This is a genomic window from Oscillospiraceae bacterium, from assembly GCA_035380125.1.
GTDB lineage: Bacteria > Bacillota > Clostridia > Oscillospirales > JAKOTC01 > DAOPZJ01.
The window spans coordinates 1-54,942 of record DAOSWV010000015.1; the positions used below are offsets into that span (position 1 = coordinate 1).

71 protein-coding genes, 1 pseudogene and 1 riboswitch (1 of these 73 only partly in view) are annotated in these 54,942 nt (G+C 50.4%); of the genes and pseudogenes, 26 read left to right on the forward strand and 46 right to left on the reverse strand.

What is annotated here, in order from left to right:
- Positions 1–244: 244 nt before the first annotated feature.
- The 5 genes and pseudogenes from rplS to PK629_07340 all read left to right on the forward strand — a co-directional run bounded on the left by rplS (position 245) and on the right by PK629_07340 (position 3,008).
- Positions 245–586 carry a 50S ribosomal protein L19 gene (rplS, locus tag PK629_07320; GenBank protein ID HOP11284.1) on the forward strand — a complete coding sequence of 114 codons (342 nt, stop codon included), beginning with the start codon at positions 245–247 and terminating at the stop codon, positions 584–586.
- 93 nt (positions 587–679) lie between these two features.
- Positions 680–1,237 carry a signal peptidase I gene (gene lepB / locus PK629_07325; GenBank protein ID HOP11285.1) on the forward strand — a complete coding sequence of 186 codons (558 nt, stop codon included), beginning with the start codon at positions 680–682 and terminating at the stop codon, positions 1,235–1,237.
- Positions 1,234–2,076: a ribosome biogenesis GTPase YlqF gene (gene ylqF, locus PK629_07330; GenBank protein HOP11286.1), complete on the forward strand. Its 843-nt coding sequence runs from the start codon at positions 1,234–1,236 to the stop codon at positions 2,074–2,076. Before lepB ends, ylqF begins: the two co-directional genes overlap by 4 nt.
- Positions 2,073–2,663: pseudogene (locus PK629_07335) on the forward strand (ribonuclease HII). Before ylqF ends, PK629_07335 begins: the two are co-directional and overlap by 4 nt.
- Positions 2,661–3,008, forward strand: a complete 348-nt coding sequence (locus PK629_07340; GenBank protein ID HOP11287.1) for a YraN family protein — start codon at positions 2,661–2,663, stop codon at positions 3,006–3,008. The pseudogene PK629_07335 and the gene PK629_07340 overlap by 3 nt, the downstream one beginning before the upstream one ends.
- A gap of 139 nt (positions 3,009–3,147) precedes the next feature.
- On the opposite strand, the gene thiT is transcribed toward PK629_07340, so the two are convergent.
- The 4 genes from thiT to PK629_07360 all read right to left on the reverse strand — a co-directional run bounded on the left by thiT (position 3,148) and on the right by PK629_07360 (position 5,466).
- A complete protein-coding gene (thiT, locus tag PK629_07345; GenBank protein HOP11288.1) occupies positions 3,148–3,705 on the reverse strand; it encodes an energy-coupled thiamine transporter ThiT in 558 nt (185 codons plus the stop codon).
- A 112-nt stretch (positions 3,706–3,817) separates the two neighbouring features.
- A riboswitch (TPP riboswitch) is annotated at positions 3,818–3,942 on the reverse strand.
- A gap of 31 nt (positions 3,943–3,973) precedes the next feature.
- Complete coding sequence (locus PK629_07350) at positions 3,974–4,660, reverse strand: sigma-70 family RNA polymerase sigma factor (protein HOP11289.1); 687 nt, start codon at positions 4,658–4,660, stop codon at positions 3,974–3,976.
- A 4-nt stretch (positions 4,661–4,664) separates the two neighbouring features.
- On the reverse strand, positions 4,665–5,144 hold the full coding sequence (spoIIAB, locus tag PK629_07355; GenBank protein HOP11290.1) for an anti-sigma F factor: 480 nt from the start codon (positions 5,142–5,144) through the stop codon (positions 4,665–4,667).
- The gene (locus PK629_07360; protein HOP11291.1) at positions 5,095–5,466 is read right to left on the reverse strand and encodes an anti-sigma factor antagonist; all 372 of its coding nucleotides are present in this window, start codon (positions 5,464–5,466) and stop codon (positions 5,095–5,097) included. The genes spoIIAB and PK629_07360 overlap by 50 nt, the downstream gene beginning before the upstream one ends.
- Positions 5,467–5,698: 232 nt before the next feature.
- On the opposite strand from PK629_07360, the gene secG reads away from it, so the two are divergent.
- Positions 5,699–6,160 (forward strand): preprotein translocase subunit SecG, encoded by a 462-nt coding sequence (gene secG, locus PK629_07365; protein ID HOP11292.1) that lies wholly within the window; start codon positions 5,699–5,701, stop codon positions 6,158–6,160.
- 53 nt (positions 6,161–6,213) lie between these two features.
- Here the strand turns inward: secG and spoIID are convergent, their stop codons facing one another.
- Positions 6,214–7,272: a stage II sporulation protein D gene (gene spoIID / locus PK629_07370; protein ID HOP11293.1), complete on the reverse strand. Its 1,059-nt coding sequence runs from the start codon at positions 7,270–7,272 to the stop codon at positions 6,214–6,216.
- A gap of 115 nt (positions 7,273–7,387) precedes the next feature.
- On the opposite strand from spoIID, the gene PK629_07375 reads away from it, so the two are divergent.
- From PK629_07375 to PK629_07450, 16 genes are all read left to right on the forward strand, one after another.
- Positions 7,388–8,206: a hypothetical protein gene (locus PK629_07375; GenBank protein HOP11294.1), complete on the forward strand. Its 819-nt coding sequence runs from the start codon at positions 7,388–7,390 to the stop codon at positions 8,204–8,206.
- Positions 8,196–9,140 (forward strand): DnaD domain protein, encoded by a 945-nt coding sequence (locus PK629_07380; protein ID HOP11295.1) that lies wholly within the window; start codon positions 8,196–8,198, stop codon positions 9,138–9,140. Before PK629_07375 ends, PK629_07380 begins: the two co-directional genes overlap by 11 nt.
- Positions 9,141–9,171: 31 nt before the next feature.
- On the forward strand, positions 9,172–10,140 hold the full coding sequence (locus PK629_07385) for an ATP-binding protein (GenBank protein HOP11296.1): 969 nt from the start codon (positions 9,172–9,174) through the stop codon (positions 10,138–10,140).
- A gap of 32 nt (positions 10,141–10,172) precedes the next feature.
- Positions 10,173–11,414 (forward strand): hypothetical protein, encoded by a 1,242-nt coding sequence (locus PK629_07390; protein HOP11297.1) that lies wholly within the window; start codon positions 10,173–10,175, stop codon positions 11,412–11,414.
- 104 nt (positions 11,415–11,518) lie between these two features.
- On the forward strand, positions 11,519–12,856 hold the full coding sequence (locus tag PK629_07395; GenBank protein ID HOP11298.1) for an MFS transporter: 1,338 nt from the start codon (positions 11,519–11,521) through the stop codon (positions 12,854–12,856).
- Between the two features lie 58 nt (positions 12,857–12,914).
- A complete protein-coding gene (locus PK629_07400; protein ID HOP11299.1) occupies positions 12,915–13,769 on the forward strand; it encodes a glycerophosphodiester phosphodiesterase family protein in 855 nt (284 codons plus the stop codon).
- Positions 13,770–13,927: 158 nt separating this feature from the next.
- Positions 13,928–14,560, forward strand: a complete 633-nt coding sequence (locus PK629_07405; protein HOP11300.1) for a flavin reductase — start codon at positions 13,928–13,930, stop codon at positions 14,558–14,560.
- Positions 14,561–14,724: 164 nt separating this feature from the next.
- The gene (locus tag PK629_07410) at positions 14,725–15,645 is read left to right on the forward strand and encodes a YafY family protein (GenBank protein HOP11301.1); all 921 of its coding nucleotides are present in this window, start codon (positions 14,725–14,727) and stop codon (positions 15,643–15,645) included.
- A gap of 149 nt (positions 15,646–15,794) precedes the next feature.
- The gene (locus PK629_07415; protein ID HOP11302.1) at positions 15,795–16,595 is read left to right on the forward strand and encodes a GNAT family N-acetyltransferase; all 801 of its coding nucleotides are present in this window, start codon (positions 15,795–15,797) and stop codon (positions 16,593–16,595) included.
- Between the two features lie 93 nt (positions 16,596–16,688).
- Complete coding sequence (locus PK629_07420) at positions 16,689–17,183, forward strand: GNAT family N-acetyltransferase (GenBank protein ID HOP11303.1); 495 nt, start codon at positions 16,689–16,691, stop codon at positions 17,181–17,183.
- A gap of 32 nt (positions 17,184–17,215) precedes the next feature.
- Positions 17,216–17,794 carry a GNAT family N-acetyltransferase gene (locus PK629_07425; protein HOP11304.1) on the forward strand — a complete coding sequence of 193 codons (579 nt, stop codon included), beginning with the start codon at positions 17,216–17,218 and terminating at the stop codon, positions 17,792–17,794.
- Entirely contained in the window at positions 17,794–18,777 is a 984-nt protein-coding gene (locus PK629_07430; GenBank protein ID HOP11305.1) for a crosslink repair DNA glycosylase YcaQ family protein, read from the forward strand. The genes PK629_07425 and PK629_07430 overlap by 1 nt, the downstream gene beginning before the upstream one ends.
- A gap of 136 nt (positions 18,778–18,913) precedes the next feature.
- A complete protein-coding gene (locus tag PK629_07435; protein ID HOP11306.1) occupies positions 18,914–20,455 on the forward strand; it encodes a hypothetical protein in 1,542 nt (513 codons plus the stop codon).
- Positions 20,456–20,647: 192 nt separating this feature from the next.
- Positions 20,648–22,267 (forward strand): hypothetical protein, encoded by a 1,620-nt coding sequence (locus PK629_07440; GenBank protein HOP11307.1) that lies wholly within the window; start codon positions 20,648–20,650, stop codon positions 22,265–22,267.
- Between the two features lie 68 nt (positions 22,268–22,335).
- Positions 22,336–23,844: a hypothetical protein gene (locus PK629_07445; protein ID HOP11308.1), complete on the forward strand. Its 1,509-nt coding sequence runs from the start codon at positions 22,336–22,338 to the stop codon at positions 23,842–23,844.
- A gap of 68 nt (positions 23,845–23,912) precedes the next feature.
- On the forward strand, positions 23,913–25,460 hold the full coding sequence (locus PK629_07450) for an ABC transporter substrate-binding protein (protein HOP11309.1): 1,548 nt from the start codon (positions 23,913–23,915) through the stop codon (positions 25,458–25,460).
- Between the two features lie 70 nt (positions 25,461–25,530).
- Here the strand turns inward: PK629_07450 and PK629_07455 are convergent, their stop codons facing one another.
- The 37 genes from PK629_07455 to PK629_07635 form a co-directional block, all read right to left on the reverse strand.
- Positions 25,531–26,544, reverse strand: coding sequence for an aldo/keto reductase (locus tag PK629_07455; GenBank protein HOP11310.1), 1,014 nt, complete (start codon positions 26,542–26,544; stop codon positions 25,531–25,533).
- Between the two features lie 28 nt (positions 26,545–26,572).
- Positions 26,573–27,337: a leucine-rich repeat domain-containing protein gene (locus PK629_07460; GenBank protein ID HOP11311.1), complete on the reverse strand. Its 765-nt coding sequence runs from the start codon at positions 27,335–27,337 to the stop codon at positions 26,573–26,575.
- Positions 27,338–27,405: 68 nt separating this feature from the next.
- Complete coding sequence (gene rplQ, locus PK629_07465; protein HOP11312.1) at positions 27,406–27,747, reverse strand: 50S ribosomal protein L17; 342 nt, start codon at positions 27,745–27,747, stop codon at positions 27,406–27,408.
- 39 nt (positions 27,748–27,786) lie between these two features.
- Positions 27,787–28,734, reverse strand: coding sequence for a DNA-directed RNA polymerase subunit alpha (locus tag PK629_07470; GenBank protein ID HOP11313.1), 948 nt, complete (start codon positions 28,732–28,734; stop codon positions 27,787–27,789).
- Between the two features lie 107 nt (positions 28,735–28,841).
- Complete coding sequence (rpsD, locus tag PK629_07475; protein HOP11314.1) at positions 28,842–29,465, reverse strand: 30S ribosomal protein S4; 624 nt, start codon at positions 29,463–29,465, stop codon at positions 28,842–28,844.
- 15 nt (positions 29,466–29,480) lie between these two features.
- Positions 29,481–29,879, reverse strand: a complete 399-nt coding sequence (rpsK, locus tag PK629_07480; GenBank protein HOP11315.1) for a 30S ribosomal protein S11 — start codon at positions 29,877–29,879, stop codon at positions 29,481–29,483.
- Positions 29,880–29,901: 22 nt separating this feature from the next.
- Complete coding sequence (gene rpsM, locus PK629_07485) at positions 29,902–30,270, reverse strand: 30S ribosomal protein S13 (GenBank protein ID HOP11316.1); 369 nt, start codon at positions 30,268–30,270, stop codon at positions 29,902–29,904.
- A 30-nt stretch (positions 30,271–30,300) separates the two neighbouring features.
- On the reverse strand, positions 30,301–30,414 hold the full coding sequence (rpmJ, locus tag PK629_07490) for a 50S ribosomal protein L36 (protein HOP11317.1): 114 nt from the start codon (positions 30,412–30,414) through the stop codon (positions 30,301–30,303).
- A gap of 25 nt (positions 30,415–30,439) precedes the next feature.
- Positions 30,440–30,658, reverse strand: coding sequence for a translation initiation factor IF-1 (infA, locus tag PK629_07495; GenBank protein ID HOP11318.1), 219 nt, complete (start codon positions 30,656–30,658; stop codon positions 30,440–30,442).
- Between the two features lie 12 nt (positions 30,659–30,670).
- Positions 30,671–31,420 carry a type I methionyl aminopeptidase gene (gene map / locus PK629_07500; protein ID HOP11319.1) on the reverse strand — a complete coding sequence of 250 codons (750 nt, stop codon included), beginning with the start codon at positions 31,418–31,420 and terminating at the stop codon, positions 30,671–30,673.
- The gene (locus PK629_07505) at positions 31,417–32,049 is read right to left on the reverse strand and encodes an adenylate kinase (protein ID HOP11320.1); all 633 of its coding nucleotides are present in this window, start codon (positions 32,047–32,049) and stop codon (positions 31,417–31,419) included. Before PK629_07505 ends, map begins: the two co-directional genes overlap by 4 nt.
- A 2-nt stretch (positions 32,050–32,051) precedes the next feature.
- A complete protein-coding gene (gene secY / locus PK629_07510; GenBank protein ID HOP11321.1) occupies positions 32,052–33,386 on the reverse strand; it encodes a preprotein translocase subunit SecY in 1,335 nt (444 codons plus the stop codon).
- The gene (gene rplO, locus PK629_07515) at positions 33,386–33,826 is read right to left on the reverse strand and encodes a 50S ribosomal protein L15 (GenBank protein HOP11322.1); all 441 of its coding nucleotides are present in this window, start codon (positions 33,824–33,826) and stop codon (positions 33,386–33,388) included. The genes secY and rplO overlap by 1 nt, the downstream gene beginning before the upstream one ends.
- Entirely contained in the window at positions 33,823–34,005 is a 183-nt protein-coding gene (gene rpmD, locus PK629_07520; protein ID HOP11323.1) for a 50S ribosomal protein L30, read from the reverse strand. Before rpmD ends, rplO begins: the two co-directional genes overlap by 4 nt.
- A gap of 14 nt (positions 34,006–34,019) precedes the next feature.
- On the reverse strand, positions 34,020–34,541 hold the full coding sequence (rpsE, locus tag PK629_07525; GenBank protein HOP11324.1) for a 30S ribosomal protein S5: 522 nt from the start codon (positions 34,539–34,541) through the stop codon (positions 34,020–34,022).
- Between the two features lie 13 nt (positions 34,542–34,554).
- Positions 34,555–34,914 carry a 50S ribosomal protein L18 gene (gene rplR, locus PK629_07530; protein HOP11325.1) on the reverse strand — a complete coding sequence of 120 codons (360 nt, stop codon included), beginning with the start codon at positions 34,912–34,914 and terminating at the stop codon, positions 34,555–34,557.
- A 366-nt stretch (positions 34,915–35,280) separates the two neighbouring features.
- Positions 35,281–35,826, reverse strand: coding sequence for a 50S ribosomal protein L6 (gene rplF, locus PK629_07535; GenBank protein ID HOP11326.1), 546 nt, complete (start codon positions 35,824–35,826; stop codon positions 35,281–35,283).
- Positions 35,827–35,848: 22 nt separating this feature from the next.
- Entirely contained in the window at positions 35,849–36,253 is a 405-nt protein-coding gene (gene rpsH, locus PK629_07540) for a 30S ribosomal protein S8 (GenBank protein HOP11327.1), read from the reverse strand.
- 12 nt (positions 36,254–36,265) lie between these two features.
- Positions 36,266–36,451: a type Z 30S ribosomal protein S14 gene (locus tag PK629_07545; GenBank protein HOP11328.1), complete on the reverse strand. Its 186-nt coding sequence runs from the start codon at positions 36,449–36,451 to the stop codon at positions 36,266–36,268.
- Positions 36,452–36,463: 12 nt separating this feature from the next.
- Complete coding sequence (gene rplE / locus PK629_07550) at positions 36,464–37,003, reverse strand: 50S ribosomal protein L5 (GenBank protein HOP11329.1); 540 nt, start codon at positions 37,001–37,003, stop codon at positions 36,464–36,466.
- Between the two features lie 14 nt (positions 37,004–37,017).
- A complete protein-coding gene (gene rplX, locus PK629_07555) occupies positions 37,018–37,341 on the reverse strand; it encodes a 50S ribosomal protein L24 (GenBank protein ID HOP11330.1) in 324 nt (107 codons plus the stop codon).
- Between the two features lie 14 nt (positions 37,342–37,355).
- Positions 37,356–37,724: a 50S ribosomal protein L14 gene (gene rplN / locus PK629_07560; protein HOP11331.1), complete on the reverse strand. Its 369-nt coding sequence runs from the start codon at positions 37,722–37,724 to the stop codon at positions 37,356–37,358.
- A 15-nt stretch (positions 37,725–37,739) separates the two neighbouring features.
- Positions 37,740–38,000: a 30S ribosomal protein S17 gene (gene rpsQ / locus PK629_07565; GenBank protein HOP11332.1), complete on the reverse strand. Its 261-nt coding sequence runs from the start codon at positions 37,998–38,000 to the stop codon at positions 37,740–37,742.
- Between the two features lie 18 nt (positions 38,001–38,018).
- Positions 38,019–38,222: a 50S ribosomal protein L29 gene (gene rpmC, locus PK629_07570; protein HOP11333.1), complete on the reverse strand. Its 204-nt coding sequence runs from the start codon at positions 38,220–38,222 to the stop codon at positions 38,019–38,021.
- Entirely contained in the window at positions 38,219–38,644 is a 426-nt protein-coding gene (gene rplP / locus PK629_07575; GenBank protein HOP11334.1) for a 50S ribosomal protein L16, read from the reverse strand. Before rplP ends, rpmC begins: the two co-directional genes overlap by 4 nt.
- On the reverse strand, positions 38,631–39,386 hold the full coding sequence (gene rpsC / locus PK629_07580) for a 30S ribosomal protein S3 (protein HOP11335.1): 756 nt from the start codon (positions 39,384–39,386) through the stop codon (positions 38,631–38,633). Before rpsC ends, rplP begins: the two co-directional genes overlap by 14 nt.
- A gap of 17 nt (positions 39,387–39,403) precedes the next feature.
- Positions 39,404–39,739, reverse strand: a complete 336-nt coding sequence (gene rplV, locus PK629_07585; protein HOP11336.1) for a 50S ribosomal protein L22 — start codon at positions 39,737–39,739, stop codon at positions 39,404–39,406.
- Positions 39,740–39,759: 20 nt separating this feature from the next.
- Positions 39,760–40,041, reverse strand: a complete 282-nt coding sequence (rpsS, locus tag PK629_07590) for a 30S ribosomal protein S19 (protein ID HOP11337.1) — start codon at positions 40,039–40,041, stop codon at positions 39,760–39,762.
- Positions 40,042–40,056: 15 nt separating this feature from the next.
- Positions 40,057–40,890 carry a 50S ribosomal protein L2 gene (gene rplB / locus PK629_07595; protein HOP11338.1) on the reverse strand — a complete coding sequence of 278 codons (834 nt, stop codon included), beginning with the start codon at positions 40,888–40,890 and terminating at the stop codon, positions 40,057–40,059.
- A gap of 108 nt (positions 40,891–40,998) precedes the next feature.
- Positions 40,999–41,295: a 50S ribosomal protein L23 gene (rplW, locus tag PK629_07600; GenBank protein HOP11339.1), complete on the reverse strand. Its 297-nt coding sequence runs from the start codon at positions 41,293–41,295 to the stop codon at positions 40,999–41,001.
- Complete coding sequence (rplD, locus tag PK629_07605; GenBank protein HOP11340.1) at positions 41,295–41,918, reverse strand: 50S ribosomal protein L4; 624 nt, start codon at positions 41,916–41,918, stop codon at positions 41,295–41,297. The genes rplW and rplD overlap by 1 nt, the downstream gene beginning before the upstream one ends.
- Before the next feature lie 19 nt (positions 41,919–41,937).
- Entirely contained in the window at positions 41,938–42,570 is a 633-nt protein-coding gene (gene rplC / locus PK629_07610) for a 50S ribosomal protein L3 (GenBank protein ID HOP11341.1), read from the reverse strand.
- 63 nt (positions 42,571–42,633) lie between these two features.
- A complete protein-coding gene (gene rpsJ, locus PK629_07615) occupies positions 42,634–42,945 on the reverse strand; it encodes a 30S ribosomal protein S10 (GenBank protein HOP11342.1) in 312 nt (103 codons plus the stop codon).
- A 670-nt stretch (positions 42,946–43,615) separates the two neighbouring features.
- Positions 43,616–44,848: an argininosuccinate synthase gene (locus PK629_07620; GenBank protein ID HOP11343.1), complete on the reverse strand. Its 1,233-nt coding sequence runs from the start codon at positions 44,846–44,848 to the stop codon at positions 43,616–43,618.
- A gap of 208 nt (positions 44,849–45,056) precedes the next feature.
- The gene (locus PK629_07625) at positions 45,057–45,623 is read right to left on the reverse strand and encodes a DUF5317 family protein (protein HOP11344.1); all 567 of its coding nucleotides are present in this window, start codon (positions 45,621–45,623) and stop codon (positions 45,057–45,059) included.
- The gene (locus tag PK629_07630) at positions 45,617–46,999 is read right to left on the reverse strand and encodes an HD-GYP domain-containing protein (protein HOP11345.1); all 1,383 of its coding nucleotides are present in this window, start codon (positions 46,997–46,999) and stop codon (positions 45,617–45,619) included. The genes PK629_07625 and PK629_07630 overlap by 7 nt, the downstream gene beginning before the upstream one ends.
- A 439-nt stretch (positions 47,000–47,438) precedes the next feature.
- Complete coding sequence (locus PK629_07635) at positions 47,439–48,101, reverse strand: hypothetical protein (protein ID HOP11346.1); 663 nt, start codon at positions 48,099–48,101, stop codon at positions 47,439–47,441.
- A gap of 297 nt (positions 48,102–48,398) precedes the next feature.
- Between PK629_07635 and PK629_07640 the strand changes: the two genes are divergently transcribed.
- The gene (locus tag PK629_07640; protein HOP11347.1) at positions 48,399–49,268 is read left to right on the forward strand and encodes a sugar phosphate isomerase/epimerase family protein; all 870 of its coding nucleotides are present in this window, start codon (positions 48,399–48,401) and stop codon (positions 49,266–49,268) included.
- A 35-nt stretch (positions 49,269–49,303) separates the two neighbouring features.
- Here PK629_07640 and PK629_07645 read toward each other — a convergent pair whose 3' ends face one another.
- Both PK629_07645 and PK629_07650 read right to left on the reverse strand, forming a co-directional pair.
- On the reverse strand, positions 49,304–50,725 hold the full coding sequence (locus PK629_07645; GenBank protein ID HOP11348.1) for a hypothetical protein: 1,422 nt from the start codon (positions 50,723–50,725) through the stop codon (positions 49,304–49,306).
- Positions 50,726–50,881: 156 nt separating this feature from the next.
- Positions 50,882–51,262 (reverse strand): desulfoferrodoxin family protein, encoded by a 381-nt coding sequence (locus PK629_07650; GenBank protein ID HOP11349.1) that lies wholly within the window; start codon positions 51,260–51,262, stop codon positions 50,882–50,884.
- Between the two features lie 215 nt (positions 51,263–51,477).
- Between PK629_07650 and PK629_07655 the strand changes: the two genes are divergently transcribed.
- Complete coding sequence (locus tag PK629_07655; protein HOP11350.1) at positions 51,478–51,846, forward strand: DUF134 domain-containing protein; 369 nt, start codon at positions 51,478–51,480, stop codon at positions 51,844–51,846.
- 42 nt (positions 51,847–51,888) lie between these two features.
- Positions 51,889–52,725: an Mrp/NBP35 family ATP-binding protein gene (locus tag PK629_07660; GenBank protein HOP11351.1), complete on the forward strand. Its 837-nt coding sequence runs from the start codon at positions 51,889–51,891 to the stop codon at positions 52,723–52,725.
- Positions 52,726–53,009: 284 nt separating this feature from the next.
- Here PK629_07660 and tnpA read toward each other — a convergent pair whose 3' ends face one another.
- Positions 53,010–53,444 (reverse strand): IS200/IS605 family transposase, encoded by a 435-nt coding sequence (gene tnpA, locus PK629_07665; protein ID HOP11352.1) that lies wholly within the window; start codon positions 53,442–53,444, stop codon positions 53,010–53,012.
- Positions 53,445–53,612: 168 nt separating this feature from the next.
- Here tnpA and PK629_07670 point away from each other — a divergent pair, with 168 nt between their 5' ends.
- Positions 53,613–53,984, forward strand: a complete 372-nt coding sequence (locus tag PK629_07670; GenBank protein HOP11353.1) for a DUF4279 domain-containing protein — start codon at positions 53,613–53,615, stop codon at positions 53,982–53,984.
- Positions 53,985–54,044: 60 nt separating this feature from the next.
- Here the strand turns inward: PK629_07670 and PK629_07675 are convergent, their stop codons facing one another.
- On the reverse strand, positions 54,045–54,942 hold the 3' end of the coding sequence (locus tag PK629_07675; GenBank protein ID HOP11354.1) for a hypothetical protein. 1,100 nt of this gene lie beyond the right edge of the window; the window shows 898 of its 1,998 coding nt (coding positions 1,101–1,998); its start codon lies beyond the right edge, outside the window; the stop codon is at positions 54,045–54,047.

Consider the following 54,942-nt stretch of genomic DNA (forward strand, 5'->3'; position numbering starts at 1 on the left):
TCGCTACTCTTTTTTTCCTCCTCCCTTTTGTAACACATCAATTGTAATCCTACACTTTACTTCCGTGAATCTTCATAAAAACGCTTGCAATCGCTGAAAAACTGTGCTATAATGCTTGAGCATTTGTTTCCGGCGATTCCTGCCGGGGGTTGATGACAAAAACATTAACGCAGGTATTCCTCTGGCGGACGCGTATGAAAGCACTGACCATGAATGCCGGTAAAATACGGAGGGTAAAAAAGTAATGGATCTGATTAAAGTAATGACGGATTCCTGCCTCAAGGCCGAGCCGCCCAAGTTTTCGATCGGCGACACCGTCAAAGTGTCGGTTAAGATCAAAGAGGGCGAGCGCGAAAGAATCCAGATCTTCGAAGGCACGGTTATCGCCCGCAAAAACAGCGGCATCTCCGAGACGTTCACGGTTCGCCGCATCTCTTATGGCGTCGGCGTCGAACGCGTGTTCCCGATTCACAGCCCCAACATCGCGGGTGTCGAAGTCGTGCGCAAAGGTTCCGTCCGCCGTGGTAAGCTCTATTATCTGCGCAACCGCGTGGGTAAGGCCGCCAAGGTCAAAGAAAAACTCTAAAGAGCAAACACTGCGGGGACGTCGTCTCCGCAGTTGTCATATTACGACTGTTTTTGAACCAGCCGAAATCCTGAAGGGAAACGAAGCGAAACGATGAAAGACGACGCAAAGAGCGAGCCGAGATACGGTTTTACCTATAACTTAGCTGATTTTATGCTCAGTATGGTCAAGGTCACCGCAGTGTTGGTGGTCGTTTTAATGTTGTTCTTTCGCTATGCGGTGGTAGACGGCGATTCGATGCTCCCCACCTTTCAAGATCACGATCGCGTGTTTGCCGCCAACATCCTCTATGAACCGCAGCGGCTTGATGTCGTGGCAGTCTTTGACAGCAAGCTCTTTCATAAACCCCTGATCAAACGTGTCATCGGCTTAGCCGGCGACAAGATCGTGGTCGACGCAGAAGCCGGGAAGGTCTATGTCAACGATGTGGCGCTCGATGATTCCTATATTCTCGAACCCACCACCGAGACGGGCAACGTCATCTACCCCGTTGTTGTTCCAGAGGGTTATATCTTCGTCATGGGAGACAATCGCAACAATTCTTATGACAGCCGTTATACCGAGATCGGCATGATCAAACTCCAAGCTGTTATCGGAAAAGTCATATATCGATTTTATCCCTTCGACAAGATGACTTCACAATTCACATGAGAACCGATATTCAATGGTACCCCGGTCACATGACCAAAACCCGCCGCGAGATCGAGGCACAGCTCAAATTCGTCGATCTGGTGGCGGAATTGCTTGATGCGCGTTTACCGCAGTCGTCACGCAATCCCGATATCGACTCCATCGCAGCCGGAAAACCCCGGCTGATCATTTTAAATAAATCCGATCTCGCCGACCGAAAGATCACCATCGCCTGGGCCGAAAAATTCCGGGCGCAGGGTCTCGGTGCGGTCATCACCGATTGTAAAAGCGGTTACGGTATCGATAAAATCAAACCGGCCGCTTTTTCGCTGCTCGCAGAAAAACGCGCGCGCGATCAGGCTAAGGGCATGAGCAAAACCGTCCGAATGATGGTCTGCGGCATCCCGAATGTCGGCAAATCGGCATTAATCAACCGGCTTGCCGGCGGCAAAAAAGCCCGTGTCGAAGACCGCCCCGGCGTCACCCGGGCCCGCCAGTGGATTACGGTTGATAACGAATTCGAACTCATGGATACTGCCGGCGTTTTATGGCCGAAATTCGAAGATAAAGACGCAGCCGTCCGGCTTGCATTGACCGGCGCAATCAAAGACACCGTGCTTGACACCGCCGAACTCGCTTTAAAAATGCTCGAATACCTCTCCCAGACCGAACCTGAAACGCTCAAAGCGCGTTATGATATCGACCTCGACGGCACGCCGCTGGAACTGTTCGAACGTATCTGTAAAAGACGCGGAATGTTAATCAAAGGCGGAGAGCCGGATTATGACCGCTGCGCAACCATGTTATTGGACGAACTGCGCGCCGGAAAACTCGGTGCCGTCTCTTTCGAAAAGCCATGACGCTCTACGAATTCGACAAAGAAATTATAAGCGGGGGATATCCCGTCGTCTGCGGACTCGATGAAGCGGGCAGAGGCCCGCTTGCCGGCCGAGTCTACGCCGCTGCCTGCGTACTTCCGTCGGGTTTTGAGCCGGAATTCCTCAACGATTCCAAAAAACTGACCGCCAAAAAGCGGAATATTCTATATGACGAAATCACCGCGAACGCGCTCGACTGGGCGGTCGCTTTTTCCGATGAAAAAGAAATTGACGCGATGAACATTCTCCAAGCCTCTATGCTCGCCATGCGCCGAGCCGCCGCGCAGCTGAACACCACGCCTGATATCTATCTGGTCGACGGCAACCGCCATCCCAAAATCGCCGGCATCTGCCGCCCCATTGTCAAGGGTGACGGCAAATCGGCTGCCATCGCCGCGGCCTCGATTCTAGCCAAAGTCAGCCGGGATCGTTACATGACCGTCATGGCCGAAAAATACCCCGGATACGGTTTTGAACAACACTTCGGTTATCCCGTCAAAGCACATTATGAGGCCATCGCCGAACTCGGTCCCTGCGAAATTCATCGAAAGACCTTTTTAAAGAATCTGGCGCAAAAACACCCTGCTCCGAACAGAGGCACGCAGGGCGAGGATGCCGCCGCAATTTTTCTCGAAAACAGCGGCTTCCGCATTTTGACACGCAATTTCAAAGTCACCGAGGGCGAGTTGGATATCGTTGCCGAAAAGAACGCTCTCGTACATATCGTCGAAGTCAAACAGCGCGCAAACGATAAGGTTGAACGGCCCGCGGCCTGGGTCAATACGGCAAAACAAAACCGCCTCAGGACGGCCGCCATGTACTGGCTGTCCCAAAGCGGCTGCAAAATGCCGTTTTGCTTTGATATCGTCGAAATTCTCGGCGACGAAATCACCCTTATCGAAAACGCCTTTTAAAAACTGTATGCGTTGTAGGGAACGGTCTTGACCGTTCCGCGCCTGTAAGACGATACGAAGGCATATATAAGAGCTTTAACGCCGGAACATCGGCGTTTTGGAATGGTCAAGACCATTCCCCCTACTGATTTAAATTCTCTCACTCCATCAGCGCCTTAGAAAGCGGTTTTGCCAACGCTGCACAAGCTATGGTCGAAATCACAATGCCGGGGATCATGTAGAGTGCATTATAAGCGGTCGAATAAATCCAAACCGTCGGCGTGTTGAAAATCCAAACCGTCGACGACGCGTAACTCGCATAAAAGACCACGCCGCTCACGATATGGACGATATAACGCGCAAATCCGCCGATCACAGCGCCCACGGCCCAGCCGCCGGAGCTCTTTTTCAACATCATCAGACCCGCAAGCCCGATCATCATATAAGCCAACGGATAATCCATAATCAACGACCAAATATTGACCGCATAACCTTCACTGAAATACTGAATCATACCGGCTACCGCACCGGCCATGAATCCCGGCCAGACGCCGCGCCGTAGCGCATAGACCATCAGCGGAATCATCGCGAAGTCGATCGAACCGCCCTCCGCGCCGATCCGAATGCGCAGAAAGCTGAGCACTGCGGACAACGCAACCATAATAGCGCCCTCTGTCAGCACCAACAACTTTTTGTTTCTGATTTTCTTTGTTGCCATTTTTATACCACCTTTATAAATGTAGTAGCTTGAAAAATTCGTTTTTCAAGCTTTAAACTGCATTCCCATGATATAAACAAAAACCGCCGATAAAATATCGACGGCTTTACAGTCATTGCTTGAAGCATGTACCTCCGTCGGCATTATCCGAATCAGGTTCAAGGCCAAACGGCCTATGGGTTTCGGGCAAGGGACCCGCTCTCAGCCGACCCGTTTGTCGGCACCCCAATGCAGTTATGTTTTTATTCTAGCACATTTTATTAAATTGTCAACCCAGCAGTTTTCGCAAAAACAACAATAGTTTTTTCTCCCGGCGGGAGACCTGCACCTGCGTCATATCAAGCCGTTTTGCCGCTTCGGTCTGAGTCAGCATGCAAAAATAGCGCAGCCGCAATAACTCACGGTCGTCCTCCTCGAGTTCTTTCATCGCCCTGATCAGCGAGATACGGTCGGTCAGTTTTTCCTCCTCGAACGGGACGGGGATGTCGAGCTGGGTCGCTTCATCTTCATCATTGCTGACCGTCAAAGAAATCGTCGGAGCGGCGGCCTGAATCGCATCGGCCGCTGTCTCGGGTTCCACGCCTAAAAGCGCGGCCAGTTCCGATACCGTCGGTTCACAGCCGTGTTCATGGCAATAGCTCTCCCGTATTTTCAGCGCGTTCATCGAGAGCTGCTTCAAAGTCCGACCGACTTTAACGCTGCCGCCGTCTCGGAACTGCCGTTTGATCTCGCCCAAAATCGCCGGAACAGCATAAGTTGAAAAGCGCAGCCCGCGTTCGGGGTCAAACCCGTCCGCTGCCTTGCAAAGCCCCACGCAGCCGGCTTGATATAAGTCATCGTAATCAATCCCGCGGCCTCGGAACCGATGTGCGGCAGCGCGGACAAGACCGAGGTTCTCTGTAATCAGCTTTTCGCGCTGGGGAGAGCGGAGTTTTTCATTTTCCGTACTCTTCATTTTTTCAATTCCGGGCACCCTGATGCCCTTTCCTGCCGGGTCCTTTTTCGGCTTCCGGGGCAATGAGCCGCTTTTTCAACGTCACCGCAGTTCCTTTGCCCGGTTTGGAGCGCACCGAGACGCTGTCGGTAAATTGCTGCATCACAGTGAACCCGAGGCCCGAGCGTTCGCCGCCGGTTGATGTGGTAAACAACGGTTCCATGGCTTTCTTAACGTCCGGAATTCCGCGGCCCTTGTCCGAGATCTTTATGTAAAGCATCCCATCCGCAGTCAGTTTGGCCGCCATGATAATCTCGCCCCCGCCGTTTGGATAAGCATGTACGATACAATTGGTCACCGCTTCGCTCACAGCCGTCTTGACGTCGGAAATCAAATCGCAGGGCGGATCCGCCTGTGCCGCAAAGCAGCCTGCAATCGCCCGTAAAAAACTCTCATTAACCGACTTGGCCGGAACCGTCAGCCGCATTCTGTTGACCACTTTCATGTCCGTTATCCCCTTTCTCACTTTCCCTGAATTCCGCGATCCGATCCAACCCCGCCAATTTCATCACTCTTTTTTGGCGCGCTGTCAATCCGCTGACTGCGATTTTCCCGCTCCAGGCCTCGACAATGCGAAACCTACCCATCACCAATCCGATGGCCGAGCTGTCGATAAAAGTCACGTCGGAAAAATCCAGTTCGGTCTCTGTAGGGCGTTTACGTAAAAGCGCATCGTCAATTTGAGGCCGCAGACGTGCGGCTTCGTGATGGTCAATCTCCCCGCTCAGATAAACAGTCACTTTATCGAGCGAAATTTTAATCAGCATCTCTTTCTCCTCCCTCTTTTGCCGATGTCATATTGAAAGCATACCGCAGCACGCGCGAAAAACCTGTCGAAATCTTGACTGTGTGAAACAGCGGGTTATATTTTCGCTACACAGTCAAAAAATTGATTATTTTGTATTTTTCAAATTAAAACACTTGCAAAAATAAGGTCGGTATGTTATAATAGCCCTTGCGCCTTTTATCGAGGAAGCATCAACAGATAGGAGAGTTTTCATGAGCGTTTTTGAATACGTCATCGGCGCCTTGCTGCTGGTGGTGTCCATCGTGCTCACCGTTGTAATCTTGCTCCAAAAAGAGAGAGCAAGCACCTCTGCCAACGCATTTCAGGCAGATACTTCGGACAGTTATTACAGCAAAAACAGCGGCCGCACCAAAGAAGCCGCATACAGTAAAATTACGGTGATTTTATCGGTCGCGATGTTCGTCCTTGCGATCGCAATCAATATTTTCATCAATGTCACCAACAATTCCGATGAAACGACCTCTGATGAGACAAGCAGCGTCGTTTCCTCCGAAGAGACTTCTGCGACAAGTTCCGAGATGGACGCACTTGAATCCATGCTCAGCACCGTGCTCGCCTCTTCAACAGAGACCTCTGTTGAAGCCTCTACCGAAACTTCGGCTGAATCTTCTGTCGAAACCAGCTCGGTGGTTTCCACTGTCAGCGAGGGCTGATGAATCCGTGAAAAATGCCGCCGCAGCGGGCCTGCCCGCTGCGGCGGCTTTCATCACAACTCACAAAATGAGATTCCCTTATAATAGGTTTTCAATATTTCCGAATAAGTCTTCCCCGCCCTTGCCAACGCGCCGGCCCCATATTGGCTCATCCCCACGCCGTGACCCCATCCCTTCACCGTAAACGTGAAGACGCTGTTTTTATAAGTCACTTCAAAACAGGCCGAACGCAATCCGAACATCTCACGCAGTTGTGCCCCCGTCAGCGAAACTCCGCCGATTTTGGCGGCACTGACATATCCGACAGGCGTCCTCAGAAGCTCGGAAAACCAATTTTTCGGTTCCGACGACAGTTCGCATCCGGCCGCCTTGAGCACCGTTTCCGCTTCGTCTTCACCGAGCATCACCTTCGACAAAAAATCGGGCGAATCCTCGTCCTCGGAACTGTCCACGCTGACCAGATACGGTGAATAAGCGCCCCAGATATTCTGCGCGCTCTCGGTCATACCGCAGCTGATGGCGTGATAGGTCGCGACAATCGGCTCGCCCTCGTAAATCATAATCAGATCGCCCACCTCCTCGATCAGCTCGTCAAGATGCGCGATCCGTTCCTCCCAATCGTCGGGATACAGCGTTTTTATCTCCGTATCGCTGATATACGACTGACCGACCGCCGGATCATCGGAAATATCAGCCCCGGCCAACGCAGCCGTCGGACTGCTGCGCTCTCGGATTTTATAACTCACCGCATAGGTGTGTGCCGTAATAATCTGAGCCTTCAAGGCCTCATCGGGATATTCCAGCGGCATTTCGGCAGCTACCGCACCGCGCAGATAATCTTTCGGCGTCAGAGTCACGACCTTGCCGCTCGCGGCCAAATAGACCTTATAGTCCGACTCATTTCCGGCCGCCTCCGAAGAACTTCCCGTACCCAGATCCGCATAAATCGCTTCGAAAAACTGCGACATCGTAGGGATCTCCGAAGCCGTTGTCACTTCCGAAGCGCTCACCGTTTCAACCGGTTCGCTCAGCTTTGACGCCACCTGTGCGATCAACGGCGCTGTAATCAAGCAAACCACCGCAAAAGCGATGCCGGTTTTCAATTTACTCATTTTATGATTCCTCCCTCGGAATTTTTACATCGGTCGATGCCATCGACAACACTAAAGATATTCGGAACCTGTCCGCGGTATGCGTCGGGCTCCGTCACGAAAGGGGATATCCGGTTTGAAAAAAAACACCGTGACTTTTGCCGTCTGCGTAATTTTCGGCGCAGTGATGACAGCAGTCAATGCTTTCGCGGCCAAAGGCACTGCCGAGGTCATTACGCGTGATCTTTTGGGTTATGCCTACGCAATTCTGATCTTGGCTGCATTAATCTGGCTGCATGTCACCGGTAAAAAGCAATTCACCGAAACCGAACCCGGCCGTTTTATCATGACGTCTTGGGAGTATTTCTTTTTCGGAGCAGCGGTGCTGGTTATCTCTGCCGTTTCCTTTATCAACATCTATCCCGAATATAACCAATACCTCTATCGGCTCGATGAAGTCACTCAGGGCCCGTTTTTAATGACGCGCATGGCCTTTTCAATCATCGGCCTTGTTGTCGGGGGTTTGCTGTTGGCAGCAGGTTCTGTTAAAAATTCCGTATTTAAAAACCTTTCGACCACTTTTGCGGCCATTTGGGGTTTTGCCTATCTGGTCTCTGAATGCACCTTTTTCATCCCCCTGCCCGATATCTCGCTCTATCTGCCGCGACTCGGAACCGCTGTCTTTACAACATTGGCATTTTGCTATATCACAATGGCCGGAAAAGTCGGCTTGCAGCGTAATGCGGCCGGGTTGCGCACCTGCAGCGGGATGATGGTGATTTTCTCGATCTCGGACATGGCCTTCTGGCTGATTTATCATCATAATGTCTACCGCGGGATGTTGCTGTCAAGTTTTCTGTTCGCAGCGTTTTTCGGCGGGTACTTCATCTGGCTCTCATTAATACTTGATCGTAAATTTCAAATACCGGCGGAGGTGACGGACCTTGAAATTTGAAATCGTGGATTTTTCCGGCGGTTTTGAATTTCTGAAACCCGCAGCTCCCTATATCCAAAACGCCGGTGCGCTGTCCCTGAAAATCCTGTTTACCCTTCTCACCGAAGGCGGATTCCACTCTGATACACTGTCATCCCAATTGGGCTGTGAAGAAAAAGAACTGCGCGACGCGCTGGTCTATTGGGTCGACTGCGGCCTGTTTTCACGCTGCGGCGGTAAACTCACCCTTGCTGCGGTGACGCCGGAACCGAAACCGACGTTAAAAAAGCCACTGCCCGCCAGTATCGCAGCGGTTCCGATTATGACCTCCGACGAGGCCGCCAGACGTATCAAAGACAGTGAGGAATTAAAATTCTTAATTGAACAGATGCAGCAGTGCTTCGGCCGACTGCTGACCCAGAACGAAGTCTCTCAAATGGTCTCGGTCTGCGATTATTCGGGCCTTCCGATCGATATTATGATCCTGCTGGTCGGCTACTGCTCTTCAGTGGGAAAGACCTCAATGGCCTACATAAAAAAAGTCGCGATGGATTGGGGCGAACGAGGCATCGTCACCCAGCAGCAAGCCGACGAACAGCTCAAAGCGCTGGCCTCTCAATCCCGTGCCGACGAAATCGTCACTAAAGCGCTGGACATCACGGGGAGAAAACTCGTGGCCCGCGAACGCGAATACGCCAATGATTGGGTAGCCGTACTCGGTTTCGACGGCGAGATGATTGCCGAGGCCTATTCCCAGTGTGCACTGGCAACCGGAAAACGTGATTTTCGATATATCGATAAGATTTTACATACCTGGAGTGAAAACGGAGTCGCCACCCTTGAACAAGCCAAGATCTTCAAACAAAACCGCTTTACAAAGGCCTCTCGTAAAAAAACAGATGAGGCTGCAAACGATGAATTTTTGAAAAATGCCTTGTCTATTAAAGACGTTTGATGTAAAATAGAACCATGGGGGTGTGCGGTCGATGAACGAGGATATCCTGCGAAAAGCGGCAGACGAACTCGCCGCCGTCCGCGAACGGAATTTGCGCGAACAGCAGCGGCGTTTTGAGGAATGCCGGCGGCTGAATCCGCGCATTTTTGATATTTCAACCGAAAATTCCGAACTCGTTGCCGCTATTGTGCGTGTTGTGCTATCCGGCAATACCGATCATCTGCCCAAGTTGAAAGACCGTTCTCAGGCTCTTCGTGCTGAACAGGCGAAGATTTTAAAATCCCTCGGCAAGCCCGAAAACTGGCTCGATCCGATCTATTCCTGCCCGGTCTGCAAGGATACCGGCATCACCGACGGAAAACGCTGCGATTGCGTGCAAAAGCTCATCACCGAGCTCAACACCCGCTCCCTGAACGAACGTTCCCCGATGAAGTTACATACGTTCGAGGAATTCGACCTCACTTTTTACGACGATAAAAACGACCCGAAGCTCGGAGAATCGCCGCGCGCCAGAATGACGCAAATCTATAACAAGTTGCGCGGTTATGCATCCAATTTTTCTCCGGCGTCCAAGAGCCTGCTGCTCTGGGGTCAGCCGGGACTCGGCAAAACCCACCTTGCGCTTTCGGTGGCTTCGGTCGTGCTTGCACGCGGGTTCTCGGTGGTCTACATTCCGGCCAACGACCTGTTTGCCCAACTCGACCGCGAACGGTTTTCCAATAATGAAGACACCGACGCCTTAAAAACGGTATTAAACTGCGATCTGTTGATTTTAGATGATCTGGGCACCGAATACCTCAACGCTTTTATCCAATCGCAGTTGTATACGATTATCAATGACCGTCTTCTCGCCCGCAAACCCACGATCATCAGCACCAACCTCGAACCCGGCGAACTCGATGAGCACTATCCCCGGCGGCTGGTCTCGCGCATTATGGGCGAATATGCCGATTTTCTGCTTACCGGAAAAGATGTCCGCATCATTAAAAAATATAAATAAAATCTTTCAAATGTGAAAGGATGGTTCTACTCATGAATCTCAACAAACAAGAAATCTCCGCACTGCGGGAACTCGCCAAAAAGACGCACGAGGCCGCCTGCGACCCGGTCAACGCCGAACGCGAAAAGGGCTGGCGGGCGCTGAACGGACTGAAACCGATCCGCCCGATGGTCATCATCGATCAGCTGCCCTGGAACGAATTCCCCCAGGAGGAACTGACCGGCGTCGTGACCTCCGACCCCTATTGGCAGCGGGCCGAAAAGATGATGCGCCGGATGCTGTTCCGCTTTAAATATCTCCCTGCCGACGCGGTTATAAAAGACAATTTCACGGTCACCAAAGAAGTCGGCGGCATTCATGATTTCGGCCTCAGGGTTGACGAAGATACCGCCAGCGTTGAAGAGAGCAGCGAAGTCAAGGGGCATTATTATCACGACCAGCTCGAGACCGACGAGATCGTTGACGCCCTCACACCCAAGCCCATCGTTTACAACGAAGAATCGACCATGAAACATCTGGCCGAGGCGCACGAACTGTTCGACGGTATCCTGCCGGTTATATTAAACGGCGTCAATCCGCCTAACGACATCTGGGATCACCTCTCGATGTACCGCGGTGTCGAAAATCCGCTGTACGATATGATGGAGCGCCCCGAATTTGTCCATAAAATCATGCGTAAATTCACCGACCTGTATGTCGGCAATTTGCTTGAACTCGAAAAACGCGGACTGCTCGGATACAATCAGGAATACATCCACTGCACCGGCGCATTTACCGACGAGCTGCCCAAGCCCGGCTTTGATCCCAATCATGTGCGCGCCAGCGACACCTGGGCTTACGGGCTTGCACAGATGCTCTCTACCGTTTCTCCGGCCATGTTCGAGGAATTTGAAGTCGAGTACTGCAAAGAGTGGGCTCAGCATCTCGGTCTGGTCTATTACGGCTGCTGTGACCCGCTCGACCGCAAAATGGATCAGGTCCGCAAAATCCCGAATGTCCGCAAGGTCAGCATGAGCCCATGGACGACGCCGGAAATCGGTGCAGCCGCCATCGCCGGCGACTATGTCTTCTCGTCAAAGCCTAATCCTGCGCATCTTGCCGCCCCGACTTTTGACGGAGATATGGTACGCGCCTATCTGACGAACATCAAAAAAGCTGCCGAGAGCAATAATTGTCCGGTCGAATTCATCCTCAAAGACGTCAGCACCATAAAACACGACTTCAACCGTCTGGTCGAATGGGAGAAAATCGCAATGGAAGTCGCTAAGGCATAATGATGTACCCGCTGAATCATCTCATGATTCAGCGGGTATTTGTGTTTTAAATTCAATCATACAAAAGATCCCTTAAATTTTATAAAAGGATGGCTGTAATTATGATGAAGCTCAACTACAAGCGTACGATTCTGATCGGTCTGGCCTTTATGTCCATCTGTGCGTTTTGGCAGATGTATGACAACGTCATCCCTCTGATTCTGAAAAACACGTTTGGAATCGGCGACGGTGCCGCCGGCATCATTATGGCCGCCGACAACGTGTTAGCGCTGTTTCTGCTGCCGTTGTTCGGGGCATTTTCCGACCGTGTAAACACGAAAATCGGACGCAGAATGCCGTTTATCCTGATCGGAACAGGGCTTGCGGTCATTTTGATGAACTTCCTGCCCTTCTTTGACAACGCCTATTTTTCCACCCCGACCGAACTGCTTAAGATTTTCTTCATCGTCGGACTCGGTCTGCTGCTGGTCTCGATGGGTGTTTACCGCTCCCCTGCGGTCGCCTTGATGCCTGATCTGACGATCAAACCGCTGCGCAGCAAAGGAAACGCCGTCATCAACCTGATGGGTGCGGTCGGCGGTGTTATCTACTTAATCCTGACCACCTTCTTATATTCCAAAAAGCGCACCGAGGGACTTGCACACGTCAATTATCAGCCGTTATTCATCATTGTCTCCGCCATCATGGTTGTCTCGGTAGTGATTTTATTTCTCACCATTCGGGAACCGAAACTCTATGCTGAGACCAAAGTGTATGAGGATGCTCACCCTGAAGAAAATCTTGTCGTCACCGACGAAAAAACCGGCAAAACCAGCCTGCCCAAAGATGTGAAACGCAGCTTGGGCTTCATCCTTTCCTCGATTGCACTCTGGTTCATGGGCTATAACGCCATCACGACCGCCTTCACCAAATACGCCGAGCAGGAGTGGAATATGTCACTCGGCGACGCGAGCATGTGCCTGACGGTCGCCACAGTCGGTGCCATCGTCTCCTACATCCCCATCGGTATTTTGGCCTCCAAAATCGGGCGTAAAAAGACCATCATGGCGGGCATCGTATTATTGGCGTCCTGCTTTTTCGCCGGCTATCTCTTCACACAAGCCTCCGACCAGTTCTCCCCGATCCTCTATGTGCTCTTTGTGCTGATCGGACTGGCCTGGGCGGCGATCAACGTCAACTCGCTGCCGATGGTCGTCGAGATGTGCAAGGGCTCGGATATCGGCCAGTTCACGGGATATTATTACACGTTTTCGATGGCGGCTCAGACCATCACGCCCATCGCCTCGGGTTATCTGCTCCAATACATCGGTTACTGGACGCTGTTCCCCTACGGCACGCTGTTTGTGGCGCTGTCGTTCGTGACGATGATCTTTGTCAAACACGGTGACAATAAACCAAAGCCCGCGAAGGAAAAACTCGAAATGCTCGATGTCGGAGATTAATGTCTCCCTTTCACAACAGAAAGTGTAAATACGGAATTTCACAAACTCATATCAAAGGATGGCTGTCATAGTGCCTGTTTTATTAAAAATTCTGATCATTCTTGTCACAATCGCACTGTTTTTGTTCCTGCTCGTTCTTTTCTTAATCGCCCCGAATAAAAAAAGAGATTATTCTGCGTTTCGCGGCAAAAAATTTGCCCATCGCGGCCTGCACGGCAACGGCATTCCCGAGAATTCACTCGCGGCGTTCAAAGCTGCCAAAGAGGCAAATATCGGCGTCGAACTCGATGTTCAGTTCACAAAAGACAAACAGATCGTAGTCCTGCATTTCGGTGATCTGAACTACATGTGCGATGTCGATAAAAAGGTTCTCGACCTGACTTACAAGGAACTCAGACAATACCGGCTCAGCGGAACGGACGAGCATATCCCGCTGCTCTCCGAGGTTTTAGAAGTGCTCGGCGGCGTCCCTGTTATCTGTGAGATCAAACCCTATTCCGGCAACAGCTGTCCTGAATTATGCCTTGAGACCTGTAGACTCATGGATACCTATCGGGGCGATTGGTGTATGGAATCATTCAGCCCGTTTATCACCGGGTGGTTTATTAAAAACCGCCCCGAGATCATCCGGGGTCAGCTTTCATCCGCAATGCGCATCGATAACGGACAAGCCCGATTCAAGCGTTTTATGATGCGTCATCTGTTGATCAATGTCTTCTCCCGCCCCGATTTTATCGCTTATAAGTTCACTGATCTTTCTCCCTGGGGTTTCCGGCTCTGCCGCGCCGTATATAAGCCCTTTTTGGCAGCATGGACAGCACGCGGCGACAAGCAGTTCGCCCATGCGCAGAAGAATTTTGATACGATCATCTTTGAAAAATTTGAAAAGAAAGACTTGATCGGAGATGAATGACCGCCAGGAATGTCATCGGGAAACCATCTAAATCGGTTTCCCCGCGTTTAAAACGCGTTATAAAAGCTGCTGACTGTTCGCTGCATAGCGAACGCTTCCAACTTCCTTATTTTCTGCGTTGCATACTTCTTGAATCACTATGAAAGAAAGGTAAAAATATGCCCGAACTCCAAAACGCCGCGTTTTTCAAACTCAGCTACGGCCTGTACCTTTTAAGCTCAGGTAACAACAAAAAACAAGATGGAAGCATTAATAATACTGTCATACAGGTTACCGACGTACCCAAGCAGCTCGCCGTCACGGTCAACAAAGCCTCATTGACCCATGAACTGATCGCTGAGACCGGCCTGTTTAACGTCTCGGCACTCACCACCGACGCCCCTTATGAACTCTATTGGCGTTTCGGATATCAAAGCGGCCGCAACGTGGATAAATTCGACGGTTTTTCCGATGTCGAACGCTCCGAAAACGGCCTGCTGTATCTGACTAAATACGCCAATGCGCTGCTCTCGGGTAAAGTCACTTTTTCCAAAGACCTCGGCACCCACACCCTGTTCGTCGCCGATACGACCGAAGCGCATATTCTCTCGGACGGCGAATCGGTCACTTATCAGTATTATTTTGACCACATCAAGCCCAAACCCGCCGCAAAGTCCGCCGGCAAAGCCGATGGCAAAAAGGGTTATGTCTGCAAAATTTGCGGCTGGATTTACGAGGGCGAGCCCTTGCCTCCGGACATCATCTGCCCCGTCTGCGGCCACGGCGCGCAGGACTTTGAGCCATTGCAATAAAAGGTATCGGTATCACTGTAGGGGCGGATAATATCCGCCCGTTACAATAATGAAAGACATTCTATGTAAGAGGGAGTAATATATTATCCCTTCCGATTCGATAACAGTGGTTATTCCATGCGGGCGGATATTATCCGCCCCTACATTTATAAACACAGAGGAGAATGTGTGTGAAAATCGATCGCTTGTATGCCATCACTGTGTATTTGCTTAATCACGGCAAGACCTCCTCCAGCGTACTTGCGCGCCGGTTCGAGGTCTCGGTACGCACCATCCAGCGCGACATTGACGCCCTCTGCCTTGCCGGAATTCCCGTCATTGCCGACACCGGCGCAAGCGGCGGTTACGAACTGACCGACACTTTTTCGATGGAGCGCCATGCGGCCACAAAAGCGGATTACGCCCATATCCTCACGGCGCTGCGCGGCCTCGCAACCGCCACCAACGATCCGAAGGTCAGCGCAACGCTTGAAAAGCTCTCTGCGCTCTCCGGTCCCGACGAAAGCGGTATCATTCTGGATTTTTCGATCCTGCGCGAGGGCGAGGAGCACCTGCTTCAAACCCTCCAAACAGCTATCCGCCAAAAACACGCGGTCAGCTTTTCCTATACCAACGCCGAAAACGTGACCCGAACCCACACTGTTGAACCCATCGCGGCGGTTTATCGTTGGTATGCTTGGTACCTGTTGGCCTATTCCCGCGTCCGTGGCGACTATCGCACTTATAAACTCGTCCGTATGCACGACCTCGAGATCACCGACAGCACTTTCACCCGCGAACACGATAACGCTGATGTTATCCTGCATACCATTGATCAAAAGGATCCCCGCCCTGTCACAACCGTCAAAGCACGCTGTAAAGCCGAAGCTAAAGCACGTGCAATTGAATACCTGAGCGGCGTCATCACAGAAGAACTCGAAAACGGCGACGCGTTGATGACCCTACACGTCATAGAGAGCGAGGCCTTCTGGCTCAGCATGCTGCTCTCACTCGGCGACAGCGTCGAAGTTCTCGAACCCGAACACATCCGGCATCGCATTCTGACCGCTGCCGAAGGCCTTGTAAAATTATATCAAAAACTATGACATTAGGTTGTCGTAATTCTTCTGTTAAAATAAAACAAAACAAAATAGCGGAGGTTATTATGACGATTAAGGACATAGAAAAAAGTTACGGGATTTGTGGTTTGGTGTGTGCCCTGTGCAGTTACAACAAAACTTGTGCGGGCTGCCGAATGAAAAATGACGATTGCGAGATCAAAACCTGCTGCCGGTCGAAGGGGCTGACTTACTGCTATCTGTGCGCCGAATGGCCATGCGAAAAGAAAATGCACAAAGGTATCCGCATAAGAGCGTTTAATTCGGTCGCCAAATCCGAGGGGCTTGAAAAACTCGCAGAATATCTTTATAAAAACACGAATCGCGGCATTTTCTACCACAGACCGGACGGTTTGACCGGCGATTACGATAAATGCAAAACCGAACAGGACGTAATCGAACTGCTGAAAAACGGCAGACCCGACCCATATGGAAATTGCCCGGTTTATGAAACCGAACATTTTATTCTGCGGTTTATTTCATCTGATGACGCGGCGGATCTGCTTGAATGCTACTCCGACCCGAAAGCACAGCAGTTTTTTAACGCCGACTACTGCACCAGCGATTTTCGCTATTCCACGCTCGAGGAGATGCAAAACTGCATCGAGGGCTGGCTGTATGCGTATCAAAATGGGTATTTCGTCCGTTTCGGCATCGTGGATAAGCCCAAATCGAAAGCCGTCGGCACTGTGGAGATTTTTGGTGGCGATTACGGCGTTTTGCGAATCGATATCAAATCCGACTATGAAAACAAGTCCCACCTGTCCGAATTGATTCAAACAGCCGACGCTTTCTTTGACGACTTCAACTGCGAAAAAATCGTCGCCAAAGCTGTTCCTGCCTCGACAGAGCGAATTGCAGCCCTGACAGCCGCCGGATTCGAACCTTTTGATTGGGAACCCGGGCGTGAACACTACTACATGAAAAGGAGACCTTGAGATGGAACTTGAAATCCGAAAACTGACTCCTGATCTTGCGGAAGATTACGCGCGTTTTTTTGATACGACGCCCATAATGTCGAGGGAAACGGCGTGAAATGTTATTGTGTCACCTGGCGTAACGACGATTCCTATGTCGGCAACGATCACTGGTATCCGACTGAAGAGGAAAGAAGGGCGCATGCCATTCAATTTGTCAAAGCCGGCAGCATACAGGGCTATCTGGCCTATCACGGCGATGAAATTGTGGGGTGGTGCAATGCCACCGGGAATTGCCTGCGCGGTGTCAATTATCTTCGCGCTTATTGGCCAATCGAGGAATCCCATGAAAACATACGGGTAAAATCCATCTTCTGCTTTATGATCGCCCCGAACATGCAACGGCAGGGTATCGCCACGCAATTGACGGAGCGCATCTGCAATGACGCTGCCGCTGACGGTTTTGAGTTCGTCGAGGCATATGCCTATAAGGAATCCGGTGGATCAGACCATGAATTCGGCGGACCTTTGGCGATGTATGAAAAATGCGGATTTTATCAATGCGGCGAACGGGACGGTAGAGTGGTTATGCGAAAAGCGCTGAAGTGATTTGATTATAAACGATAAAAGGAGACCTTGAAATGGAACTTGAAATCCGCGCCCTGACTCCCGAACTGCTCGGCGATTATCTGGAGTTTTTCGATCATGTCGCCTTTTCCGATCATCCGGAATGGGCATCGTGCTATTGTTTGGCTTTTCATTTTGAACCCGCCTGGGATGCCGAAGATGCCGGGTTGGATAACCCCTGGCGCGAACGGGCAATACAATTTGTGCGTAAGGGGAAACTCAAGGGCTATCTGGCCTATGCTGATGGCAAAGTCTCGGGTTGGTGCAATGCCAACGACAAATCAGCTTATAGTGCATTGGCGCCGGAGCTCTGCGAACCGGATAATCAAGCGAAAAAAATACTCTCCGTCGTATGCTTTCTGGTCGCACCTAATCTGCGCGGCAAGGGCATTGCAACAAAACTGCTCGAACGTGCCTGCACCGACGCGGAAGCCGCTGGTTATGATTTCATCGAGGTCTATCCGCCTTCCGGTGAATGCGACCAATTTGAAGCATACCACGGAACCCGCCCGCTGTTTGAAAAGATGGGCTTTGTCGTAACGAAAAATCTAGGCAAAACCAGCATCATGCGAAAATATCTTGGAGATCAGTGATGGATCAAATCACGGAGCAAATTTTGAGAAGGCGCATGCACGGGCTGTATCTGTCGCGCGGGTGCGATGATATTGTGCAGCTCTCGCATGAACTTCTCGGGCTGCATTGTTGGTTTCACCGCAACGTCGTTTTTTCCGCGTTGATTCGTGGCGCGGAGCTGACAGGCTGGAAAACCTCCCTCATCAAAACGTGGATTCACCACGCACTGCACGGCGTGGCGCCCGACGACCTGCCGACGCTGCTTGCGCTCAATGCGGGTGATTGGCGCTGGGGGGAGCGGTATAAACAGATCGCCGACAGAGTCGTGGAGCTGATGGAGGACGGCATCTATTCCCGCGCCGAAATGCGCCTGATTTTCGCGGACGAATACGACCATCATACAATCGACAGGGCATTATCGCCGTGGGGCGGGATTTTCTGCGAATTGGCGCGACTCGGCAAAGTCGCCTTCCGCGATATGACAAGCCGCGATTTCGATTTGATCGACGCCGAACCAACCCGGACGCCCGAAGAGGTGTTACCCGAGTTATTTGAAAGATTCCTCGCAGCTTACGGCCCCGCAACGCTCACGGACGCGGCATGGTTTTTCGGGTTGTGGCGGGAAAGAAGGAAGGAACTGTCCGCTTTAAATTTGGACAAGTATACTTGCTTTGAATATAATAAGAACGTCTATTATTCCATCGACGATAACACAGATATAGGCGATATTCCCGAATTGACGCTGTTATCCGGATTCGACCCGCTTATTGTTTCCTACATAGAACGAAGCGCGGTTCTGCCGCCGGAATATAAAAGCGCGGTCATCATGAAATCGGGCATCTGCCTCCCGACCATCGCCGTAAACGGGCAAGTGGCGGGGCTTTGGAATATCAAAAAAGGCGAGCCGGTGGTGGAATTCTTTACAACGCAGCCCAAGCGCCTGAAAGACGCCGCATCCGATCTGGTCTCCGGTATTTGTTTTCAAACGCGGCTGTACTTATAAAAAATAAACGAATGTCTGCAATTTGAAATTAAAGCATTTGACATGTAAGATTTCCGGATGTATAATCGTTTTTATGATAAGGGAATAATTGACATCTGTTTTATTTCCTCATTAGATTCAGCAAGGAGGAATCTTCATGAAAAAAGTTATAGAATCAGTCATTGCACTCATTGCCTGCGTCTTGTTACTTCTTGACGGCTGCGCGTCTGCGCTAAATAATTCTCTGCCCGGCGAACTCGCCGGACAAGAAAACAATTATCCCGAGACCCTCGAAATCATCGCGCCGACTTTCTTTTGGGATACAGCCGACAGAAACGCCGAGACCGCCAAGCAGCAGTGGCAGGACGAGATGTTAGCGCGTTACGGTGTCCAAATCACCGTTTATTCCAATACCTATACGGAAAGCGGAACCCCCGTGATGACCGGAGCGAATAAGAACCGAGATGTTTTCAGTGGCAAAGAAAAATTCTCGGGATTAGTCCAAATCGAGGCGATGAATACCCTGCAGTCGGCCATTGACCGCAATTTTGCAGTCCCGTTGGAGGATTACCTCGTCGATAATGCGGTTTGGAACGCCCTGCCCGATGAGATCAAATCGACGTTTTCGGTGAATGGCCATATATATGCTGTCCCCACCTTTGTATCCTATCATATGCGCGCCCGCGTTTTCCAAAAAGATTTATTTGAACAGACGGGCATTGACGTCACCGATCTGAACTCGCTGAAGGAATTCGGAACCGCCTATGCACAATCAACGGGACATTATACGATCAGTTCCGACAGCTTCTTCGACATGAATGATGTGATGAATGCTTTCGGGTTATATACGCAGATGACAAACGGTTTCAGTTACGACCCGACCGAGAACTGTTATGTGGACTTCCTGACCAAAGGCGCCGCTGTCGACGCATTGGAGTATTTGCGAGAACTTTACCAAGTCGGTGCACTAAACTGTGATTTTCAAAAACCGACCTACGATATGAACACCGCATCTCATCAAGCTACCTATGGTTTGTATAATCCCGATAATTATAATGAAGTGCTCACCTTAAATCCGCAATATCCGCAAGTATTAAACAATTATGTGAACGGATTTTATATGACCAAAGATACCGTACAGCCCAAAGAGACCATTAACTTTTTCGTCAACATGCTGTTCGGCTCGGAGCAAAACTATCTTGACTGCTGGCTGGGTTCTTCCGACGGCTATGTTTTGAACAGCGACGGGACGATTACAATGAATATGGTTCAAAACGCCGATGGCAGTTATACGGCTCCCGCAATGCCGAAACTGACCGGTGGCTTTCCGGATTTCTTCCCTTATTCAGACGCGAACATATTGTACAGTCAAGATGGTGTAGTAACAAATAACTCGGAGATAGCAGCGGGTAAGATAAATAAGGACTATGAAGTCCTCAGCGATGCGCTTGATAAAGGGACTGTTGTAAAAATTTCTCCGGCATATTCGATCATCAATAACCCTTCTTATTATACAAATTATAATGATATTTGCGCTCTTTTTGAACATTGCATCAAGGATGCGCTGACAAGAACCGATTATACCATTCAGCAGATCGTGGATGATTACAAACAAGAGATGCTCAACCTCGGCGGCAATCGGATGCTCGACGAGATGAACGCCGCCATCGGCAAGCAAACCGCGTATTATTACGGGTGATTTTCTAATAAATCTGCCAATACCTCCTGCCAAACACAAAACCGAGCGATAATCCGTCCGGTTTTGTGTTTTTAGGGCTTTTCTCACAAAAAGTTCACTGAATCTAATTTCATTTGTCATATAATGTATGGTATAATTTTTATATCTTCCGAAATTATGGAAAAATTCATATCATATTAGAAGGGGAAATTTATGAGAAATTCGATTAAAATCACCGTTTCATTGCTGGTTTGTTTTCTTGTATTCCTGACCGGCTGCGGCGCAACGCCTTCCACTTCCCTGCCGGATGAGCTCCGGGCGGCGAATGCCGATTTCCCCGAATCCATTAATATCATTGCGCCTGATTTTTTCGAAGCAACCGGCGCGATCAATACCGATCAAATCAGGCAGAAATGGCTTGATGAAACATCCGAACGGTACGGTATCATTCTTCACATCTATCCGAATTATAAAGCCTATATAGACGACACCGGATATGTGGCGGTTCCGAAAAGTCCCAGCTATGTGGATGGCTATGTGTCGCTGGAATTCGAAAGCGAGGAATCTACCCCCGCTCCGCAGCCGAAAAAACCGAACTATGTCGGTTTGACGCAAATCGGCTCTGCCGATGCACTCAAAAAATCCGTTACCGATTCTGATCCGTATATGCCGCTGGAAGATTATCTCGACGATAATCCGATTTGGAAAGCCCTGCCCGAGGACTTTAAATCCCTTTACGAAATCAACGGTCATATCTATGCGATTCCGACTTCCGTTACCCTGATTCAAAAAGCCCGTATCATTCATAACGAGGCCTTGGAAAAGACCGGGATCGCGGTGACCGATCTCAATTCATTCCGAGAATTTGCCTTAGCTTATATACAAAACGCCAAAAAAGTCACCGATAACGCCGCTATCTCCGAAGTGGCGGACGTTTTGACCGCCTTCGGCCTTTACCCGGGAGAAGATGCCTACGTTCAATTCAATTATGATCCGACGGCGGATTGTTTTACAGACTGGCTGACCAAACCCGCCGCCGTCGACGCGCTGGAGTACCTGCGGGAACTCACGAATGCCGGAGCGCTTACTTACCGATATGCAACCGGAAGCGATTTCTTTAAAATGGGGCTTTGGGCTTCGAAATATGCACCTTATTTCGATTATTCCGATTGCACCGAAGTGCTGACCCTCAATCCCGAATATCCGCAGGTTGCCTTCACCGAAATAAAGGGGTTTGCCATGATCAAAGACACGCCGCAACCCCAAGAGACCATCAATTTTTTCATCGATCTGTTGTTCGGCTCCGAACAGAATTATCTTGATTGCTGGCTGGGCTCGTCAAACGGTTTTGCTCAAAACGGAGACGGCACGATCACGGTTGCGATGACACAGGACTTGGATGACAATTTTGTCGTTCCGGCCATGCCGAATTTAACGGGCGGTCTTTCGGAGATTTTCCCTTATTCGTACACGGATATTATATATAGTCAAAACGGGACTGTCGCCACGACCTCAGAGATCGAAGATCACAAAGTACAGGTGAAGCTGTTGAATGATTCCCTCCAGGACGGGTCCGTTGTAAAATTGCCTCCGGAATATCAAATCATACAATCGGCGACTTATAACGGTTATACAGCGAACGGCAGTAATAAATATAATGATCTTTCCTCCCTGTATATAAAATGCTTTTTATCTGCGGTTTCACGTTCCGATAAAACAGTGCAGCAGATCGTGGATGAATACAAATCAAAAATGCTCGACCTCGGCGGCAACGCCATGCTCGACGAGATGAACGCTGCCATCGGCAAACAGACCGCGTATTATTACGGGTAAAAACAACTGTAGGGAATGGTCTTGACCATTCCGTTTCATCATAGCCGAAAATTGAAAGGGGAACTATCATGGAAAAGCTGTTTAAACTCGTGGTTTCACTGTTCATCTGCGGTCTGATGCTGCTGTCCGGCTGCACAACAATGCCAAAAAGCTCGCTGCCGAGTGAACTCGCGGGGCAGACAAGCGGCTACCCCGAAGCGCTTAATATTATCGCGCCGGATTTTTTCAAATATACCGGAGCGCCAGACGCCGAAGAGGCCAAGCAGAAATGGCTGGACGAAATGTCCGAGCGGTACGGCGTGAAATTTAACATTTTCAAGGATTATCGTGAGGCCTCAAAAAGCAACAGTTCTTCAGGCCTGTATTCAGTTAAAAAATCATCTGTTTATCATTTACCTGACTTTTATATTCCTTTGGATGATTATCTTGCCGATAATCCGGTTTGGAACGCCTTGCCCGAGGACTTCAAATCCCTCTTTGAAGTCGACGGTCACATCTATGCCATTCCGGCTTCTGTCTCCGAAGGGGTACAAAAAGCCCGCGTTTTTAATAACGAAGCACTGCAGAAAACCGGAGTCACTGTGACCGATCTCAATTCATTCCTCGCTTTCGCCGAGGCCTACAGAAAGAAAACGGGAAACCCCGCCGACAGTTCTTTAATTTCGGATGTGACGGATATTCTGAACGCTTTCGGGCTTTATCCCGGAACCGACGAACAAATTCCATTCAGTTATGATCCGACGGCGGATTGTTATGTGGACTGGCTGACAAAACCCAATGCCGTTGAGGCGTTGGAGTATATATGGAAGTTGAATAATTCCAAGTCTCTGTGTGATAAGGATGCGGAGGAGCTCGCGGAATTATTTAATTCCGGCATTTTGGCTTCGCAATATGTTCCTTATTATGATTATAACAACTGCACCGAAATACTCACTTTGAATCCCGAATACCCGCAGGCCTTGTACACCCAAACAAACGGTTTCGCCATGACTGCGGATACCCCCCAACCGAAAGAGACCGTCAATCTCTTAGTTGACATGCTGTTCGGTTCGGAGCAAAGCTACCTGGATTGCTGGCTGGGTTCGGACAATTACATCCTGAACAGCGACGGCACGCTCACGATCAAGATGTCAACGGATTCCGAAGGCAATGCCGTGTACCCCTGCGCCCCCAATTTAGCGGGCGGCCTAACGGAACTCGTCCCCTTTTCGGATGCGAATATTTCATACATCCAAAGCGGTGACGACGGCACCGATATCGGCACCGATGTTGACGCCAAAAATAAAGCGCGTTTAAAGATGTTCAGTAATTCATTGGAGAACGGGTCGCTCGTCAAAATTCCATCGGAGTATCAAGTAATCCAATCGGCAACTTACAACGCAAAATGGGAAGATGTTGCCCACAGATATTATCAGGATATTATTTTATACACAATCTATTTTCCCGGCTTTAATGATAAAACAATACAGCAGATCGTGGATGAGTACAAAGCGGCCATGCTCGAACTCGGCGGCAACGACATGCTCGACGAGATGAACGCCGCCATCGGCAAGAAAACCGCGTATTATTACGGGTAAAAACAACTGTAGGGAATGGTCTTGACCATTCCGTTTCATCATAGCCGAAAATTGAAAGGGGAACTATCATGAAAAAGCTGTTAAAACTCGTAGTTTCACTGTTCATCTGCGGCCTGATGCTGCTGTCCGGCTGCGGGACTGCCTCAACTTCGCTGTCGAGCAATTTCCAATCAACAGTCGGCCAAGTATCATCCATCAATATCCTCGCACGCAATTTTTTTACAGCTGATTCGGAAAATGCCGAACAATATAAAGAGGACTGGCTGGAGGAGATCTACTTTCGATACGGCGTTGAATTAAATATTACCTCATGCTTTTACACAGACGGTGTATATGATAATACTGTTTTAGACCAAATTAAAGATGTGTTATACGACGACGATGAATTTGCGGGTTTGATAGAAGTCTCATCTTCGCAAATATTAAGCAGCACAATCGACCAACTTCTGCCGTTAGATGATTATCTTGCCGATAATGCGATTTGGCAATCTCTGCCCGATGAGTTAAAAAATACTTTTAAAGTAGACGGACAAATTTATGCGATACCCACATACATGTTTCGGGCGCAAAACGCCCGTATCATTACCGATGAGGCATTAGAAGAGACCGGAATTACCGTTACCGATCTTCAATCATTCAGTGACTTTGCGAAAGCATATACACAATCAACCGGTAAAACTGCTATCACTTCTTACTATATGTTGGGTTTAACCGATATTTTAAATGCGTTCGGGCTTTACAAATATCAAATAATTAGTCCGTTAAGTTATGATCCCACCGAAGATTGCTGTGTGGATTTTTTAACAAAAGACGCTGCTGTTGACGCGCTTGAATATCTTCGGGAACTTTATCAAGCGGGCGCATTGAATATCAATTTTTCTGATTCAAAGATTGCATATACAGATTTTAATGCTGGCATATCCTGCACATCTTACTTTCAGTACTTCGATTATGAAAACTGCACCGAACTATTTACCCTAAATCCCGAATACCCGCAACTCGCCTTAACCACTACCCGCGGTTTTGCTATGACCAAAGGCACACCGCAGCCCAAAGAAACCATTAATCAGTTTATTAATATGTTGTTCGGTTCCGAAGACTGCTATTTGGAGTGCTGGCTGGGCAGTTCCGACCACTATGTTTTGAACAGTGACGGAACGATCACTGTCAAAATGCCGCAAAACGCCGACGGAAGTTATACATACCCTCCCATGCCGAATTTAACCGGCGGCCTGACAGATATTTTTCCCTATTCGGACGCGAATATCTTTTTCAGCCCAAACGGCGTCATTGATGAAGAAGCGAAGGCTGAAGCGGATGAATATAATGACCGATTCACACTTCTGTATGATTCATTTAAAAAAGGAATAATCGTCGAGGTTCCGGCATTATATTCAGCAACGATTTCAAAGGAAATAAATACAGCCGTAAACAACGATCTTTATATACAGACGCTGTATATGAGCTGTATCAAAAGTGCGATTACGAGTACCAAATATACAGTCCGGGAAGTTGTAGACGGATATCGGGAAGAGATGTTGAACATGGGCGGCAACGCTCTTCTTGATAAAATTAACGCCGCCATCGGCAAAGAAACTGCGTATTACTACGGATGATTTTCGACATTATAAAAACCGGGCAGATTTTTCTGTCCGGTTTTTTATTTTCCGTATATGAAGTGATTTCTCACCAAACTCTGGTGTCACTGAGATTCTTCCAGATATCAACCACCGGACCGAGTTTTTGTAACATCGACGCACTGGCGGCGTCGAGTACGGAAACCACATCAGGCGTCAGTGAAATTTCAATCGCCTTGATATTTTCGAGCAGTTGTTTGGTGTTTCTGGAACCCACAATCACGCTGGACACGCCGGGCTTTTTCATCAGCCAGGCAATGGCCAGTTCGGCCATGGTGTATCCCGTTTCACCGGACAGCTTTTTCATACCTGTAAGGAGCGTTTCCAGTTCCGCTTCCGCGCCGGGGCTGGTGTGCCCGAGCGCAGTATTACCGCGCCAACTAAAATGAACCGTGCGCTTTCTGTTATCGGGAATCTCGTTATAGTTCGCATATTTTCCCGTCAGAACCCCCTGCATCAGGGGCATATAGGCCATCACGCCGATATTGTTCTTAATGCAATAGGGCATGACCTCTGCTTCAATTCCACGACTCATCAGGTTATATGCCATTTCATCCACACAGGGTTTCATGCCGAGTTCTTCGCAGATATCCATTGTTTTGAGCGCGAAATTGCTAACGCCGAACGCCCGAACCATTCCCGCGTCCACAATCTTTTTAATGGCTTCGATATTCGCTCTCATCAGCTGTTCATCCGGTTTGGGCCAGTGGATCAGCAGCAAGTCGATATAATCCGTATTCAGGCGTTTCAAGGTGTCTGCGATAATTTCTGTGTAGTTGCCCAGTTGATCCATCGGAAAAATCGGCGTTTTATCGCAGATAATGGCTTTATCGCGTTTTCCCGTGAGCGCTTTCCCCAAAGAAATTTCGCTGCCGCCGCCGTTATAGCCGTATGCGGTGTCGAAAAAATTTACGCCGCGCTCCAGCGCCTCCTGTACCTGCCTGTCGACATCCGTTTGTTCCGTGATGCCCCAATAGCTGTTTCCGTCTCCGCCGAAACTCCAGCACCCCAAACACAGTGTGCTGACCTTCAGGCCGGACTTTCCGAGTTCTCTGTACTCCATGATTCCCTCCTTACAGACCGATTTAAAATTAATCCATTTTCACATAGACGATTCCGTTTTCCCTGCAATATTGCGCGCTGTAATCCCCGTAACAGACCGCAGTCAACTGATTACATTCCTCAAAGACGCCTTCGCCGATCGCGGTGACGCTGGCCGGAATCGTGATACGCTCGAGCGCATTACACTTATAAAAAGCGCTGTACTCGATCTCAGTCACACCGTCGGGAATGTCGATGTTCTTCAACACCTTACAGCCCGCAAAACAGACGAATTCGATCTTTTTCAACGACGCCGGCAGCTTGACGCTTTTCAAGCCGCTGCATTCGGAAAATGTACCGTATCCAATGGTCGTTACGCCATCCGGAATCTCCATGTTCGTCAATTCCGTACAGTTGGAAAAGGCAAATTTACTGATGTTTGTCAAATTTTCGGACAGCGTGACCTTTTTCAACTCGTCACACTCCGAAAAAGCACCCCATCCGATTGAAGTCACCGTATCCGGCAGGGTTACTTCGGTGATTTCCGATTCGGCAAACGCCCAATCGCCGACACTGACCACATTTTTACCGTCAATCTCATCGGGTACTTTCACATTCAAATCAGATCCGTTGTATTTCGTGATCTGAATGCCGTTTTCGACCGACTGATAGTCATAATCATACTTTTTCGGAATCGACAGCGTTACCAATACCGAAACGGACGAAGTTGATAAAGCGGACGAGGTCTGAGGCAACGGAGCACAGGCTTCAAACAGCACCACTGCTGCCAAAACAAATAGTCCCGCCTTTTTCATAAACAACTCCTTCTGTCCCAACCATTTTCTAAAACAAAAGAGCCGCCTTTTGGGGCGGCTTTTTGATTTTATACCAGCTCGATGATGGCCATTTCGGCGGCATCACCGCGGCGGGGACCGGTCTTGATCACGCGCGTATATCCGCCGTTCTTACTCTCGTATTTCGGAGAGATCTCATTGAACAGCTTGGCCGCGACGCTCTCCTTGGTGACAAACGCGAACACCTGCCGTTTTGCGTGCAGTGTATTCTGTTTCCCGAGCGTTATCATCTGATCCGTCAGTGCGCGGACTTCCTTTGCGCGGGTGACGGTCGTCTCGATCTTGCCTTTTTCCAGCAGGTAAGTGACCATGGCCCGCAGCATTGCGGTTCTGTGGTCGCTCGTCCTGCCGAGTTTTCTGGTTCCGGGCATTGTTTCCACACTCCTTAAATCAAGCCGCTTTAAACGGCATTATTCGTCGTCGTTTTTGAGCGAAAGGCCCAAAGAAGCCAGTTTTCCGATGACCTCGTCCAGGGATTTCCGGCCGAGGTTGCGGACCTTGATCATCTCTTCTTCGCTCTTGTTGATCAGGTCTTCGACGGTATTCAAACCCGCGCGTTTGAGGCAGTTGAACGACCGAACCGAAAGTTCGAGGTCGTCGATTGCCATCTCCAGCACCTTTTCCTTGCTCTTCTCGTTGCGTTCCACCAGAATGTCGCTGTCAACCGCACCCTCAGAGAGCGAGATGAAAAGGACCAGCAGTTCGCCCAGGATCTTCGCGCCCAGAGATACGGCGTCACGGGCGGAAATGGTGCCGTCCGTCCACACCTCAAGCGTGAGTTTGTCGTAGTCCGTCACGTTGCCCACACGGGTGTTTTCAACCGTATAGTTGACTTTGGTGACGGGCGTATAAATAGAGTCGACAGGAATAACGCCGATCACGGAAGAGTTGTCCCGGTTCTTTTCGGCCGAGACATAGCCCCTGCCCTTGTCCAGAACGATTTCCATATTCAGCTTTGCACCCGCGCTCAATGAAGCAATATGCATGGACGGGTTGAGAATTTCGACTTCCGCGTCAGCCTTAATGCTGCCTGCGGTGACCTCACATTCGTCCTGCGCCTCGATGTAAACCGTCTTGGGCCCATCGGAGAAGAGCTTGAGCGTGAGACCCTTGATATTCAAAATGATCTCTGTCACGTCTTCCTTGACGCCGGGAATGGTGGAAAATTCATGCTGTACGCCGTCTATTTTTACCGACGTCACCGCCACACCGGGCAATGACGAGAGTAAAACTCTACGCAAACTGTTCCCAAGAGTCGTGCCGTAGCCGCGCTCAAGCGGCTCGACGACAAATTTGCCGTAGGAACCGTCTGCCTTCATTTCGCTGACTTCTATTTTGGGCTTTTGAATCTCCAACAATTAAAACCCTCCTTTTTCCAGGTAAACACGCGATTTTAACAAATCGCGGCACAAACGATATTTCCTCTGTAACCGCTCCAAGCGGACCATGATACGGAAATACCGGATTATTTCGAATACAACTCGACGATCAGACGCTCCTCGACCTGCAGGTCGATCTCATCGCGTGTGGGCAGCGCCGCAACGTTTGCGGTCATGTTCGCCTTATCGGCAGACAACCACGCCGGAATGGGTTTCGCATTGCTTTCGAATTGATCCTTGAATGTCTCGACGGAACGGCTGGATTCTTTCATCGCAATCACGTCGCCGGCTTTGCAAAGATAGGAGGGAATGTTGACGATCGAACCATTAACTGTGAAATGACGATGCAGAACCATCTGTCTGGCCTCTTTGCGCGAAGACGCAAAACCCAGGCGGTAGACAATGTTGTCCAGACGGCTCTCCAAAATGCGGAGCAGGTTTTCACCCGAGACGCCCGGTTGTTTGATCGCCATATCGAAATATTTGCGGAACTGGCTCTCCAAAACGCCATAGTAGCGCTTTGCCTTCTGCTTTGCACGCAGCTGGATGCCATATTCGCTGGTCTTTTTTCTGCCCTGTCCATGCTGGCCGGGGACTCCGGGTCTGCGGGACACAGCGCATTTGTCGGTGTAGCAGCGGTCGCCTTTCAAAAAGAGCTTCTGGCCCTCTCTGCGGCACAGGCGGCACACCGAATCGGTATATCTTGCCATTTACTCAATCCTCCATTATACGCGTCTTCTTTTCGGCGGACGGCAGCCGTTGTGCGGAATGGGTGTCACGTCTTTGATCAGCGTGATGTCCAAACCGGTGGCCTGAAGCGCTCTGATCGCGGCTTCACGTCCCGAACCGGGGCCCTTTACGAAGACGTCGACGGTCTTCATGCCGTGATCCATAGCGAGTTTGGCCGCTGTTTCTGCAGCTGTCTGCGCCGCAAACGGCGTGGACTTCTTGGAACCGCGGAATCCCATCTCGCCCGAGCTCGCCCATGAAATGACGTTGCCCTGCGTATCGGAAATGGTGACGATGGTATTATTGAAACTCGACTGAATGTGTGCGACACCGCGGTCGATATTTTTACGTTCTTTGCGGCGACGCGTTGTAGCGGTTTTTCTCGTAGTAGCCATTTTTTATTATTGCCCTCCCCGCTTACTTTTTCTTGTTCGCGATGGTACGCTTCGGACCCTTACGGGTTCTTGCGTTGGTCTTGGTACGCTGACCGCGCACCGGCAGACCCTTGCGATGACGGGTTCCGCGATAGGAGCCGATCTCCACCAAGCGCTTGATGTTAAGCTGCACTTCGCGGTGCAGGTCACCTTCGACGCGGTAGCTATGGTCTATGCATTCCCTGAGTTTAGAAATATCCTCTTCGGTCAGATCTTTGACGCGGGTATCGGGGTTCACGCCCGTCTGGGCGAGGATATCGCTAGAGAGCTTACGGCCAATCCCGTAAATGTAGGTCAGCCCGATCTCGACCCGTTTATCGCGGGGCAGATCAATACCGGCAATTCGTGCCAAACAAATACACCTCCGTTTAGTTTGTCAGCTCTAACCCTGGCGCTGCTTGTGTTTGGGATTCTCGCAAATAATCATAACCTTGCCTTTGCGTTTGATCACCTTGCACTTTTCGCACATGGGTTTCACTGAAGGTCTCACTTTCATTTTTGATTACCTCCTGCCAAAATGCTCACTTTGAGCGCCATGTTATCCTGCCCTTGGAGAGGTCATAGGGGGAGATCTCCACCGTAACCTTATCACCGGGCAAAATGCGGATAAAGTTCATCCGCAGTTTTCCTGAAATGTACGCCAAAATTTTGTGTCCGTTCGCAAGTTGAACGGTGAACTGGGCGTTCGGAAGAGCTTCCAGAATTACGCCTTCCAGTTCGATGACATCATCTTTCGACAAGCAACTACCTCCTCAATCAGCTGTCGTCAGCGGTTTCCCGCCGTCGGCCGTAATCAAAACGGTGTGTTCAAAATGCGCGGAATGTTTTCCGTCCGTTGTGACCACTGTCCAATTGTTGTCTAGGATGTCGATCTCCCAGCCGCCGGCGTTGACCATCGGCTCAATGGCAATCGTCATGCCCTCGACAAGCCGCGGGCCGTGACCCAGATTTCCGAAATTGGGAACCTCGGGATCCTCGTGAAGTTTTTCGCCGACTCCGTGCCCGACATAATCGCGCACCACCGTGAATCCGGCTTTCTCCACCACGTTTTGCACCGCGTTTGAAATGTCTCCGATCCTGTTTCCGGCCTTGGCGGCAGAGATTCCCGCGGACAATGCGCTCTTCGTGACCTCAAGCAGCCGCAGGTCTTCGGGGTCGCATTCGCCGACCGGAAAAGTCGCCGCCGTATCCCCGTGGAACCCTTCAAAGAAAGCGCCCACGTCGATACTGACGATATCTCCTTGACACAGTTTCCGTCCGCCGGGAATCCCGTGAATGATCTCATCGTTGACCGAGATGCAGGCGGAAGCCGGAAAACCGTTGTATCCCAAAAAGCTGGGTTTTGCCGATTGGGAGAGTATATATTTTTTAATGGCGGCGTCGATATGGGCGGTTGTAACCCCTTCCCGGATCTCTGCCGCACCCACGGCCAATGCATTTGCGGCGATTTTACATGCACGCCGCATCTGCACCAGCTGGGAATCGTTTTTAATGGCTATCATTTACCCAATACCTCAAGGATGTCTTTGGTCACCAGAGCGGTGTCCTTTTCGCCATCCACTTCAGAGAGCAGGCCCTTATCGGCATAATAGCGCTCGAGCGGTTTGGTCTGAGTATGATAGACCTCCAGGCGTTTCTGCACAGTCTGCGGTTCGTCGTCACTGCGAATGACGAGTTTTTCGCCGCAGTTGTCGCAGATATTGTCGCATTTGGGTTTCTTGTTCTCAATGTGATACACGGCACCGCATGCCGCGCAGCTTCTTCTGCCGCTGATGCGTCTGACAATCATATCGTCCGTCACCCGGATATTGATGACCCGGTCGATGGAAACGCCCATTTTATCAAGCGCTTCAGCTTGAGCAATCGTACGGGGAAACCCGTCGAACAAAAATCCGTCTTTGCAATCGTCCTCTTGGATGCGTGCCTTGACGATGTCGATGATGACGTCGTCCGGAACGAGCTGGCCGCCCTCGATATAGGACTTGGCTTTCAACCCGAGCGGGGTCTCGTTTTTCATCGCAGCCTTGAGGATGTTGCCCGTGGAAATCGCGGGGATGTTCAGCGCTTTGCAGATTGCCTCTGCCTGTGTACCCTTGCCCGCGCCGGGCGCTCCCAGAAAAATCAGTTTCATGATTATTCGAGGAATCCCTTGTAATGCCGCATGAGCATCTGGGATTCAAGCTGCCGGGCGGTCTCGATCGCGACGCCGACAACGATGATGATGGTCGTGCCGCCGAGGGCCAGGTTGATGTTGGTCAGTGAACCGCTGAGCATCGGGACCAAAACGACGATCGACAGGCAAATTGCGCCGATCAGAATGATCCTTGACAGAACGCGGGAAATATAATCCGAAGTGGGTTTGCCCGGACGAATGCCGGGAATGGTTCCGCTGTTTTTACGCAGGTTATTCGCCATCTCGATCGGGTTATAGGTGATCGAAATGTAGAAATACGCAAACGCGATGATCAGAATGATATATAAGATCATATAGGCCGCGCCTTGATAGCTGAACCATTTCAGGAAGTTACCGAAAGCAGTAAATTCACTCGGGTTTCCGCTGGTGTCGTAATTCGTAACGCCCACGCCGAAACCGAGCAGCATGGTCGGCAGCGACAGCAGGGAGTTGGCGAAGATGACCGGGAGAACGTTGGCCATGTTGACCTTCAGCGGAATATTGGTATTCTGGCCGCCGTAGACCTTTCTGCCGACAACACGTTTGGCGTATTGAACCGGCAGGCGGCGTTCCGCGGCGTCCATATAGACGACGAAGTAAATCTCAGCCAGCAGCAAAATTGCCAGCAGCGGTACGATAAAGTAATAGACCGGCTGTGTCGGACCGTAATTCTGCCATGCGCCGGTGAGCGTGCTGACAATCGAATCGAAGTTTGCGACGATACCGGCAAACAGCAAGAGAGAAACACCGTTGCCGATGCCCTTCTTATTGATCTGCTCACCGAGCCACATCATCAACGTCGCACCCGCGATATAGCACATGATAATAACAACCGCACTGAAGTAACCGTCAAAACCCTGTTTGAAGAGAACCGCGTCCGAAAGCGTGGAGGTGTTGCGCAGGTACATGAAGTACGAGAAGCCTTCGATCAACGCCATCAGCACCGTGCCGATACGGGTGACCTGACCGAGTTTCTTTCTGCCCTCTTCGCCCTCTTTCGACAGACGCTCCCAGGACGGGATCGCGACAGTCAACAGCTGAACGATAATTGAAGATGTGATGTACGGCGAAATCGAGAGCGCGAACAACGTGCCCTTTTCGAAGCCGCCGCCTGTAAACAGGTTGATATAACTGAGATATTGGTTGCCCGCAGCTGCGGTAAGTGCCGCCGGATCCACAAACGGAACCGTCACCATGACGGCGCCGATACGGAAAATGGCGATGATGAAGAGGGTGTAAAAGATCTTCTTGCGCAGTTCGGGAATTGCGAACGCGTTACGAAATGTCTTAAACATCATACCACCTCAGCTGTTCCGCCGGCCGCCTCGATTTTGCTTTTGGCGCTCTCGCTGAATGCGGCCGCCTTAACGGTGAGTTTCTTGGTCAGATTCCCGCTGCCGAGAATCTTAACGCCGTCGCATGTTTTGCGGATGATCCGCTTTTCAAGCAATACTTTGCTGTCTACCACCGCGCCGTTGTCGAATTTCTCGAGCGCACTCACATTGATTGCGACGTATTCTGTCGCAAAAATGTTGGTGAAACCGCGTTTCGGGAGGCGACGATGCAAAGGCATCTGGCCGCCTTCGAATCCCGGACGGACACCGCCGCCGGAACGCGCCTTCTGACCCTTATGGCCTTTGCCGGCCGTCTTGCCGTTGCCGGAGCCGATACCTCTGCCCTTGCGTTTGGGTTCGAATCTGGAACCTGCCGCCGGGGAAAGTTCGTTGAGCTTCATTTTTGCACCTCCACATCGACAAGATAATTAATTTTGGTGAGCTTGCCCTGTGTCTGAACATTGTCCGGCTGCACTGTAGTGTCGCCGATCTTGCGCAGGCCAAGGGAGTTGGCGGTATCAATATGTTTCTTATACCGACCGATTAAGCTTTTTTTAAGCGTAATTTTGAGGTCTGCCATCTTATGCTTCCCCCTTATTCAAAAATCTCTTTGACGGACTTGCCGCGGGCGTTAGCCACTTGTTTGGCATTACGCAGGGACAGCAAACCCTCCATGGTGGCTCTGACCACGTTGCAGGGGTTGTTGGAGCGCAGCGCCTTGGTTCTGATATCGCTGATGCCGGCCGCTTCGACCACCGCACGCACTGCACCGCCGGCGATAACACCGGTACCGGGCGCCGCCGGTTTCAGAAGCACTCTACCGGCTCCGAATTCGCCGATAACCTCATGAGGGATCGTCGTGCCGCGCAGGCAAACCTCGCGCATGTTATTTCTCGCGTCCGCAACACCTTTGCGGATGGCGTCCGGAACCTCGCCCGCTTTACCGAGCCCGAATCCGACTTTGCCCTTACCGTCGCCAACGACGACAAGCGCCGAGAACTTCATGATACGACCGCCCTTAACGGTTTTGGATACACGGTTGATGGCAACCACTTTTTCCAGGAATTCGCTCTGTTCGCGGTCGCGTCCGCGGCCGCCTCTTTCGTTCTGTGCCAAATTCAACCCTCCCTCAGAAATTCAGTCCGCCCTCACGGGCGCCGTCTGCCAGTTCCTGAATACGTCCGTGATAAACGTATCCGCCGCGATCAAAGACGACGTCTTTGATGCCTTTTTTCGTAGCCGCCTCAGCGACCATTTTGCCGACCTTGCGGGCAGCTTCTTTGTTTCCGCCGTATCCATCGAAGTCCTTGGACATTGTGGATGCAGACGCCAGTGTGACGCCGTTCACATCATCAATGACCTGCGCATAGATGTGCTTGGCAGAACGAAACACGCACAGACGCGGGCACTCCGGTGTACCGGAGATCTTCGCGCGAACGCGGGCGTGTCTCTTTACCCTTGCTTTATTGCTGTCGGGCTTGTTAACCATGCTCTCTCCTCCTGTATTTTTGAGAAATTGGTTCGGCATCCATCAATCTACATTAATAACCCGTAAGTTTCGTCCGTAAAGGATAAACTTTTGATTTTAAACATTGCCATTTTGAAAGCGCAAGTTTAGCTCGTAAGAGGTAAACTTATTGCGGCTTTTGGCATCAATCGATTGAAGCCGCAAGTTCGCACTGCAAAAGGCGAACTTGTTGCGTAGTCCAGCAGAAACCGAATAAAACCGCAAGTTTAGCTCGCAAGAGGTAAACTTGTTGCGGCTTTTGGCTCCGCCAAAAGACGCTGTACCCTCGACAACCGGTGGCTTTCGCCGTAAACCGGCTGCGTTTGCCTTGATAAACGCCGCAAGATTTTACTTCTTGCCGGCCTTGCCTTCCTTATGACGGACATGTTCGCCGACATAACGGACGCCTTTGCCCAGATAGGGTTCCGGCGGGCGCTTTTCGCGGATCTCGGCCGCGACCTGTCCGACGATCTCTTTGCTGGGACCGGAGATCAGGATGTGGTTCTGCTGTGCACCGACGATGGCAAATGTAATGCCCTCGACTTCTTTATACAGAATCGGATGCGAATATCCGAGGTTCAGCTGCAGATCTTTGCCCTGCATCGTCGCACGGTATCCTACGCCGATGACTTCAAGCTCTTTTTTATACCCGTTGGTAACGCCTTCGACCATGTTGAAGATCAGCGCGCGGGTCAAACCGTGCAGTGCGCGGGTCTCTTTTTCTTCGTTGGCGCGTTCGATGATGACCTGGCCGTCTTCCAGCTTGATCGTCATCAGCGGGCTGAATGTCTTTGTCAACGTTCCCTGCGGACCCTCTGCAGTAACGGTACAACCGTCAATGACAACTTTTGTACCTGCGGGGACAACGACAGGTTTTCTACCAATTCGTGACATGATTTTCTATCCTTTCCTGCGCTCACCAAACGTAAGCCAGCACTTCGCCGCCGACGTTCTGTTTGCGCGCCTCTTTATCGGTCATAACACCCTTGGAAGTCGAGACGATCGCAATACCGAGGCCCTTCATGACCTTGGGCATCTCCTCGCAGCTGGCATAAATGCGCAGACCCGGTTTGGAAACGCGGCGAAGTCCGGTCAGTGCGGAAGTCTTGATCTTGCCGGCGCCGTATTTAAGCGTCACGCGAATGACACCCTGAACGCCGTCATCAATGGTCTCGTATCCTTCGATATAGCCCTCTTCGAGCAGAATCTTAGCGATACTGGCTTTCATGTTGGAAGCGGGGATGTCAACGCTCGTATGCTTTGCCGAGCTCGCGTTGCGGATTCTGGTGAGCATATCGGCGATACTGTCTGTAACCTGCATTGTATTTCCTCCTTACCAACTGGCTTTTTTGACACCCGGAATCTGACCTTTGTACGCCAGATTACGGAAGCAGATACGGCAGACGCCGAATTTACTGAGGTAAGCGTGGGGCCTGCCGCAAATTTTGCAGCGGGTATACTCGCGCGTGCTGAACTTAGCGGGTCTGGATTGACGGACCTTCTGAGATGTTTTAGCCACAGTCTTTCCTCCTTATCTCGCGAAGGGGGCGCCGAGTGCTGCCAGCAGCTCGCGGGCCTCTTCGTCTGTCTTCGCGGTGGTCACGAAGCAGATGTCCATGCCGCGTACCGCGTCGATCTTGTCGTATTCGATCTCGGGGAAGATCAACTGTTCTTTGACGCCGACGGAATAATTGCCGCGGCCGTCAAAAGAGTTGGGGTTGATGCCCCGGAAGTCACGCACGCGCGGAAGCGCCGCGTTGAAAAACCGGTCGATGAAGTCATACATACGCTCGCCGCGCAGAGTGACCTTTGCGCCGATGATGTTGCCTTCGCGGAGTTTGAAGTTCGCAACCGATTTTTTGGCCACGCAGGGAACACCCTTTTGGCCGGTGATAATTGCCAGATCGCTGAGGATGGCGTCAAGGATCTTGGAGTTGTCCTTGCAGTCGCCGGAGGCGACGTTGACAACGACCTTCTCCATCTTGGGAATCTGCATAACGCTCTTATAGTTGAACTTTTTCATCAGTTCGCCGGCAATCTCATTGGTGTACTTATCTTTTAATCTTGACATAATTTTCGTACCCCTTAAAACATATTGCCGCATTTGGGCTGCCGGCACACACGGACCTTGTTGCCATTCTTGTCGACCCCGTGTCCGACTCTGGTCGCGACGCCGCACTTGGGGCAGATCAACATGACCTTGGAAGCATACAATGCGCTTTCACCTTTGATGATGCCACCGGCCTCGCCCTCTTTGCGGGGCTTGACGTGTTTGGACACAATGCGAACTTTCTCGACGATGACTTTGCCTTCGTCGGGGCTGACCGCGATGACCTTGCCCTTTTTGCCCTTGTCGGTGCCGGAGATAACCATGACGGTATCGCCGGACTTAATGTGCATTTTGCTCATAGTTCGCACCTCTCTTAAAGGACTTCGGGAGCGAGCGAGAGGATTTTCATATAATCCTTTTCGCGCAGCTCTCTCGCGACCGGTCCAAAGATACGCGTACCCTTGGGGTTCTTGTCTTCTTTGATGATGACCGCGGCGTTCTCGTCGAACTTGATGTAAGTGCCGTCTTCTCTGCGCAGACCGAATGCGGTGCGCACGACGACCGCTCTGACAACTTCGCCCTTTTTGACCACGCCGCCGGGTGTCGCTTTTTTAACCGAAGCGACAATAACGTCGCCGATGTTTGCATACTTTCTGCGGGTGCCGCCGAGGACTCTGATGCACATCAGTTCCTTAGCGCCCGTATTATCGGCGACCTTCAGGTAGGTTTGCTGTTGAATCACGATTCATATCCTCCCTTACTTGGCTCTCTCGACGATCTCAGAGACACGCCATCTCTTGTCCTTGGACAGCGGACGGGTCTCGGTGATCTCGACAGTATCGCCGATCTTGCATTCGTTTGCTTCGTCATGCGCCTTGAACTTGGTGCTGCGTTTGACGAACTTCTTGTAAAGCGGGTGTTTGACGCTGTCGATGACTTCGACGACGACGGTTTTATCCATCTTGTCGCTGACGACCTTTCCGGTCCGGACTTTTCTTAAATTTCTCACAGTTTCCATAGCGCTTTCCACTCCTTATCAAGCATTCGTGCTCTCGCTGCCTTTGATGGTCATCTGGGTCTTGACCCGTGCGATGTCCTTGCGCAGCTGCGGCAAACGATTGGGGTTATCAAGCTGATTGATGGAATGTTGGAAACGCAGGTTAAAAAGCTCCTGCTTGAGGTCGGTAAGCTTGGTCTCGAGTTCAACCATGCTCAGATCCTTGATCTCGCTCATCTTCATTCTGCGTCACCGCCGTTCTCTTTACTGACGAATTTGCACTTGATCGGCAGTTTGTGGCCGGCCAGACGAATGGCCTCGCGGGCTGTCTCCTCGTCGACGCCGCCGATCTCGAACATTACTCTGCCCGGTTTGACGACCGCCACCCAGTATTCGGGGGAACCTTTACCGGAACCCATGCGGGTCTCGGCGGGCTTTTCGGTTACGGGCTTATCGGGAAAAATCTTGATCCACACCTGACCGCCTCTTTTGATGTAGCGGGTCATGGCAATACGCGCCGCCTCGATCTGGTTGGATTTGACCCAGCCGGGTTCGAGCGCCATCAGACCGTATTCACCATAGGTGACTTCGGTTCCGCGGGTGGCGACGCCTTTCATACGACCGCGCTGGACGCGGCGGTATTTCACGCGTTTAGGCATCAACATTGCCTTTTCCTCCTTCATTGCGGTCTGAATTCGTACGCGGAGGACGGTTGTCGCGGGGTCTGCGGTCGCGGTTGTCGCGGCGGTCGCGGTCGTCTCTGCGCGGACGCTTGGTATCCACAAGGATCTCACCGCGGTAAATCCACACTTTACAACCGATACGGCCGTAAGTCGTGTGTGCCTCTGCGAAGCCGTATTCGATGTCGGCACGCAGGGTCTGCAGCGGGATAGTACCCTCATGATAAGTTTCTCTTCTGGCGATTTCGGCGCCGCCCAGACGCCCGGAGACGCAGGTCTTAATACCTCTGGCACCGGCTCTGGTGGAGTTGAACATCGCCTGTTTCATCGCGCGGCGGAAAGCCATGCGGCGCTCTAAGCACCCGGCGATTTCTTCCGCAACGAGTTGTGCGTTCTGGTTGGGAGCGCGGACTTCAACGATGTCGATCTGAACCGGCTCACCCATCATCTGCTTACACTTGGTACGCAGATTCTCGAGATCCATACCGCCCTTACCGATAATCTTACCGGGACGGGCACAGTGGATTTTGAGGAAGATCTTTCCGGATTTGCGCTCGATCTCAATGGTCGGAACGCCCGCCGAATACAGTTCCTTCTTCAGGAATTCACGCAGTTTATAGTCACCGACCAGTTTATCGGCAAAGTCCTTCTTGGAGGAATACCATCTGGAATCCCAGTCGCGAATGACGCCGACTCTGAGGCCGTTGGGGTTTACTTTCTGACCCATAATTTCGCTTTTCCTCCTTATTCTTTCTCCGCAACCGCGATCGTAATGTGCGATGTGCGTTTTAAAATCCGGACGCCGCGTCCCTTGGACTGTGGACGCATCCGCTTCAGCACCGGGCCCGGAGCCACGAAGCATTGGCTGACATAGAGTTTGCCGTGATCCATACCGTTGTTATTCTCGGCATTGGCGACGGCGGATTTGAGCAGTTTCAGGCACAGCGGGCTGGCGGCCTTCGGGGTAAACTTCAGAATTGCGGATGCTTCATCCACCGGTTTGTTGCGAATCAGGTCAAGCACGATGCAGACCTTTCGCGGGGAAATCCGGGCGTGCCGGAGATATGCTTTTGCTTCCATACGATTCGTCTCCTTTACGCCTAATTGCTGGTATTGGAGGTCTTGGAACCGCTGTGTCCGCGGAATATGCGCGTCGGCGCGAATTCGCCCAAACGGTGACCTACCATATCTTCTGTGATATAAACCGGAACGTGTTTCCTTCCGTCGTGAACGGCGATTGTATGTCCCACGAAATCGGGGAAAATCGTCGACGCGCGGCTCCAGGTTTTCAAAACCCGTTTTTCGCCGGTCTCATTCATCTTCTTGATCCGCTCAAGCAGTGCGGGCTGCACAAACGGTCCTTTTTTAACGCTTCTTCCCATTTAAAACAGTCCTCCTTACTTAGCGTTGCGGCGCTTGATAATAAACTTATCGGTGCGCGCATGCTTATCTCTGGTCTTATAACCGAGTGTCGGCTTGCCCCACGGGGTAACCGGGCCGGAACGGCCGATCGGGGATTTACCTTCACCGCCGCCGTGCGGGTGGTCGTTCGGGTTCATGACCGAGCCGCGGACGGTCGGGCGCCAGCCCATGTGACGTTTTCTGCCGGCCTTGCCGTAATTGATGTTTTCATGGTCGATGTTGCTGACCTGACCGATGGTGGCAAAGCAGTTCTGTGGGACGTTGCGGATCTCACCGGACGGGAGACGGATCAGTGCGTAGCCGTTTTCTTTGGCCATCAGCTGAGCCATGCTGCCGGCGGACCGAACAAGCTGTGCGCCTCTGCCGGCGTTCAATTCGATGTTGTGAATGAACGTACCGACCGGGATGGATGCGAGCGGCAGCGCGTTGCCGGGTTTGATATCGGCGCTCTCGCCGCTGGTGACAACGTCGCCGACCTTCAGGTCCTGCGGTGCGATGATGTAGTTTACAACGCCGTCCTCATATTCGATGAGCGCGATAAACGCACTGCGGTTGGGGTCGTATTCAATGGTCTTGACGGTAGCGGGCATATCGTATTTATCACGCTTGAAATCGATGATACGATACTTGACGCGATAACCGCCGCCGCGATGTCTGACCGTGATTCTGCCGGTGTTGTTTCTGCCGGAATTCTTTTTGATGGTCTTGACCAAGCTCTTTTCGGGAGCCGTCTTATTGAGCTGGGAATAATCCGTAACCGTCATGCCGCGGCGCGAGGGCGTCGTGGGACGATAGCTCTTAATAGCCATTTATTTCACACTCCTCAATCGGTTTTGCGAGCGCCTGGCAAGAGCGCCCATACTTTCCTTTTACTGACCGCGCAATTCGCGTTTGGTCAGTTGGATGTCTGAACTGTTTTAGTTCATGCCCTCGAAGAACTCGATGCCCTTCGACTCGGGTTTCAGCGTCACGATGGCCTTTTTCCAAGACGCTGTATATCCCGGTATCTGACGGACTCTCTTCATACGTCCGCGGACGTGCATGGTGTTGACCTTAGCGACCTTGACATTGAACAGTTCTTCAACTGCTTTGGCAATCTCGCGTTTATCGGCGCTGTTGTCAACTTCAAAGGCGTACTTTTTCATGGACATTCCCGCCATGGAGGCCTCTGTAACGACCGGACGGATAATGATATCCTGTGCCATTTTGGACATTATGCGTACACCTCCTCGAGTTTTTCGACCGCCGATTTGACGATGATCATCTGGTTGTTGTTAAGGATGTCATAGACATTGATTTCGCCGGTGATGGTGGGGGTTACGCCCGCGATATTGCGCGCGCTCAGCAGCACTTTGTCATTGATCTCCGGCATAACCAGCAGTGCTTTTTTCTTAAAGCCGACTGCGGAAAGGATTTCGACCATGGATTTGGTCTTAATCTCGTCGAGCTGGATATCGTCGAGTACGATGATGGATCCGTCAGCCACCTTGGAAGACAGTGCGGATTTCATCGCCAGCCGTCTGAGCTTTTTATTCAGGGAATAACGGTAATCGCGCGGTTTAGGTCCGAATGCGATACCGCCGTGAGCAAAGTTCGGGGAGCGGGTTGAACCCTGTCTGGCCCGGCCTGTGCCCTTCTGACGCCACGGTTTTTTACCGCCGCCGCTGACTTCGGCACGCGTCTTTGTCGACTGGGTGCCCTGACGCTGGTTGGCGAGGTAGTTGACCACGACAGCGTGCATCGCGGTGGTGTTGGGTTCGATGCCGAACACCGCGTCGGAGAGTTCCATCTTGCCGACGGTCTCGCCTTTGATATTGAGAACGTTTACTGTAGGCATTGTAGTTCCTCCTCCCGCGTTACGCCTTGACCGTGTCTTTGATGAACACGACGGAGCCCTTGGGACCCGGGATGGCGCCTTTAATCGCAATAAGATTATTCTCTGCGTCGATTTTAACGACCGAGAGATTCTGAACGGTAACCTGTTCGCCACCGAGACGTCCGGCCATCTTTTTGCCCTTGACGACGCGGGACGGGTCCGTCGTAGCACCGTTGGAACCGCCGTGTCTGGCGACCGGGCCGGAACCGTGGCTCATCTTCAGACGGGAAAAGTTCCATCTCTTGATGACGCCGGCATAACCCTTGCCCTTGCTGGTGCCGGTGACGTCGCAGCGGTCACCCTCTGCGAATACGTCGGCTTTCACGATGTCCCCGACGTTGTATCCGGAACAGTCCTCAAAACGGAATTCTTTGATCACGCGCTTGGGCGCAACGCCCGCTTTGGTGAACTGACCTTTGTTCGGCTTGTTGATCAGCTTATCCTTGATGTCGCCGAAACCGAAAACGATGGACTCATATCCTTCGTTGGCGGCTGTCTTCTTGGCGATAACGGTGCAGGGACCCGCGACCACGACGGTCACCGGAACGACCTTGCCGCTGTCGTCAAACAGCTGAGACATACCGACTTTTTTTCCGATAATGCCTTTTTTCATTTTGCTTTCTCCTTTTCAGGTTATTGGTTGGCTTTTGGCCAACATGACCTCGTCAAACCGAGATTAGATTTTGATCTCGACTTCGACGCCGGCGGGGAGCTCAAGGTTCTTCAGAGCTTCCAGGGTCTTGCCGGTGGGTTTGATCACGTCGATCATACGCTTGTGTGTTTTGAGCTCAAACTGCTCGCGGGAGTCCTTGTATTTGTGGACGGCGCGCAGGATGGTGATGATCTCGCGGTCTGTGGGCAGCGGAACGGGGCCGCTGATTTTGGCACCTGTACGGGTGACGGCCTCGACGATTTTCGCCGCGGACGCGTCGACCAGAGAATGCTCATAGCCCTTGATTCTGATTCTGATTTTCTCGCTGACTGCCATATAATCGCCTCCTAAAAATTTTGTGCGATCCGCTCAATTTGCACACCCTTCCGCGTGTTTCGCGAACTTCCCGTTAAAATCGCCGGATGCATTTTCTAACTTTATCCGGCGACGCCTTTTACGCAAAGCGTATATGGTGTACCATTGATTTCGCCCGATTCGAGATCGGACATACTCCGCAGAAATTCCCCTTAGCGGCTTTCAAAGCGCTTTTGCGCTTTTCCCACCGGAAGCCGAAACTGGTGATTTCGGCCGGCCACCTCCTGCTTCATCGCACGCTGTAAAACAGTCGTAACCTTTGTTTTTCCGACAAAGGACACCCGTCCTCAGACAGGCGCCCCGATAGTATACCACAAAAAAAACCGCATTGCAAGCACTTTTTAAAAGAAATTCTAATGTTTTTCGCATGATAATATTTCTCTCGAAAACCAATCATCATTCTGCCCGATCATGATATATATTATAATGTATATCAACATACGGGTGTAAAGTTTAAAGTGTAAAACGTAAAGTGACATCTCCGGTAGGTTATTTCTTAAAATTCCCATAAATTCAAATTCCCATAAATTCAAAAAGGACGGTAGAAACCGTCCTTTTTTATGAACCACCCCGGCGCTTCGCGCCACCCCTCCACAGAGGGGAATTATGGAGATGACTCTTACATCTAAAATTACACTTTACCCTTGCCCTTTTTCAGTGCATTGACTTTAATCGGCAGGCCGAACAGATTGATGAATCCGGCGGAATCGGCCTGATTGTAGACCTCGTCCTGCCCGAAGGTCGCGGTCGCTTCGTCATACAGCGAATACGGCGACGTCACACCCGCGTTGATTAGGTTGCCTTTATACAGTTTCAGCTTCACCGAACCCGTGACGGTCTGCTGGGTACTCTCGACAAAAGCGTCCAGCGCTTCACGCAGCGGTGTAAACCATTGGCCGAAATAGACCAGTTCAGCATATTTCCCCGCAACGATTTCCTTATAATGAGCGGTATCACGGTCGAGGCAGATCGATTCGAGCACCTTATGCGCACGATAGAGAATCGTGCCGCCCGGAGTCTCGTAAACGCCTCTCGACTTCATGCCGACCAGACGGTTTTCGACCAAATCAACGAGCCCGATGCCGTTTTCGCCGCCCATTTTGTTAAGTGTCTCCACCAATGCGACCGGAGACATCTTTTTGCCGTTCACTGCGACCGGAATGCCCTTTTCGAAATCGATTGTGACATAAGAAGGTTTGTCGGGCGCGAGTTCCGGACAGGTGCCCATCTCCAAAAATCCGGGCTTTGAATACAGTGGCTCGTTGGCCGGATCCTCCAGATCCATTCCCTCGTGCGACAGATGCCACAGGTTCTTATCCTTAGAATAGTTGGTCTCACGGTTGATTTTCAGCGGAATGTTATGCGCCTCGGCATAATCAATCTCCTCGTCGCGGGATTTGATATCCCATTCACGCCACGGGGCGATGATCTTCATCTGCGGCGCGAACGCCTTAATGGTCAGCTCAAAGCGGACCTGATCGTTGCCCTTGCCGGTGCAGCCGTGGCAGATGGCATCGGCGCCTTCTTTGAGCGCGATCTCGACGATGCGCTTGGCGATGATCGGGCGCGCAAACGACGTGCCCAGCAGATATTCACCCTCATACACCGCGCCCGCTTTGAGTGTCGGGTAGATGTAATCGGTGATAAATTCCTCTTTCAAATCCTCGATATAGAGTTTCGACGCGCCGGTAGCCAGCGCCTTTTTCTCCAATCCGTCGAGTTCGGTGCCCTGCCCCACGTCGCCTGAAACCGCGATTACCTCACAGTTGTCATAATGCTCCTTCAGCCAGGGAATGATGATAGAAGTATCCAAACCGCCCGAATAGGCCAAAACGACTTTTTTGACTGCTGTCTTGTTTGCCATAAAAAGACCTCCATGTGGTATATTGAATATTAATGTTTACCGAAACGCCGCAATTATTGAGTTCAGTAATACAAATAATAACACCCGAATCATTCTTGAAGAACAATCCAAGTATTATTATACACGCGTTTCTGTGGTTGTCAAGCTTTTTATGCAATTATATTCAATTTATTTGAATATTTATTCATATTTGCTTTATATAGTATCATTATTCAAACGCAAGTTTTTTTGTACAGTCTGCCCTCATCCCGCGAATGAGGATAACCGCCAGACCGACAGCCAAAAACATATCACCGATGCTGGCAAATCCGCCGAAAACCGGCACATAAATAATATCACCCAGAAACGGGAAAACCGTGTGCGGGGTCATCAGGGTATACCGGTAGATCTCATCCTTCGCCAAAGCGTCGATATATCCGGCCATCTGTCCCTGTGTGTCCAAATATAAATTCTGCGCCACCGGCATGCGGAAACCGTTGAATGAGATCACGAGAAAATTCATCAATGTTCCGCCGCCGAAAAGGCAAAATTCAAAGCGAAACAGGTTAATAATAATGAAAATAAAGAGAAGTATATACTGCATCGTGATCAGAATCCAACTATACGGGATAAATGCGGGTATCATTTTAGCCAACTGTGCACCGCCCGCATCCATGATATAGGCAATCACCGGCAACCACAAAAGACGGATTTCAGTATGCAGCAGACCCTTCAAGCGACCGCCGCTGATATATCCGAGCAGAATGCCCATCAGCACCACAAACAGCGCTAACATATCTGTTCCTGCTCCTGTTTTTCTTTGTCCAGTTCTGTCGCGGGTTCCCCGTGTTCCAACTGCGCACGCTTGATCTTTAAAAATATCTTCGCAACCTCGGGATGGAATTGTTCTCCCGAACTTTCCTCGATGATTTGAAGGGCTTTTTCAGGTGCAAATCCTTTTCGGTAGGGTCGGTCACTGGTCATTGCGTCATAAGCATCCGCAACGCCCAGAATGAATGATTCCAGCGGCACTTCCTCCCCCTCATCGACATCGGGATATCCGCAGCCGTTAAACCATTTATGGTGATATTTGACGTACTGTACGATTTTAGGATTGACGTTGATCTCTTTTAAGATTTTTACGCCGATGGCCGGGTGGGTGGTGATGATCATAAATTCGTCGTCGGTCAGGCGGCCCGGTTTACCCAAAATGGTATCGCCGATACCGATTTTCCCGATATCATGTAAAAGCGCTGCGATCTTGACGATCTCGGTCTGGGACATCGGCATCTTCATGGCCATGCAGATTTCCTCTGCATAAGCTTCGACACGTTGAGAATGACCTTTCGTGTAGATGTCTTTTGCTTCGAGGGTAACGACCAGCGTCTTGACCATCTTATAATATTGGTTCTTACTGTCAAGATACAGATTAAACGAATAACGCGCCAACAGAAGAGGAAAAATAAACAACAGCACCAGATACTGACCCGATTCAAAATTCAAAACATAGGCGAATAACAGGCCAAACGGGGCAATGCTCGCCAAGTTGGGAAGCAGTTCGCCAAAGGTTGCGGCAAAAGCATCAATCGGTTTCATCATCTTTCCGAGCACGAACAAAGCGACCAAAATCAAGTAATTGCAGATTAGTGTCAGTACCAAAAAGATAAACATCGGCAGCAAAATTTGCGGCATCTTCATGGTTCCGATCGCAAAGCCCATGTTTTCATAGACCTTTTGAAACAGCAGACCCGGTAAATAGATTGAAATCGCCAAATTGCCGACATTAAACAACGTTCGGTAAATCGGGGTATTAAATAAATGCGAATACCTCACCTGAAGGATTGTACCGTCTTTGGATTTGCGCACTTGTTTGGAAACCGCAAACAAAAGACCCACTACCGCTATGACAACCGCCTCGTAGGGACCTTTTAAAAGCAACGTAGAAAAAATACAGACATATGACATATCCAGCGACTGAGTGTTGCTGATAACAACCGGCACGGACGCACAAATAATGCACATAATGGCCATAATAATGATATAAGAAAGCTCATTGGAAAAATTGGCCGTCTCAGACAAATGTCTGACCAGTCCGCTAAAGCTCAGATATGTTATGTAAATACCGCCGAGTGATACCGCGGCGATATATATTTTCCAAAAAACCTTGGACACGGTATCCCTCCCCCGTCAGAAAAAAATGCGGAGCCCCCATCTCCGCGGAACTGATAGTAAAATCACTTTCATTTCTAAGCGTATAAACCATAGTGGTTCTACCCAATGTGAAGCCACTTACCGCTTATTCTCGTTTTGATTTTTAAGTGGTTTTACAATATCATCTGCGCGCGCCCGGATAAAAGTCGGGTTAACAATGGTGTCTGCAGACCTTGAACTAAAGACGCATCAATTGAATGGCTTACCAGCCGATCCACTTGAAGTACGCGCCACTCGACAAAATCAGTGCTGCAACTGCCGAAACAGCCATTACGATCTTTTCGATTGTCTTCTTCATGTTATATGACCTCCTGAATTACTCTGCTTTTTCGCTATTCAAACAGGCCATATTTTCGCTTCGCTGAAGACCGACTAATATCCGGGTCCGCGCAGACGATATTTAATTGATAAATTGCATCTTTCTGTTAATTGCGTCAAGGGTGGCTTTTGCAATCGCATATGAAGGATCTTTCATATCGCTTGCCGCCCCGACAAGGACCTCGCCGTTTCCGACTGTGTTGGAACTGACCAGCACAACTTGAATCTTCAAATCCGCCGTCTCGAGTTCCTTGACATCCAACACCGTGAAGCGGTTGGAATCGTGCAAATACTCTTTGACAGCGTTCAATGTGGCTTCAGCGATCATGCGCCGACGCCCATACGGCGTATTCGCATAAACGGCACGCCCTGTAAATTCCTCATCATTCGTTTCAAGGATGACCGTTGCGGAGACATCGTCTTTGGTCGACGAAATATCCACCCGTTGACAAATCAAACGAACCGCTTTTGAGCGGCGGGGGGTATTCTGTGACTGCAGTTGCGCGATGCTCACGATGCGGCGATCGAGGACGAGATTATATTTGGCGAACATGGTAGACTGGATATCCCGCAGCACCTGCTTGGGTGACCGCGTGATGTCGGAAAGCACATGAATATCTGTCAGATCGCCGTCATCCGAATAAGAAAACCGTACGTTCAGAACACCGGGCAGTGAGGAAATGGTTTTTTGACAATCCTCGTACATATCACTCTTTGTATCGAAAACCTGTTTCTCGTTTTCCATGCTATCCTCCGATATTTCACCGTACTATGGCTTGTAAAAATTATACATTGAAAATAACAAAATGTCAACGTTTTTTGACAAAATAGCCAACAATTTCCTCGTTCTTCTGTTTGTGTTACATTTTTGGGCTTTTATATGATTCCGATTCTGTTTTTTGTGATTTTATTGTGTTTTTTTAACGTTCTTCCCAAATTTGGTTTTTACATCTTAAAAAATGTTTTTTTATTTTTTGGCATAAACTTGCATTTTTAGACAATTATGTTAAAATAACCGGAAAGTACTAGGAGGGATTATTTCATGTCCGACAGAAGTCACTGGCCTCTTGCCGTCTCGCTGTGTTCACGGACGCACCCGACTGAAAACGACTTTTCCGAAATGCCCGAAGCCGGCGTTAAGACAGTTGAACTCAGTTATGCTTTTGCGTTGTATTCCGAAATCGAATGGAAAAACATACAGATTTATTCACAGCGATATGGTGTTACGCTCTGGTCGCTGCATTTGCCGTTCGAACCCCAAAAAGCCAATCCCGCGCATCCCGACCCCGCCGTACGCACCGAGACCTTTCGATTCGACCGAGAACTGGCCGAAAAAGCCGCCGATATCGGTGTCAAAGTACTCGTCGTGCATCCGAGTGCCGAACCGATCGAAGACAGTGACCACACCGAGAGCATGAAACGTGCAAAAGAGTGGTTGTCTAAACTGGCTGATCTTGCCGATACCCTCGGCATGAAAGTCGCGGTCGAAAACCTTCCCCGCACCTGTCTGGGACGAAAAGCCGAAGATATGACCGAACTTTTAGAAGATTCCCGCCTTTCCGCCTGTTTTGACACCAATCACCTGCTTTACGGTTCTCATAAAGATTTCATCCGCACGATCACAGGGCGGATTCTGACCCTGCACGTCTCGGATTATGATTTTATCAACGAGCGCCATTGGTTGCCCGGCGAAGGCAAAATCGATTGGCCGGAATTGATCTCGGCGCTTGAAAAAGCCGATTACAACGGTCCGTGGCTCTATGAAATTTCACGCAAGCCGGAAAAGACGATTGTGCGCAGGCAATTGGTTTGGAAGGACTATGCCAAAAATCACGCTGCGCTGATGACCGGAAAAACGCCCGAACGTTTCGGCTTTCCGCTCTCCGACCCGCTTCCCATGTGGGTTGAATAAAGGCGGAGTTAAAATCGAAAAACAATCGAAATACCTCAATCCGCCATTCTCCCAGCATGGTCAATACAGGTCTGTCGGGCTTCTGTGGGAGATTGAATCATATAGTTATTCAGATAAAACACGCTTGAATCAAGGTCGAAATTATCATAATCCTCCCCGCCGTCAATCAGATTCGGAATATTCGCGTTGTCAGTCTTTTCGCTGATAGCCGTATATACGGATACACCGCTGCAGGAATCTAAAATATCGCCGTAAGATTTAATGGTGCCGCTGTACATATCAGCACCTATGGCATCCATAAAAAGCGCATTACCGCATTCAAAAAAATAGTTGGACTCCGTAAATATTTTCGCATTGTCAGACGCGCCCACACAATAATCCGAAACGCAACAAAAATAATTATTATAAACATGGATATGGGCATTTCGCGCCCGTGGGGTTCTGGATTTACAATTTTCAAACCGGTTGTGATGGTAAGTAATCCAATCCTGAAGTTGCGTCTCATCACCGCCGATAATACTGGTCTTATGACAATTCTTATAATAATTATACGACACCGTAATATATTGAGCCCAACCGATGTCGGTAGCGCCATCGCCCTCAGCCTTGTCATCGTCGACGATACCGTTCCCAGCATATTCGTTTTTTCCGGGTCCGAACTCGTTATTATGCACCCAAATGCGCTGTGAAAGTTCCGAAGCACTTCCTTGAATCCCTACGGCGTCGTCCGGATACTCGTAAAAATACAGGTTGCGGATTTCAACGCTCTCGCAGCTGCACACCGCAATACCCCAACGCACCAACTGTGCATCGGTTCCGATGCCTTCAATCGTGACATTTTTCAGATGGTTGAGCCAAACCATGTTTGTCCCTTCGTTGCTGCTGCCGTCATTGGGAATCACGCCGCTCGGCGGATTGACGGCTCCGATCAAACGCACATCGAGGTCGGCGGTCGCGGGGTCATTTAAAATATCATACAATCCTGTATTGCCGTTATAAGTGACGGTATCCTTGGTCTCATCGGTCACATAGAGTACCGTGACGCCGGATTTTAACGTGCCGTCATTGTTGTATGCACCCACGCCTGAATCCTCATTCCAGTGCGCATATCCGCTACGGTCATAGGCCGTGGGCTGTACTGTCACAACTGCCGTCTCTTGCCCGCAGACGATCTTGAGATCATATTCGAACGCGGCGTCAAGGCCCGGGATGTCCACCCTGCCGTCCCTGATCAATTCCTCATCCACCGGGATATAAGCGGTATCGGTGGTTTTTTTGTAATAAACTTCAACTGCTTGGTCAACATCGCTCCATTCCGCATAAGCCGTCTCATACCAGCCGCCGGATTTTGTGATTTTCAACCCCTCCGAAGCGGTTGAAATCGAAATGATTCCGGCAGCCAATGCGGCGGCAATAAACAGTCCTGTTCCGATTTTCAGCAGTCGTTTTCCCCTCATGAAATTCCTCTCGCCTCTTTTGATTGATTCGCATTACAGAGGCATTTTACCATACTTTTCAAAAGAAAGCGAGAACCCCTGCTGCGCGCACATAAAAAAAATCACGCTCCGAAGCGATCAAAATCGTTTCGGAGCGGGATTTTATTCTTCAGTCAATCAGATTTCCGTTTTCCACAGTCCGTGGAGGTTGCAGTAGGCATAGGCCGCGACCGCTTTGTCGCCGGTCAGCGAGAATGTCACCTCGGGTTTGTCGCCCGGTGCGAGACATTTACGCTGTCCGCCGTGTTCGGTCTGCAGATAGACCCACATAATATAATGCTCGGGCAGCATCGGATGTGCGGCGGAACCGATTGCGACGGTGACCTTATCGCCCGAGACGGTCACTACAGGTAAGTGTTTTTCATGGCTGGCTTCGACGGTGTTGGGTACCAGTGCCGTCATCGGTTCTCCGCAGCAGACGACCGGCACACCCGAGGCATGAATCATGCCGATGATATTTCCGCAGTGTTTGCAGATAAAGAATTTTGTTTCACACATATTGATTCCACCTTTCATTTTCCATGTTGTGTTTGTTTTAAAACTGATAGGGCACATGTTTAAAACCCATATCGTTCCATAAATCAATTATACGCGCCGAAGACGCGCAGTGTCAACACCCGAACGCCCCGACATTGTGACAAAATCACCTTGACAAGAAGCACTTTCCGTGGTACATTATATATCCGGCATATGCCGGAAAAGGAGGCGATTTCATGCCGCGACCGATCAAACCCAGATATGTCTGCCGAATGCCCAAATGCGGCCGTTTCACACCCAGTGAAGCAGCGGATGGTGAAATCGTACTCACCGTCGACGAATACGAGGTCATACGGCTGATCGATCTCGAAAATAATACTCAGGAGGACTGCGCCGCGCAGATGCATGTCGCCCGCACCACTGTCCAGGGTATCTACGAAGCAGCCCGCCGAAAATTGGCGCAGGCCATTGTCGAGGGAAAAGCGATTGTCATCGCCGGCGGAGATTTCAAACTCTGCGACCGATACGGCAGTCAGTGCGGCCGCGGCTGCGGGCGCAACTGCCATCGGCACCAATGCGCCGACGCAGAGGGAAAAACCGAATAACCGCACCGCATCCCAATCCATAATACAATAAGGAAGGTCATTATGAGCAACAGCAACGAATGTTCCCACAACTGCGAGAGCTGTTCCGAAAACTGCTCCGACAGAAAAACAATTCCCGTTGAAAAGCTGCACGATATGAGCAGCGTGAAAAAAGTCATCGCAGTATTAAGCGGCAAAGGCGGTGTCGGCAAATCGCTGGTCACCAGCATGCTGGCCGTATTGTCCCAACGCGCGGGCAACCGTACCGCAATTTTAGACGCAGACATCACCGGTCCGTCAATCCCGACGGCCTTCAATATCCATCAAAAAGCCGAGGGAACCGATTCGGCCATCTATCCGGTGCTCAGCAAAACCGACATCCAAATCATGTCGTTGAATCTGCTGCTCCCCAACGAAACCGACCCGGTGGTCTGGCGCGGTCCGATCATCTCCGGCGCGGTCAAGCAGTTCTGGACCGACGTCATCTGGAACGACGTAGACATCATGTTCATCGATATGCCGCCGGGAACCGGCGACGTGCCGCTGACGGTATTCCAGTCGCTCCCGATCGACGGCATCATCGTCGTCACTTCCCCGCAGGAACTGGTCTCGATGATCGTTGAAAAAGCGGTCAATATGGCCAAAATGATGCACGTTCCGGTGTTGGGCTTGGTCGAAAACATGTCCTATTTCGAGTGCCCGTCCTGCCATGAAAAGCACGCGCTGTTCGGTGAGAGCCGCATTGACGAAGTCGCCGAGCGGTTCGGCATCGAGACCACCGCGAAAATCCCGATCAATTCCAAACTGGCCGCTGCCTGCGATAAAGGCATGATCGAGCTGTTTGACGGCGATTGGCTCGACGGCCTGCTTAAAAAAATCGAATCATTGCCCACCAAATAATGTAGGGGCGAACTGCGTTCGCCCGCCATCCTGATGGTTGTTTGAAACATGTCCTAAAACCTGCTGACCGTAAACTTGATAGCCACACTTACTACCCCATTTCCCCTATTTAAAAAGGAATGAGGTGCATTATGGGTAAATTCTTTGATAAAAATAAATATCCCCCGGCAAAGCCGGGGGTTTTTCATAGACGGGCAAAGCCCTATGTTACTGGCCACGCCTCATGCGGCGTTGGTACGGTCTGACTTTTGCATAAGTTTGTTACTTGCTACCCGCTATGCGGGTCAAAAATTCCCCATTGTTAACTGTTCACCTGCCTTATCTTCTTTCAACTGTTCTCTTATATATTCTTCTATCTTTTTTGCATTCTTTCCTGCTGTATCTACATAGTAGCCTCTGCACCAAAACTCTCTATTTCGGTATTTGTATTTTAACTCCGGGTATGTCTCGTATATCATCAGCGTGCTTTTCCCTTTCAGGTATCCTACAAAACTCGACACTGCTACCTTCGGCGGTATCTCTACCAACATGTGAACATGATCCGGACACACCTCTGCTTCCACGATCTTTACCTGCTTCCATTCGCACAATTTTCTTAGGACCTTTCCCACCTCTATTCTCTTTTCTCCGTAAAATACCTTCCTTCGGAACTTCGGTGCAAACACGATATGGTATTTGCAATTCCATTTCGTATGCGATAGACTGTTCATGTCATTCATCGGATGACCTCCCTTTGCTTTTCCTTCTTGTGCAGTTGCCAGACCGCACTTTTAGTATAGCAAAGGGAGTTTTATTTCTCCATCTTCGGCACTAGCCTTCCTTTCTACCACTCGCCTAGCGAGTGGTTTTTTGGAGACAACAAAACTTCGGCATATGCCGAGTTAGATATTTGGGGCAAAACAGTTGATCCGAAAACCGTATCCGAGATACTCGGTATGACCCCCTATAAAATCAAAAATGTCGGAGAATTGGGCGAATATACGCGCAAACCCAATACTGTTGCTTCATGGACTTATCGAACAGAGGAAAAAGAAACCGAAGATATTTCCGAACAACTCGAGGATTTGCGCTTTGTTTTCGAGGAAAAATCGGAAAATTTGAACAAGATAAGGCGGTTATTTGCTGATTGTACCATTGACGTTTGCATTGTTTTGTATAACCACCAAAAAATCCTACCTGGCTTTTCAATAAATTCCCGACAACTTTCCTTTTTGGCGAATATCGGAGTTAATCTTGATTTTGATATTTACAATAAATAAGGTTCGGATTCTATTAACACACTCGTAGCAAGAGGCCTTCCTTTCGGAAGGCCTCTTTTATTATTTGACGAACACCGTTCCGACACTCCAAGCCGACAATGAAGGCATCTCAACGATAAAGTCATCTCCTTGTTTTGAATAGGTAAGCGCAACTTCTTGCGAATTCTGCGACATAAAGGTGAGTGCTTTTCCCGCAGGCCTGCGGATCCGCAATGCGAGCGGTCCGGTTTCCCCGACGGTGGTATTGACGACAGAGACGCTTGTCACCCTGCCCTCCTCATTCTCTCTCGGCAGCAAAACGGCTTGCATCGGACTCTCCAAAACGGCGGGAATCGCCCGATTCCCGATATAATCCGCCGCGTAAAGAATCTGATTTCTCTTGTCCAAGCTGATGATGCCGTTCCAGAGATAATGTCCGAATACCGCCCACTTCGCGCCATTTTTCGTCGTTACAACCGCGTTCGCAATTTGGCCGGATATGGATTCCCCGCCCGTTTTCGCTTCGGTTTGATAAATCCCGAACGGTTCGGTTGAACCGTCCCGGTCAATCAACATATGACTATATGCGTCACGCACAAAGGCTGTGACCCATTTCCCGTTGCCCGTGATGCTCCGATTGATCGGATGTCCGTTATACCGCTCCGACAATCTGCTTGTCTCGATGGGAACAGCCGAAGCGCTGAGCGCGTCGCCGAAACCCCTTTCCTGCAGCATTTCAAGGCATTTCCCATCGGTCACGACCGGCTTTTTCAACAAATTCTCAATATCCTCATCGGAAAAACCCTCAAGCTGATCGGGATGCAGCAGGAAAACGCCGTCATCCCCTTCCCCATAGCAGATCGGAATCGCCGTGTTCCACATCTCATACCCGCTCAAATACGGCTCTTTCGCCCAAGAGAACAACTCTCCTTCGCGCGCGGGGCGTTTCCACATGTTTTCGGAATAGGCGATTTTTAAC

What these genes read in the sequence shown, in the direction of transcription:
- PK629_07435 (HOP11306.1), top strand. Translation starts at nt 18,914, where the DNA reads ATGAAAAAAGTTATAGAATCAGTCATTGCACTCATTGCCTGCGTCTTG.
- PK629_07620 (HOP11343.1), bottom strand. Translation starts at nt 44,848, where the DNA reads ATGGCAAACAAGACAGCAGTCAAAAAAGTCGTTTTGGCCTATTCGGGC.
- secG (HOP11292.1), top strand. Translation starts at nt 5,699, where the DNA reads ATGAGCGTTTTTGAATACGTCATCGGCGCCTTGCTGCTGGTGGTGTCC.
- PK629_07385 (HOP11296.1), top strand. Translation starts at nt 9,172, where the DNA reads ATGAACGAGGATATCCTGCGAAAAGCGGCAGACGAACTCGCCGCCGTC.
- rpsK (HOP11315.1), bottom strand. Translation starts at nt 29,879, where the DNA reads ATGGCTACTACGAGAAAAACCGCTACAACGCGTCGCCGCAAAGAACGT.
- PK629_07460 (HOP11311.1), bottom strand. Translation starts at nt 27,337, where the DNA reads ATGAAAAAGGCGGGACTATTTGTTTTGGCAGCAGTGGTGCTGTTTGAA.
- rpmD (HOP11323.1), bottom strand. Translation starts at nt 34,005, where the DNA reads ATGGCAGACCTCAAAATTACGCTTAAAAAAAGCTTAATCGGTCGGTAT.
- PK629_07350 (HOP11289.1), bottom strand. Translation starts at nt 4,660, where the DNA reads ATGAAGAGTACGGAAAATGAAAAACTCCGCTCTCCCCAGCGCGAAAAG.
- spoIIAB (HOP11290.1), bottom strand. Translation starts at nt 5,144, where the DNA reads ATGAAAGTGGTCAACAGAATGCGGCTGACGGTTCCGGCCAAGTCGGTT.
- spoIID (HOP11293.1), bottom strand. Translation starts at nt 7,272, where the DNA reads ATGAGTAAATTGAAAACCGGCATCGCTTTTGCGGTGGTTTGCTTGATT.
- PK629_07360 (HOP11291.1), bottom strand. Translation starts at nt 5,466, where the DNA reads ATGCTGATTAAAATTTCGCTCGATAAAGTGACTGTTTATCTGAGCGGG.
- rplO (HOP11322.1), bottom strand. Translation starts at nt 33,826, where the DNA reads ATGAAGCTCAACGAACTTTCCCCGGCGGCAGGTTCCAGATTCGAACCC.
- PK629_07505 (HOP11320.1), bottom strand. Translation starts at nt 32,049, where the DNA reads ATGAAACTGATTTTTCTGGGAGCGCCCGGCGCGGGCAAGGGTACACAG.
- rplF (HOP11326.1), bottom strand. Translation starts at nt 35,826, where the DNA reads ATGTCACGAATTGGTAGAAAACCTGTCGTTGTCCCCGCAGGTACAAAA.
- PK629_07455 (HOP11310.1), bottom strand. Translation starts at nt 26,544, where the DNA reads ATGGAGTACAGAGAACTCGGAAAGTCCGGCCTGAAGGTCAGCACACTG.
- PK629_07625 (HOP11344.1), bottom strand. Translation starts at nt 45,623, where the DNA reads ATGTTAGCGCTGTTTGTGGTGCTGATGGGCATTCTGCTCGGATATATC.
- rpmJ (HOP11317.1), bottom strand. Translation starts at nt 30,414, where the DNA reads ATGAAAGTGAGACCTTCAGTGAAACCCATGTGCGAAAAGTGCAAGGTG.
- secY (HOP11321.1), bottom strand. Translation starts at nt 33,386, where the DNA reads ATGTTTAAGACATTTCGTAACGCGTTCGCAATTCCCGAACTGCGCAAG.
- rplV (HOP11336.1), bottom strand. Translation starts at nt 39,739, where the DNA reads ATGGAAGCAAAAGCATATCTCCGGCACGCCCGGATTTCCCCGCGAAAG.
- PK629_07395 (HOP11298.1), top strand. Translation starts at nt 11,519, where the DNA reads ATGAAGCTCAACTACAAGCGTACGATTCTGATCGGTCTGGCCTTTATG.
- rpsH (HOP11327.1), bottom strand. Translation starts at nt 36,253, where the DNA reads ATGCAGGTTACAGACAGTATCGCCGATATGCTCACCAGAATCCGCAAC.
- PK629_07635 (HOP11346.1), bottom strand. Translation starts at nt 48,101, where the DNA reads ATGGAAAACGAGAAACAGGTTTTCGATACAAAGAGTGATATGTACGAG.
- PK629_07425 (HOP11304.1), top strand. Translation starts at nt 17,216, where the DNA reads ATGGAACTTGAAATCCGCGCCCTGACTCCCGAACTGCTCGGCGATTAT.
- rpmC (HOP11333.1), bottom strand. Translation starts at nt 38,222, where the DNA reads ATGAAGATGAGCGAGATCAAGGATCTGAGCATGGTTGAACTCGAGACC.
- rplX (HOP11330.1), bottom strand. Translation starts at nt 37,341, where the DNA reads ATGAGCAAAATGCACATTAAGTCCGGCGATACCGTCATGGTTATCTCC.
- PK629_07430 (HOP11305.1), top strand. Translation starts at nt 17,794, where the DNA reads ATGGATCAAATCACGGAGCAAATTTTGAGAAGGCGCATGCACGGGCTG.
- PK629_07400 (HOP11299.1), top strand. Translation starts at nt 12,915, where the DNA reads ATGGCTGTCATAGTGCCTGTTTTATTAAAAATTCTGATCATTCTTGTC.
- rpsC (HOP11335.1), bottom strand. Translation starts at nt 39,386, where the DNA reads ATGGGTCAGAAAGTAAACCCCAACGGCCTCAGAGTCGGCGTCATTCGC.
- rplE (HOP11329.1), bottom strand. Translation starts at nt 37,003, where the DNA reads ATGTCAAGATTAAAAGATAAGTACACCAATGAGATTGCCGGCGAACTG.
- rplR (HOP11325.1), bottom strand. Translation starts at nt 34,914, where the DNA reads ATGGTTAACAAGCCCGACAGCAATAAAGCAAGGGTAAAGAGACACGCC.
- rplP (HOP11334.1), bottom strand. Translation starts at nt 38,644, where the DNA reads ATGTTGATGCCTAAACGCGTGAAATACCGCCGCGTCCAGCGCGGTCGT.
- lepB (HOP11285.1), top strand. Translation starts at nt 680, where the DNA reads ATGAAAGACGACGCAAAGAGCGAGCCGAGATACGGTTTTACCTATAAC.
- map (HOP11319.1), bottom strand. Translation starts at nt 31,420, where the DNA reads ATGATAGCCATTAAAAACGATTCCCAGCTGGTGCAGATGCGGCGTGCA.
- PK629_07655 (HOP11350.1), top strand. Translation starts at nt 51,478, where the DNA reads ATGCCGCGACCGATCAAACCCAGATATGTCTGCCGAATGCCCAAATGC.
- rpsS (HOP11337.1), bottom strand. Translation starts at nt 40,041, where the DNA reads ATGGGAAGAAGCGTTAAAAAAGGACCGTTTGTGCAGCCCGCACTGCTT.
- PK629_07650 (HOP11349.1), bottom strand. Translation starts at nt 51,262, where the DNA reads ATGTGTGAAACAAAATTCTTTATCTGCAAACACTGCGGAAATATCATC.
- PK629_07405 (HOP11300.1), top strand. Translation starts at nt 13,928, where the DNA reads ATGCCCGAACTCCAAAACGCCGCGTTTTTCAAACTCAGCTACGGCCTG.
- PK629_07640 (HOP11347.1), top strand. Translation starts at nt 48,399, where the DNA reads ATGTCCGACAGAAGTCACTGGCCTCTTGCCGTCTCGCTGTGTTCACGG.
- rpsJ (HOP11342.1), bottom strand. Translation starts at nt 42,945, where the DNA reads ATGGCAGTCAGCGAGAAAATCAGAATCAGAATCAAGGGCTATGAGCAT.
- ylqF (HOP11286.1), top strand. Translation starts at nt 1,234, where the DNA reads ATGAGAACCGATATTCAATGGTACCCCGGTCACATGACCAAAACCCGC.
- rplQ (HOP11312.1), bottom strand. Translation starts at nt 27,747, where the DNA reads ATGCCCGGAACCAGAAAACTCGGCAGGACGAGCGACCACAGAACCGCA.
- rplC (HOP11341.1), bottom strand. Translation starts at nt 42,570, where the DNA reads ATGAAAAAAGGCATTATCGGAAAAAAAGTCGGTATGTCTCAGCTGTTT.
- thiT (HOP11288.1), bottom strand. Translation starts at nt 3,705, where the DNA reads ATGGCAACAAAGAAAATCAGAAACAAAAAGTTGTTGGTGCTGACAGAG.
- rpsQ (HOP11332.1), bottom strand. Translation starts at nt 38,000, where the DNA reads ATGGAAACTGTGAGAAATTTAAGAAAAGTCCGGACCGGAAAGGTCGTC.
- PK629_07660 (HOP11351.1), top strand. Translation starts at nt 51,889, where the DNA reads ATGAGCAACAGCAACGAATGTTCCCACAACTGCGAGAGCTGTTCCGAA.
- rplB (HOP11338.1), bottom strand. Translation starts at nt 40,890, where the DNA reads ATGGCTATTAAGAGCTATCGTCCCACGACGCCCTCGCGCCGCGGCATG.
- rplW (HOP11339.1), bottom strand. Translation starts at nt 41,295, where the DNA reads ATGTCCAAAATGGCACAGGATATCATTATCCGTCCGGTCGTTACAGAG.
- PK629_07415 (HOP11302.1), top strand. Translation starts at nt 15,795, where the DNA reads ATGAAAAATGACGATTGCGAGATCAAAACCTGCTGCCGGTCGAAGGGG.
- rpsD (HOP11314.1), bottom strand. Translation starts at nt 29,465, where the DNA reads ATGGCAAGATATACCGATTCGGTGTGCCGCCTGTGCCGCAGAGAGGGC.
- rplS (HOP11284.1), top strand. Translation starts at nt 245, where the DNA reads ATGGATCTGATTAAAGTAATGACGGATTCCTGCCTCAAGGCCGAGCCG.
- PK629_07410 (HOP11301.1), top strand. Translation starts at nt 14,725, where the DNA reads ATGTGTGTGAAAATCGATCGCTTGTATGCCATCACTGTGTATTTGCTT.
- rplD (HOP11340.1), bottom strand. Translation starts at nt 41,918, where the DNA reads ATGCCTACAGTAAACGTTCTCAATATCAAAGGCGAGACCGTCGGCAAG.
- PK629_07450 (HOP11309.1), top strand. Translation starts at nt 23,913, where the DNA reads ATGAAAAAGCTGTTAAAACTCGTAGTTTCACTGTTCATCTGCGGCCTG.
- PK629_07445 (HOP11308.1), top strand. Translation starts at nt 22,336, where the DNA reads ATGGAAAAGCTGTTTAAACTCGTGGTTTCACTGTTCATCTGCGGTCTG.
- PK629_07440 (HOP11307.1), top strand. Translation starts at nt 20,648, where the DNA reads ATGAGAAATTCGATTAAAATCACCGTTTCATTGCTGGTTTGTTTTCTT.
- PK629_07645 (HOP11348.1), bottom strand. Translation starts at nt 50,725, where the DNA reads ATGAGGGGAAAACGACTGCTGAAAATCGGAACAGGACTGTTTATTGCC.
- PK629_07390 (HOP11297.1), top strand. Translation starts at nt 10,173, where the DNA reads ATGAATCTCAACAAACAAGAAATCTCCGCACTGCGGGAACTCGCCAAA.
- tnpA (HOP11352.1), bottom strand. Translation starts at nt 53,444, where the DNA reads ATGAATGACATGAACAGTCTATCGCATACGAAATGGAATTGCAAATAC.